This is a genomic window from Helicobacteraceae bacterium (assembly GCA_031258155.1).
Classification (GTDB): domain Bacteria; phylum Campylobacterota; class Campylobacteria; order Campylobacterales; family SZUA-545; genus JAIRNH01.
In genome coordinates, this window is the sequence record JAIRNH010000055.1 from 1 (window position 1) to 40,455 (window position 40,455).

Sequence of the window (40,455 nt, forward strand, 5' to 3'; positions counted from 1 at the left end):
TAGCTTATAATCGATCGGATCGTGAAGCGTCTGCGTTCGCGCGTTGCGCCAAAATCTATCAAAGCCTAGTTCGCGCGTGGTGGCGCGAGAGCCTAGCGCCTCGAATATCCCGCTTGTAACCTCTAGCGCCGTTTGCGTCGCGGCGTAGCGCGATTTGGCTACGGCGATCGCAAACTCTCCGCGCTCTCGTTCGCTAAGCGCTTCGGCTTTCGCCCAGAGCGGGTCGATCAGATCGTTTGTTCGATCTACTAGGGCGCGCGCGCTTTCCAAAGAGACGAGCAGTTCGCCAAGCCGCCGTAAAAGTAGCGGGTCTTTTTGAGCCGTCGGCGCGATCGAGGCGAGCCAAGGGCGGGTTTCTTTTCCGCGCGCGTAGTCGATCGCGGCGGCGTAAGCGCCCTCCGCAATCCCCAGAAACAGAGCGCCGAAAAATAGCTGTCCGATCAGCGGGCGAAAGGACGAAAACGGCGTGGAGAGCGGACCGGGATCGCGTAATACCTCGCTTGCCTCCACGCGAACGTTCTTAAAATAGAGCCTGCCGCTGTCGGTTTGGCGTTGTCCGATATTGTCCCAATCGCCTTCTATCTCGATCCCTTCGCGGCTGGTCGGGATCGCGGCGACTAGCGTTTTGCCATCTTCGTTATCCTCGCTGCCCGTGATCGTGATGTAGTCGCTATCTTTTGCGCCTGTGGCGAAGTTTTTCACGCCGTTCCACAGATAACCGCCGTCCTTTTGTTTGATCGCTATCACATCGCGTTTAAGCTGATTGAGCGCGTTAGCCCAGAACCAGCCGTTAGCGGCGGTGTCGCGGTGCAACTTCGTCCATTGCTCTTTGTTTCCGTAAAGCCGCACGGTGGCGAGTTGATAGTTGTGGAAAGCGAACAGGTGCGCAAGCGAGCTATCCACGCGGGCGAACTCCGCGAAGATTGCGATTAACTGCTTCCAATTGCCGCCAGAGCCGCCATGCTCTTTGGCGATAAAGAAATTTAGCAATCCGCTCTCTTTGATCAGGTTGCGTTCCCTGACGGGCGTGCCGCCCTCTTTGTCGCGCTTAGCCGCCGTTTTGGCGAAATCCGCCGCTAACTCTTTGGCTATCTTCAACGCCTCGTCAAAAGAGGCTAAAGTCTTGCTCATAGGATACTCCTTATATCTCGTAATTGTCTTTCGCGTCCGCTACGATCGCGCCGTCGCGCAACGCCTCGAAAACGCGCCTTTTTATCTGCCCGAAACTTGGCGAGGAGCGATCGCGCGGTTCGGGCAGATCGACTGCGATCTCTCTGATTATTCGCCCCGGTTTAGCGTCCATCACAAAAATCCGATCGCTTAAAAACGTCGCCTCCTCCACGTCGTGCGTAACGAGGATCATCGTCGTCTTTTCGGCGCCCCAGATACGTTTTAGCTCCTCCTGCAGCCGCATTCTCGTGATCGCGTCAAGCGATCCGAACGGCTCGTCAAGCGCCAAAATCTCAGGATTATTGACAAGCCCTCGCGCGATCGCGGCGCGTTGCGCCATACCGCCGCTTAGCTGGCGCGGATAGGACTTTTCAAAACCGCTTAATCCCACAAGCGCGACATGCTCTTTGACCGCCTTAATCTTGTCCGCTTTGCTTCGCGGCGCGTTTAACAGCGCGATCGCGACGTTTTCTTCCAGCCTAAGCCACGGTAGCAGGCGGTGATCTTGAAAGACGATGCCGCGTTCCAGCCCCGCGCCCAATATCCGCTCGCCGCGCAGTAAAATCTCGCCCTCATACTCTCCGTCCAGACCGACGATCAGGCGCAAGAGCGTGGTTTTGCCGCAACCGCTTGGTCCCACGATGGAGACAAACTCGCCCTTTTCGACGGCGAAACTTACGCGCGAAATTACGTCGAGCCGTCCGCCGTTTTCAAGCGCGAAACTCTTGGATACGCCGTCGATCGCGAGTAGCTTACTCATTAAAGCCGACTTTCCATTTAAGCGCGCGCCGTTGCGCGAAAAACATAGCGCGATCTATCGCGAAGCCTATCAATCCGATCAGAACCATACACACGAGCAGTTGATCGGTCATCAGAAGCTGTTGAGCGCGAAAAATTAGAAAACCAAGCCCCTCCAGCCCGCTTAGCCCTTCGGCGATCACGACAATCGCCCACGCTAAACCAGCCGAGTAGCGAAACGATACGGCGATCGAAGGCGCCGCCGCCGGCAAAATCACCTTGCGTATCAACTGCCATTTATCGAGCTTCAAAACTTCGGCAAGCTCTATATATTTCTTGTCGATGTTATGAATGCCCTGTAAAACGTTCAGAAAAACCGGAAAAAAGACCGATTTGGCGATGATAAGAATCTTTGCAGGCGCGCCCAACCCCAGCCATACGACGATCAGCGGCAGCCATGCGATTGTCGGGATATGGCGCAAAGTGTTCAGCGTGGAGCCGAAAAACAGCTCCGTATTGCGCGATAAACCCGCCGCGAGTCCTAGCGACACGGCTACGGCGGCGCCGTAAATAAAGCCCTGCGTTACGATAGAAACGCTCGTCAATATATCGCTTAACAGGTCTTGTTTATTCAGCATATACCAAAACGATTTGACGACGCTAACGGGCTTGGGCAGAAAGATCGGCTCGACCCATTCGTAGCTACTCGCCGTTTGCCAAAGCGTAAAAATAATAACCGGCAAAAATATACCGATATATAAACGCCGCGCAAAAAAAGCTCTCATAAACCTCTCCGCGAAAATGACGAACGCCGTTTAAGCGTTCGCCAATTATTTATTTTTTGTAGATCGAGTGCGTTCCGCCCGCGAAAAATCGTCCGTCGATAAAGGCGTCCACCTCTTTGTCGGTCAGGCTTTTTTGCGTCAGAATGTCGTCGCCGTTGGCTATGTAGTAGCGCAGGAACTCTTTGATAGCCGTTCTCGCGCGATTGGCGTTCGCCTCGCCGCCCGTAAATTCCCACTGTCCGATGTGCGTAATCTGAAAGAGCGCCACTTCGATCGGGACGCGGGTCTCTTTGGCGATAATCTCAGCCGCTTCGTTGGGGTGATCGGTAGCCCACGCGCGAGTTTTTTCGCGCGCGGTCAAAAAGGCTTTGATTACCTGCGGATACTTATCGACAAAATCTTTGCGCGCCACATAGGTAATGCGACCCGCGTGGTTGATATAAACGCCGTCGTCGGCGGGGTGATCGACAATTTTGAATTTGCCGGAAAGCCACGGTCCCGTAAATGCGGGCGCGGCTAGATGAACGGCGGTAGCGTCCGTCTCGCCCGAAAGAACGGCGGCGATCGCCACGGCGGAGTTGTCGATATTTTCGTGTCTTACTTTGCCTTTTTTCAGACGCGAATCAAACGGAATACCCGCGCTATTTAGACTTTCAAACGGCGCTGACCAGTAGCACGAAATGCGACTAGAGCCGAACTTCTTGCCCTCTAAATCCGTAACCGAATTGATCTGCTTGTTGTTCGCAGCCGCCAAAGTCGGCGTGCGGTAGCGGTTGGAAGGCTCGCTAATCCATATCACGACCGTGTTCAGCCCGTTTATGCGGTGAATTGTCGAAGGATAGACCATTCGTTGCGCGATCGCGAGCGATCCGCCGCCCACCGCCGCGCTTTCAGCCCCTAAAAGCTCCGCCGCGCCCTGCGCGATCAGCGTGATCTTCTTTGTGCCGATCTTGTCGAACTCCTCTTTGAAAAAGCCCTTTTCCAGCGCGACCACCGTCCAAGGCGACTTTTGGAGATTTATCTCCTTTAATTCCGGATCGGCTTGCGCGATCGAAACCGACAGACCAAACGCCGCCAACATGGCGATCGTTTTTGCGATACCTGATTTTCTCCGCATGTTTTCCCTTTTTGCGTAATGAAACGCGCGAAAGGAGACGCAAATCCCGCCGTTTCAGCGACGGCGTTATAGACTTGCGCGTCCTAACTTAGCGTAGGATGCGCTCCGATCTTTTGTTTAGCGCCAACTAACAGACCAAGATCGGAGCGGCTTACACAGCCTAAATGAACAAGTTTTGATCGCTTTCAATCAAAACTTAGCAATAGTCTAGCCTTCTTTTGCTTAATTGTTTATAAAGTTGATTGAATTGGTCAAGATTATAATCGGAATCAGCCGCCAAAGATAACGGGTCAGGCAAGGTTGCGGCGAAATATGAAGTTTAAACGAGCGGCGTTTTATGCGAAAACGATCCGCGACGCGCCTTAATTACGCGGCAAAAGATCGCTATTACGCGCTTTGATCGTAGTCGGGGCGGCGGCGCATTTCCTTTTAGCGAGGAAGCGCTAGGCTTTTGCCGATGGAAACGTTAAACCTGCTTGGCGCGGTAAAACACAAAAATCGGGGCTTTTCGCCGCGCAAAATCGCTCCCGCCGTTTTAGCGACCGATCGCGCGGCGATAATCGGAGCGCCTCGCGCGGGCAAAAGCGCGTTGGCGCTCTCTTGCGCGATTGATAGCGCAAAGCCGTTTTTGTATATCGATCTCGCCGACGAACGCGTTTCGATCGGCGCGATCAAGGCGGAGCTTGGCGCGTATCTCGCCGCGAACCGCGTAAAACTGCTGGCGATCGACAACTACGACGAACGATTAACGCTAGAGGGAATCGAAGCCGATACGATATGGCTAATATGTAAAAAAGCGCCGAGCGGGTTTCAAAGCCAGACGCTTTTCGCGCTAGATTTTGAAGAGTTTATGGCGCGCGGGGCAAGCGGCGATCCGCAGGCGAGTTTCGACGATTTTTTACGAACGGGCGGCTTGGCGGAGCTAGGGCGGCTTGACGAATTTGAAAGGATTAAGCGCGCGCAAGAGATTTTGCGAAGCGTTTGCGCGACGCCGCAAAAAAAGGCGATCTTCTCTTGGTTTTTGCTGCGAGGCGCAAACGCATTAACGCCTCATCAGGCTTACGAAGCGCTAAAACCAAAAATCGCCGTCTCAAAAGACACGCTTTATAGCTACATAGAGTTTCTAACGGATTCGCGTATGCTTTTTGCGGTTCCAAAACTTGGCGCTTTAGCCGCTCCGCGCAAATTCTACCCTTACGATCACGCGCTGCGCGAAGCGATCAGCTTCGATCTCGCGCTACATAAAACCTTTGAAACAATGATCGCTATGGAGCTTATCAAACGCGGAAAAACGCTCTATTACGCCGACGATATCGATCTGTTGGTAGCGCAGGACGACAGAGCGATTATCGCCGCGCCGTTCGCGGATAAAGCGCGTTTAAGCGAAAGACTTAAAAACGTAAAAACAAAGGTAAAAAAGACGGAGTTTATCACGATGGGATTTGCCGCGAATTTACGCGCGAACGCGGAAGCGCTTCCGTTTTGGGAGTGGGCGTTAAGCCAGTAACCGCCTACAAAAGTTTTTAAACCGCCGTCATTTTTGTACCTACAATATACCTACAGAGAGGGTTGTTACTACAATGATTTGACTGATTTAAGCGCGTAATATGGCGGGCAGGGTGAGATTCGAACTCACGGAGGTTTTACCCTCGTCGGTTTTCAAGACCGGCGCTTAAACCGCTCTGCCACCTGCCCTAGTCGATTAGCCGTAGCCAAAATCGTCGCCGACTTCCAACTCCAATTTTAGAGGCGATATGGCGGACAGAGAGGGATTCGAACCCTCGATACCCGCAAGGATATATCAGTTTTCGAGACTGACGCCTTCAACCGCTCGGCCACCTGTCCAAAAAGAGCGCGTATTCTAGCAAAGATCGCTAAAAGCGAAAATAAAGCCTAAATATTGGTTTCGCGCGCGAAGGCTAACCGTTTCGCCGCGCTTGATTACGCGACGCGCAAGTTTTAGAAAGTCGGGATTATCGTTTGCGAGCCTTGCCGCCGGAGGTTATTCGTAATAATCCTCGTCCTCTTCGCCGTCGTTATAGCTGTAATCGTCGTCGTCGTATTTGCCGTAATCGCCGCGTTTAGACGTATCGTCGTCTGTGAAATCGCTATCGGATTGCGCGTCGTCGTCCAGCGGCGGCGCGTCGTTAAAGTCGTCGTCTTGCCACGTTTCGTCGTCGTAAGTCATCGCCCCTCCTTGTTCCGATTCGCTTCTTGAAGTTTTTTAAGACGCGAGTAATCGCTCGCTTTCGTAAGTCCCATCGTCTCCATTTCTCTAATCCGCGCGAAAATATGCTCTTTAGTAAAATTGACGACTTCGTCGAGATCGTCCGTTAATTTTATCAAATCCGCGTCTTCTTTGGCGATCGCGCCTTCGTTTATCATACTCGATCGAATAAAGTCCAACAGCGGACGATAGTAGTCCGCGCCAACCAAAAACACGCCGATCGGAAATATCTTGCGCGTTTGAACGAGCGTCAGAGCTTCAAATAGCTCGTCCATAGTCCCAAAGCCGCCCGGAAAAATAATATACGCGTATGAATATCTCACCAGCATAACCTTACGGGCGAAAAAATAGTCGAATTTCAAACTCAAATCCAGATATTCGTTGCTTGCCTGTTCGTGCGGAAGTTCTATATTAAGCCCGATCGACTTGCCGCCTCCGGAGCAAAACGCGCCGCGGTTCGCCGCCTCCATAATGCCCGCGCTACCGCCCGTTATAACGTTGAAGCCGCATTCGGCGAGCATATATCCGAGCTTTTGCGCCGCTTTGTAGTATTTATGCTCTCTTTTTGTCCTAGCGCTACCGAAAACCGTAACCGAAGGTCCTACCTCTTTAAGGGAGTCGTAACCGTTTACGAAATCCGACATTACGCGAAAGATGCTCCACGGCTCGCTAAAATCCAGTTGCGAGCCGATTGCAATCTTGTTGTCCATAAAAATCCTTATAATAAAATTAAAGTGGCGAGTCCTAAAAAGGTGAAAAATCCAGCCCCGTCCGTAATCGTGGTTAAAAGCGCGCTACTTGCCACCGCCGGATCGATTCCGAAACGTTTCAGCGCAAGCGGAATGCCGGCTCCGAAAAAGCCGGCGTAAAGCATATTTGAGAGCATTGCCAACGCGATTGCCGCGCCCAGTAGCGGCATGCTAAACCACGCCCAAGCGAGCGCCCCCGCGCATACGGCGAAGATCGCTCCGTTGAAAAGCGCGATCGCGACCTCTCTGGCGATTACCGATCTCGCGTCCGAGATTTTCACTTCGCCTAAGGCAAGTTTGCGCACCGTAACGGTGAGCGTCTGCATACCAAGCACGCCGCCCATGCTCGCCACGATCGGCATAAGTATCGCCAACGCGACAATCTGTTCGATCGATTCGGCGAAAAAGCTGATCAGCGTGGCGCTAAACGTTGCCGTAGCTAGATTCAAAAACAACCATTTCGCTCGCGCCCAGCCGTTTTTGACCGTTCCGTCGCTAACCTCCGTATTATCCCCGATTTGCGCCAAAGAGTATAACTGCTCGGTGGCTTGATCCTCGATTAGATCGTAAATATCGTCGCTTGTGATACGTCCTAATAGCCGCCTAAAGTGATCCACCACGGCGATCGCCGCTAAATCGTAGCGCTCCACCGTCTGCGTAACCGTCTCGATCGTGTCGTGCGAATAGACGAAGATAGGCTCGTCTAGTTTGGTAACGCTCTCTTCGTAGGTCTTGTCTGGATCAAGCATAATCAGCTCTTCAAGACTTAACATAGCCATAAGTTTATTTTGTTCGTCCACGACAAAAACGAAGTGGATATTGCTTAACTCCTCGCTTATAACCATGCTTCGCAAACGCTTAATAGAATCGCTAATTTTTTCGCTCATCTTCGCGCTGAAAAGCTCAGTCTGCATAATCGCGCCCGCGCTATCCTCGTCAAAGCGTTTAAGATTTTCGATGTTCTCTTTAAGATCGCCGCCTACTTGGCGCAAAACCTCGTAGGACTTCTCCTTGTCGGTCTCTTCGATTCTCTGGACAATATCCGTCGCGTCGTCGGTATCGAGCGCTTTGACGACTTCAGCCCACCTGCGGGCGTTAAGCGTTTTGATTAGCTCCTCTTGCATCTTTTCGGGCAGCTCAAACGCAACGAGACCAAGCAGTTCTGGCGGTAGCGCGTTTATGACGCGGTTATAATCGGTCTCGCTCTCCCCGTTCAGCTCCAGCAGAGCTTCGGCTATATCCGATTCGTGAATGGAAGGCTCGTCTAAAGAACGTTCGCCGCTTTCGCAACGCGCGGCAAATTCGAGCAATTCTTCTTTTTGGGCGCGAATGTCCTGTTCCAACGTTTAACTCCTTGCGGCGATCTACTCGGTTTGCAAAAACCGCATATACTCCATAGGCGGCGCGTAGCCTACGCGCGTCGCTTGGACTTCGCCGTTTGGCGAGAGGATAAACGACGCCGGAACGGCGGCGGCGCGAAGCCGCGATTTTGCCGTTTGCTCCGGATTTTCTTCGGTGTCGAGCATTAGCGGGATAAACTCTTTTTGAATTTTCTCGTCGATCGCTTTCATCGGCAAGGTTTCGTTAATCAGCATCCTACAATACGGGCAGGTTTGCCGCATTACAATCGTCAAAATCGGTTTGTTTTGCTCTTTGGCAAGCGCGAGAGCCTCGCCGTAATTATCCAGCCAATCCGCGCCAAAACCGACAACCGCGCACAGTATAAACAACGCCGTTTTACGCATTATCAACGTCCTTTCACATAGTCTGTTTTATGATAGTATAGCGCTAAAACAAATCAAAGGTTTTTGTGAAGCTAAAAAACCTAGACGAGCTTGAAAAAAAAGCAAGCGGCAACTCTCGCCTAGATTTCACGCGCTTAGGCGGCGCGTTACTATTTATGCTCGTCGTGTTTATCTACGCGACGATACGCATGGATTCTTTAGTTTCAAGCGCGCCGTTCGCTACGACGTTGCTGGTTATGGCGGCGCTGTTCGGCGCGTATATGGCTATGAACATAGGCGCCAACGACGTGGCGAACAATATGGGACCGGTAGTCGGCTCCAAAGCGCTAACGATGGGCGGCGCGATCGTAATCGCCGCCGCTTTCGAGGCGTTAGGCGCGATAATCGCCGGCGGGGAGGTGGTTACCACCGTAAAAAGCGGTATTATCGATCTTTCAGCCGCCGGCGGCGCCGACAATTTTGTTCGTATTATGGCGTGCGCGCTGCTTGCCGGCGCCGTGTGGCTAAATCTAGCTACGGCGCTGGGCGCGCCGGTTTCTACGACGCACGCCATCGTTGGCGCCGTTATGGGCGCGGGGATCGCCGGGGGCGGTTTTGAAGCGGTGCATTGGGAAACGATAGGCGCGATCGCGTCTAGCTGGGTTATATCGCCGGTTTTCGGAGGCGTTATAGCCGCCGCGACGTTATACACGATCAAACGCACTATTACCTATCGGCGGCAGATGACCAAAGCCGCCGCCCAGATCGTGCCGCTTCTGAACGCGCTGATGGCGTGGGCGTTTGGGACCTATATGCTAATCAAGGGCTTTGGCAATCTAGTAAAAATAGATTTCTTAAACGCGACAATCTATTCCGGCGGTTTTGCGATCGCGATCTATCTGCTTTCGCGTTATCACGCCAATAAGACGGCGTTAAGAATAGAAAACTCTAAGGAGGCGGTGAATAAACTATTCGGTCTGCCGCTAATTTTTGCCGCCGCGTTGCTTAGCTTTGCGCACGGCGCGAACGACGTGGCAAACGCGATAGGTCCGCTCGCCGCGATCGACGAAACGCTAAGAAGCGCCGTCGTGGTTTCCGAAGCGCCAATTCCGTTGTGGATTATGCTAATCGGCGCGCTTGGGCTTGCGGTAGGCTTGGCTCTTTACGGACCAAAACTTATTAAAACCGTCGGCGGCGAGATAACCGATTTAGACAAAATGCGCGCCTACTGTATCGCGCTTTCGGCGGCGCTAACCGTGATCGTCGCTTCGCAGTTAGGTCTTCCCATATCGACGACGCACGTGGCTATCGGCGCGGTTTTTGGGGTGGGTTTTTTGCGCGAGTATCTCAAAAGTTCGCACGCCAAAATGCTGGAGTTGATTATTCAAGCGCACGAGGGCGAGGCGCGAAGCCGCGTGGAGGCTTATATTGCCCGTTTCAAAGCCGCGCCTTTGGAAAAAAAGGCGATTATGCTTATGGCGATGAAGAAAAAAGCGGCGCAAAAAGAGGCGAATCAACCCCATTTCTCTAAAAAAGAGCGTAAAGTCCTGAAAAAAGAGTATAAAAAAGAGCTTGTCAAGCGTTCGGCGGTCAAAAAGATCGTCGCGGCGTGGATCGTAACCGTTCCGGCTACCGCGCTAATATCGGCGACGCTATTTATGATCGTTAAATTGGCGTTTTAGCGATAGAACGGAGCCGCCGCTACGATTTTCGTTTGCGATTTAGGGCTTGAAATAACAACTAAGCCTTTCGCGTCCGCGACGGCTTAAACTTTCGTCGCGTTTAAACGGCGGTTGGCGGCGTAAAGCTCCCGTCGCGTTTTTATTCACGCGCCCGCCTCTTTTTAACGCGAGCGCTTCGCAAAAGCAAATCAGCCTATAATAGACAAACGCTAAAAGGTGAATTATGTGCGGCATAGTCGGTTATATCGGCGCGAGCGGTATCAAAAAAACGTTGCTTGACGGGCTAAAAGAGCTTGAGTATCGCGGTTACGACAGCGCCGGAATCGCCGTTATGCAAAACGGCAAGATTGATTCGTTTAAGGCGGCGGGCAAACTGAGCGCTCTCGTCGATAAAACGGCGGATTTTAATCCTAAAGGCTTCGCCGTAGGCATAGCGCATACCCGTTGGGCGACGCATGGGAAACCGACCGAAATTAACGCGCATCCGCACGGCGGCGCGCACTCGGCGGTGGTGCATAACGGCATTATAGAGAACTACCAAGCGCTTAAAGACGGCTTGATCGCTAAAGGCGTTAAGTTTTTGAGCCAAACGGACACCGAGGCGATCGTTCATCTATACGAGTCGTTTTTATCGCGCGAGAAGGACGCTTTCAAATCTTTTGAATTGACCGTTAGAGCGATCGACGGCGCTTACGCGATCTTGCTGATCGACGAAACCTCCCCGACGACGATCTTTTTCGCGAAAAAAGGATCGCCTTTACAGATCGGCGACGGGGAAAACGGACGTTATTTCGCCTCGTCGGACGCGCCGCTCGTCGGCGTTTGCGAAAACGCAATCTATCTTGAGGACGGCTCGTGGGGTTACGCGAACGATCGCGAGGTTAAAATTTTCGCGGGCGACAGCCCCGTTGCGCCGCGAAAAAAACCGCTTCCGCTAACGCGAAGCGCGGCGCGAAAAGAGGGCTTTAGATTTTTTATGGAAAAGGAAATATACGAACAAACAAAAGCGGCTGGCGAAACTCTCGCCTCTCGTCTAAGCGCGGATTCCACGCGCTTAGACGAGCTGTCGGAAGGATTTTTGACAAACGTAGAGTCGCTAAGACTATGCGCGTGCGGCACAAGTTACAACGCCGCCCTCGCTTCGTCGTATATATTCGAGCGGCTTGCGAAAATTGAGGCTAGATGCGAAATAGCGAGCGAGTTTCGCTACCGCGATCCCGTGTTGCGTAAAAACGAGCTTTTTGTCGTAATCTCCCAAAGCGGCGAAACGGCGGATACGCTCGAAGCGCTTAAAATGGCGAAAAAAGCCGGGCTAAAAACGTTGGCGATATGTAACGTCGATAACAGCTCGATCGCGCGCGAGGCGGACGCGACGATTTTAACCCGCGCGGGAATAGAAAAGGGGGTCGCTTCCACAAAAGCGTTCGCCACGCAGATGATCGTTTTGTGGCTTTTGGCGCTACATATCGCGCAAAGCTCCGCCGCGATAGACGGCGGCGCGATCGCCAAAGAGATCGCCGCGTTGCGCCGCGTCCCCGCAGCTCTCTCGATCAAGCCCGAACGCCACGATCTGATTCGGCGTTTAAGCAAGCGCTATCTGCACGGACACGGATTTTTCTTTATTGGGCGCGATATTTTTTATCCGCTCGCTTTAGAGGGCGCGTTGAAGCTAAAGGAGATTAGTTATCTGCACGCCGAAGGCTATCCTGCGGGCGAAATGAAGCACGGTCCGATCGCGCTTGCCGATTCGGAGCTTTTCACCATCGCGCTAACGTCGGAAACGTCGTTAAAAGAAAAAACGCGCTCCAACGTCGAAGAGCTAATCGCTCGCGACTCTACGCTGCTGGTTATCGGCGCGGATCGTTTCGCTCTAGCCGACGATTATCTGCCGATCGACGAGCGCGATCACCCGATGTTGGAGTTTTTTGAGATGACGACGGCGATTCAGCTACTTGCGCTGGAGATCGCCATAAGGCTTGGCAACGACGTGGATATGCCGCGCAACCTAGCCAAAAGCGTAACCGTAGAGTAACGCTTTAGTCGGCGTAGCGCGGTTTTTGGGACGGGGCTTTGCGCTTTATTAAGTCGCGGCGGTTTGTCTTTAGATTAAAATAATCTGAATTTTTCGTCGTTTGGCGCGCAAGAAAATATCCGCGCTGACGATATATAGCGGACACAGTAAGGAACAAAATGCATACCCACGGCTTCAAGCTCTTAATCGACAGACCGCTGTTTCGCAAACGATTTACGGAGGCTTTGATAGCTTCGGCGCGATTAAAAACGCCAATTACCCTGTTTTACGACCTAAACGACGGCGGTTTTGATTACGCCAACACGCAATACGTCAATCGCGATCTGCTTCCGATTGCGGAAATCGACGCGAACAAGACGAGCCATAATCTCCCGTTAGATAATCCAAAAGAGTTAGAAAATATCCTTAAATCCTCCGAAGAGAAGATTATCGCGCAAATGCTTCCGGAGCTAATAGAACGGCTTACGCCAATAATGGCGGCAAGACGCGGCTCGTAACGCGTCGGCTTGCCAAACCGATAGCCGACGAAGGCGTTACGATCTTTTAGCTTTGCCTCCGATAATAAAGCGCAAGGCGTTCAGGCGGATAAAGCCAGCAGCGTCTTTTTGGTTATACACCTCGTCTTTTTCAAAGGTCGAATAAGCGGCGTTAAAGAGCGATCGCGGCGCTTTGCGCCCAAGCGTTGTAACGGAGCCTTTATATAGTTTCAGCCTGACTACGCCCGTAACGTTCTCTTGCGTCGCGTCGATCGCCGCTTGCAACATCTTGCGCTCGTTCGACCACCAGTAGCCGTTATATATTAGCTCCGCGTAGCGCGGCATAAGCTCGTCTTTCAAGTGCGCCTCGCCGCGATCTAGCGCGATTGATTCGATCGCCCTGCGCGCTTTGAGCAGGATCGTCCCGCCGGGCGTTTCATAGCACCCGCGCGATTTCATTCCCACATAGCGGTTTTCCACTATATCCAGCCGACCGATTCCGTGCTTGCCGCCAAGCTCGTTTAAGCGCCGCAAAAGCGAGGCGGGCGAAAGCGGCTCGCCATTTACCGATACCGCGTCGCCCTTCTCGAAGCCGATCTCTATTATCTCAGGCGTATTCGGCGCGTTTTCGGGCGAAACGCTAAGCCGCCACATATCCTCCTCAGGCGCGTTCCATGGGTCTTCTAAGCCCTTGCCCTCGTATGAGATATGCAGCAGATTCGCGTCCATACTATACGGGCTTTCTTCCGCGCTCTTTTTTTCGATTGGAATATCGTGCTTACTAGCGAACTCCAGCAGCGAGGCGCGCGAGTTTAGCTCCCACTCGCGCCAAGGGGCTATAATCGCAATATCGGGGTCGAAACTTAGATAGCCCAGCTCGAAACGCACCTGATCGTTGCCTTTGCCCGTCGCGCCGTGGCTAACCGCGTCCGCGCCGACTTTAGCGGCGATCTCCATCTGTTTTTTCGCGATCAACGGGCGGGCGATCGAGGTGCCAAGCAGGTATTCGCCCTCGTAGATCGCGTTGGCGCGAAACATCGGAAAAACAAAATCGCGGACAAACTCCTCGCGCAAGTCCTCTACAAAGATATTTTCAGGCTTCACGCCCAGTTTCAGCGCTTTTTGGCGCGCGGGTTCAAGCTCTTCGCCTTGTCCTAGATCCGCCGTAAAGGTTACGATCTCGCAGCCGTATCGCGTTTGCAGCCATTTAAGAATAACGGAAGTATCAAGCCCGCCGGAGTAGGCAAGAACGACCTTTTTAATTGGTTTGCTCATAGTTTAGCCTCGTTAAAGATGGGCGAGATTTTACACAAAAGCGGCTCAACGCCCTCAAAAAACTCTCCGATATTCACCTCCAAAATCTCGGCAATCTTGCCGTTTTTCAGTTGCAGCGAAGCGCCATAGCGCCCCGCCTTATTTCACCTAGCCATTCTTTTTCGCGTGTTTGGATCGAGATATTTCTTGCGAATACGGATATTTTTTGGCGTAATCTCCACGATTTCATCGTCGTCGATCCACTCGATCGCGCTTTCAAGCGTGTGTTCTCGCGGCGGCGTGAGTTTTATAGCGTCGTCCGAACCGCTTGCTCGCATATTGGTAAGCTGCTTGCCTTTGATCGGATTTACGTCCAGATCGTTAGGGCGCGTATGCTCGCCGATCACCATTCCCACATAGACCCTATCCTGCGGTTTTATGAAAATCACGCCGCGATCTTGGAGGTTAAAAATACTATACGCCACCGCCTCGCCGTTCTCCATCGAGATCAGCGCCCCGTTGCCCCTGCTTTCAACCGCGCCGTTAAACTGCCGATAGTCCAAAAACGAGTGGTTCATTACGCCCTCGCCTTTCGTATCGGTCAAAAACTGCATACGAAACCCGATCAGTCCGCGCGCGGGGATTTCAAACTCCATTCGCGTGTAGCCCGCGCCCATCGGAATCATCGCTTTCATCTCGGCTTTGCGTTTGCCTAGCTTCTCGATCACAACGCCCGAAAATGCCTCCGGCGCGTCGATCACAAGATGCTCGAACGGCTCTAGCTTTGCGCCGTTTTCCTCCTTGACGATCACCTCCGGTCTGCCGATCGAAAACTCAAATCCCTCGCGGCGCATATTCTCCGCTAAAACGGTAATTTGCAGTTCGCCTCGCCCCGAAACTTTGAACTTGCCCTCCCCTTCTTCCTGCATCTTCATAGCGATGTTGGTTTGCATCTCCTTTTCCAACCGATCGCGGATTTTGTTTGAGGTTACATGTTTCCCTTCCGTTCCCGCAAGCGGCGAATCATTGACGGCAAACAACACGGAGAGGGTCGGCTCCTCTATATGGAGCGGATCAAGCGGCATAGGGTTGTTGGGATCGACAAGGCTATCGCCCACGTCAATCGTCGCAAAACCGGCGATCGCCACAATATCGCCCGCGACGGCTTCGTCGATCTCCATTCGAGTAAGCCCGTGAAAACCGATCAGTTTCGTTATGCGCCCGCTAACCTTTTCGCCGTCGCTCTTTACCAGCGTGAGCGTCTGATTTTTGCGCAGTTTGCCGTTGAAAACGCGCGCGATGCCAATTTTGCCGACATAGTTGTCGTAATCGAGCGTGAAAACCTGCGCCTGAATATGGTTCGTCTCGTCTCCGCTTGGCGGCGGCGTCTCTTGCAAAATCGCGTCAAATAGCGGCGCGAGGTCTTTATTCTCGTCGTCGAGATTGTTTTTCGCGTATCCATTCACGCCGCTTGCATAGATAATCGGAAAATCAAGCTGGCGCTCGTTCGCGTCCATTTGGACGAGCAGATCAAACACCTCGTTAATCACGCGATCGGGATCGGCGGCGGGTTTGTCGATCTTATTAACCACGACAATCGGACGCAAACCAAACCCAATAGCCTTTTTGACGACGAATCGCGTTTGCGGCATAACGCCCTCTTGCGCGTCCACAAGCAGTAGCACGCCGTCAACCATCTTTAGCACGCGCTCCACCTCGCCGCCAAAGTCGGCGTGTCCGGGCGTGTCGATGATGTTGATTTTACAGCCTTTGTAGCGGATTGCCGTATTTTTGGAGAGAATCGTAATGCCGCGCTCCTTTTCCTGCGCGTTTGAGTCCATAGCGCAGTCCTCGATCTGTTCGTGCGCGCCAAACGTCCCCGATTGTCTAAGCAATCCGTCAACCATAGTCGTTTTGCCGTGATCGACATGCGCGATCACCGCTATATTTCTGATATTCATCTATTTTCCTTCCGAATAATCGCCCAAAATCAATGGGGATAAAAAATCGCGCGATTATAGCCTACTCGCCATAATGCGCCCTAGTTTTAGTTTGATATGATGCAACATAATGGGCGTAATAAATTGAATGTTCGTATGTTGCTCTATATTCGCTTGGCGTTTGCGGCTCCGTTTTTGTCGCGGTTTCCTCGTTTCAATATTTTTCGTCGTTTCGTCGCGCCCGCTTGCGATCTCTTTTATACGCCGTTGCCCTACCCTCTTGTCGTCCGCGCGACGCAATGCGAAAAGCGCGTTTCTTTACGTTTATTGCGGTTAATCGCGCGATTTTTATATTCCGCCGATTGGCTTAGGCGGTTTGCCGCCCGCTTGAGATCGAGAACGGCGCGTTTTTGCGGCGATCGCTGGTTGGTTTTGCTTTATTAGGCTAGAATGGCGCAAACTAAAAACGCAAGGAGTTTCAGTGAGAAAAGTCTTATTTTTAGCGGCGTTTGCGGCGGCGAGTTTGCACGCGGCAACTCTCGCTACGGTAAACGGCGACAAAATTACGAGCGAAGAGATCGACATTTTGCTTTCGCAAGCCAAAGCCCCGCCCTACGAGCAACTTGGCGACGACGACAAGAAAAAAGTCCTAGACGGCGCAATCGAGCGCAAACTGCTAACGCAACAGGCGAAAAAAAGCGGCGTTGAAAAAGATAGCGAATACAAAACTTGGCTAAGCGTTTTGCAAGATAATCTAGCCACAGAGTTTTACGTCAAGAAAAAATCAGACTCCACAAACGTAACCGACGCGGAGGTCAAGAAGTTCTACGAGGACAATAAAGCGCGCTTAGAGCGCCCCGAAACCGTGCGCGCGCGCCATATCCTCGTGGAAAAAGAGGGCGACGCAAAGTCGATCATAAAGGCTCTTAGCTCTAAAAAGGGCGCCGATTTGGAAAAAGAGTTTGAAAAACTCGCCAAAGAAAAATCGATCGACACGGGTAGCGCGGAGCGCGGCGGCGATCTTGGCTATTTTCCCAAAGATCGCATGGTCAAAGAATTTGCCGACGCGGCGTTCGCGCTTAAAAACGGCGAATTGACCAAAACCCCCGTAAAAAGCGACTTCGGTTATCATATAATCTTAACGGTAGATCATAAAAAAGCTGGCGTAACGCCTTTTGAAGAGGTTGAACAACAGCTAAGGCAGAGCGCAAAGGCGCAAAAATTCGAGGAGTCTTTGGAGAAAGAGATCGCCAATCTTAAAACCAAAGCCAAAATCTCTTACGAGTAAAAATAAGGAGCGGCTATGTTGATAAGCGGCGCGAAACTATTACGAAAAGCGCACGAGGGCGGTTACGCGATCGGCGCGTTTAATTTCAACAATATGGAGATCGCGCAGGCAATCTTCGAGGCGGCGAGCGAGGCAAGCTCGCCGATCATCGTTCAGTGTAGCGAGGGCGCGATCAAATACGCCGGCGCGGATATGCTCTACTCGATCGTTAAGACGTTGAGCGAAAAATACCCTCGTATTCCCGTCGCGCTTAACCTCGATCACGGCACGTCGTTTGAATCGTGCGTTCACGCGATCGCGCACGGTTTTACCAGCGTTATGATCGACGCTTCGCACCACAGTTTCGACGAAAATCTCGCGATTACCAAAGAGGTCGTCCGCGTCGCGCACGCGGCGGACGTAGGCGTGGAAGCGGAGCTTGGGCGGCTGATGGGGATCGAGGATAATATCGTCGTCGAGGGCAAAAACGCCTCGCTGGTAGATCCCGACGAAGCGGAAAAATTTGTCAAAGAGAGCGGCGTGGATTATCTCGCGCCCGCGATCGGCACTAGCCACGGCGCGTTTAAGTTCAAAGGCGAGCCGAAGCTGGAGTTCGAGCTTTTGAAGGAAGTCAAGCGGCGCGCGGGTATTCCGCTGGTTTTGCACGGCGCAAGCTCTATTCCCGACGAGGTTCGCGCTTCGTTCGAGCAAACGGGCGGCGATCTTAAAGGATCGAAAGGCGTTCCAGCAAACTTTTTAGAGCGGGCGATCAAAGGCGGGATCAACAAGGTAAATACCGACACCGATCTTAGAATCGCCTTTATGGCGCAGGTGCGCAAAGTGGTCAAAGAAAGCCCAAGCGAAATAGACCCGCGCAACTACTTCAAGCCCGCGCGAGCCGCCGTTACGGCGATGTTAGTCGAGCGAATGAAGGTATTAGGAAGCGCGGGTAAAATCTAAGCGGAAGACAAAAGACGTTGCGCGAAGTTTTAACGGCGTTGGCAATATGTTTATCCGTTAGCGTATGTTGCGCTACCAAGCCGATATTAAGAGACGAGGATAAGGATCCGATAGAGACTTTGACGCGACAAATCGAGCGCGATCCGAACGACTACAACTTGTATTGGGGTCGCGCCAACGCTTACCTCTCTTTACGCGATTACGAAAAAGCGATCTTTGATTACTCCAAAGCGCTTTCGTTTGAAAATCACTATAAGTATTTAATCCATTTTGATCGGGCGCAAGCGTATTTCAAACGCGCGTCGTCTTTGGGCGACGACGGCAAGTCAAACGAAAATTACGAGAAGGCGATCGCCGACTATTCCAAGCATATCGAATATAGCGCGGCGCTCGGCGGAAACGATCATTACCGCGCATATATGCAACGCGGATATAGCCGCGTCGCGTTGAAGCGCTATGATCTTGCAATCGAGGATTTCAAGAGCGCGATTAAGGATTCGCCGTATCAGCCGCACCCGTATCGCGAATTAGCCGACGTTTGCGTTAAATTGGGCGATTACGGTTGCGCGATAGAAAGTTATAGCGGCGAAATCGAGCGGGCGCGTCCGTTTTATCCAGATAGCGCGTATATAAAACGCGCCGAACTTTACGAGTTAATCGGCGAACGCGAAAAGGCGATAAACGACGCTAAAAAAGCGTGCGAAATTAGCCTAGGCGATTGCGCTACGCTTGAGAGGCTTCAATCGCGCCCGCGAGACGAGCGTTAAAAAGGGTTTAGTTTGGATAGAGCGGTTTTTGAAAACGCGGTTGAGACGATACTGACCGAAATCGGCGAGAACCCTAAGCGCGAAGGGCTTTTCAAAACGCCGGAGCGCGTGGCGAAGGCTTTTGAGGCTCTTACGATCGGCTACCGCCAAGACCCCGCGCAAGTGTTGGGAGACGCGCTGTTTGAAAACCGTAGCTCGCAGATGGTTTTGGTGCGAGACGCAGAGTTTTATTCGCTATGCGAACACCACCTAATGCCGTTTTTCGGGACGGCAAGCGTAGCGTATATTCCAAACGGCAAGGTCGTGGGGCTTAGCAAAATACCGCGTATGATCGAGGTGTTCGCGCGCCGTTTGCAGATTCAAGAGCGTATGACGGAGGAGATTGCCGACGCGATTATGGAAACGGTAAAGCCAAAGGGCGTCGCGGTTTTGATCAACGCTAGGCATCTTTGCATGGAGATGAGAGGCGTTCAAAAACGAAGCGCGATAACTACCACTTCGGCTTTGCGCGGCATATTTCTAAAGGATATAAAAACGCGCGAGGAGTTTATGAGCATAGCGGGAATGGCGCTAAAAGAGCGTTTCTAAAACCTTGCTTGATCGCGCTAATATCCGCGAAAATAGGCGACGTAATTAAAGCCTATTGTTATCGGAATAATATCGTCGTCTTTGCTTCTCTTCGGCTTTAATTTTGGAGGCAAAAAGAGTCCCGCCGTAAGACCGAAAGACGAGTCGCGCGATGCGAATCCCACCCCGACGTTAATTCCAAAATTGGAATCGATCTTATCTTTTCTAAAGGCGCCGCTAGTTTTCGACCAGATCGACGAACGATAATACAGCTCTACAAAACTTGCGCTGTCGATAGACCAATAACTACCGCCGCGACTATAGTAATGAGTTCCAAGCGCCGCTTGCCAATATTTACGTTCCGCGTCGCCGCCGCGCGTATGAAATTTTTCGACGCCATAGCCAAGTTTAACGCCGAGTTTTTCGTCGAACCGATCAAAAAAGAACGAGCGCGTTGATATTGGCTCCCGTAGCTCCGAGAGTATATGCGGACGCTGCAACTCCTATATCTATCTCCTCGCTAGCGTTTAACGTCGCGCATAGCGCGGCGCAGATTAGCGCCATTTTGCCAATTCGCCGCATTTCGCCTTCCTTGCGGGCATAAATAAGATCAAGCATTGACGGCAAATTTTATCCGTTTTTACTTTATTCGGCGCGATCGGCGGTAGTCTCAAGCGGGCGGGAAATAGCCAATCGGCTACAATTCGGGAATACTTTATGTTTAACGGAGCTTTCGCTTTTATGGACTACGCGGCATTGAAAAACGCGGATAAAGCTATACCCGCGCGGAGAACCTATATCCTCGGAGCCAACGAGAAATTTACCGGCGCAAGGAAGCGTTTCTAACCGTGTCGCTTAGGAAAGCGCGGGAACGGATCAAAGCTACGCCGCTTAGCATTCCGTTCGGACGCGCTCTAAAGATCAGCTCGACTCATATCGTCGGATCGGAGCTAAAAGTAGGGATCGGCGATATGGTGCGCGTCGAACGCGGCGGAGACGAGAATCCCGTTTTTGGAATGATCACCGCGATCGAAGAGGGTAGATTTATCGTAACCCCGTTTGGCTTTGTCGAAGGGCTGAAAACAGGCGACGCGATCTATCGCGAAGCGCAAGGCATGGGCGTGGGCGTGGGAAAAGCTATGCTAGGCAGAGCGTTTAACCCTTTTGGCGCGCCGATCGACGGCAAAGGCGAGATCGTCTTTAGCGAATGGCGTTCTATGTTAAGAGCGCCGATCGCGCCAATGATGCGCGAGTCGATCCGCGAGCCGTTAAAAACGGGCGTTCGGGCGATTGACGCTTTTTTGACGACCGGCAAAGGGCAGAAGGTTGGGATTTTCGCCGGATCGGGCGTAGGCAAATCCACTTTGATGGGACTGATCGTGCGCGGCAGTTCCGCCGCAATAAAAGTGATCGCGTTGATTGGGGAGCGCGGGAGGGAGGTGCCGGAATTTATCGAGGAGGCGCTAGGAGGCGATCTGACAAATACGGTGATTATCGCCGCCACAAGCGACGATAGCCCGCTAATGCGCAAATTCGGCGCGTTCGCCGCGATGAGCGTCGCCGAATATTTTAAAGATTTAGGGCGCGACGTTCTGTTTATGATGGACAGCGTTACGCGCTTCGCTATGGCGCAAAGAGAGATAGGTCTGGCGCTTGGCGAGCCGCCCACCAGCAAGGGCTACCCGCCGAGCGTGTTTAGCCTTCTGCCGCAATTGATGGAGCGAGCGGGCAACGAAAAGGGCAAAGGGAGCATTACGGCGTTTTTTACCGTCCTTGTCGAAGGCGACGATATGAACGATCCAATAGCCGATCAAGCGCGTTCCATCTTGGACGGACATATCGTTTTGAATCGCCGTTTGAGCGATCAAGGGCTATATCCGCCGATCGACGTTCTTTCTTCCGCTTCGCGCCTGATGTATAATCTTATCGGCGACGATCATAAGGAGGCGGCGCGGTCGGCGAGGCGGATTTTGGCTCTGCTACGCGACAACGAAACGCTCGTTAGGATCGGCGCTTATACGCCCGGAAGCGACAAAGAGTTAGACGCGGCTTTGAAAATTAAGCCTTTTTTGGAACAATTTGTTTCCCAAAACGAGCCGGACGTAAAATCATTTGACGATCTCGTCGCCGAGATGATCGCGATAGTTCGTCCCGAAAAGCAAAAAGGAGGCGCAAAAAATGGGTAAAAGAGCGCTTATGCCGCTTGCCAACGGATTTGAAGAGATCGAAGCGGTTACTATTATAGATATTTTAAGAAGAGCCGGCGTAGAGGTGGAGATCGCGGGTTTAGGGCGATATGAGGTTCTTGGCGCGCACGGCGTGGCGATCGCCGCCGAAACGACGATCGAGGACGCGGAGGGCGATAGTTTTGATCTGGTCGTGCTGGCGGGCGGACACGAAAACGCGATGAGCCTATCGAGCGACGCGGCGACAATAAAAATACTCCGCAAAGCAAAAAAAGAGGGCAAGTTGATCGCAGCTATTTGCGCCGCGCCGATCGCTTTGGCGCAAGCGGGCGTTATCTCCGGAGAGTTCACCTGCTACGACGGATACGAGGGAGGAATCGAAGGCGCGTATAAATGCGAGCGAGTGGTTGAAAGCGACAATGTAATCACGTCGCGAGGTCCGGGAACCGCCGCCGATTTTGCCTTCGCGTTGGTTACAAAGCTAATCGGCGCGGAGATGACGGCGCATATTAAACGCGCGATGTATTTTTAGCGTTTCGCGCGCAAACTTGCGCCGCGCGTCCGTATTTCCAACCCGCGATGGCAACTTACCGCCAACGCGGCGCTTGCGATCGTTCTAAACCAACCCGTCCGCTTAGAGCCAACGAACCAACGCTTACGGAGCGCCGTCTGGTATCGACCGCGATAGAGCCAGTTGCGACTCTTTCACGCCCTTTTGCCCCTCCTCTTCGCCGACAAGCTGTAGCTTATTGCGAGCCGTTAAGACCCCCATCTTTACCTCCTGCCAGATGTAATAGAGTTTATTCGCCGCCGCGTTAAGGTCAAGAAGCGATTCGTTTTCAGCCTTTCCCTTAAAGATATGCCGTCCGGGCGCTAACTCTACGTAGTGATAGGTCTGTTTAGCCGTCGATCCAATAAGCCAATCATCTACAAAAACGTCCATTTTTATCGCCGCGCCGAAAAACTCGTTGCGGTAGATATAAACGCCAGCCTTGCCGTTTGTAGGCGCTTTGAACTCCTTAGCCTTTAGATCGTCCGCGCTTGAAGCCATAGGCACGGACGCGCAACCGCTTAAAAACCAAACGCCAACCAACGCTAAGCAGCTAATCAGAAAGTTTTTCATTCCAACTCCTTTTTTGCTTAGCTGCTACTCTACGAAAAACGCGTAGCTAAACAGGAATGAAAGACCGCCGAAGTTTTCGGATTCTTTTTTGCCGCCGTAGTTGTATTCAAGCTCTACCGGTATGCTACGATAGCCGATTGAAAACTTAGCGCCGCCGCCAAAAACGTAACCTCCATAGATGCCAAAACTTACGCCGTCGCCTGAAAGACTATAGCCAACGTTGTAGTATTCGTCGCTACCGCCCGAAGCGCTAACAACGCCAAGCTCCGCTCCAATAAAAACGGAGTCGCTCTTGTAGCCTTCGATATAGTATTCGGCGGCTACGCCCGGAATAACGATCGTATCTACATAATCGTCCGTCTTGCCTACGGCATCCTCCACCGAAACGGCGGTAAACGAAAGAGACAGTTGCGGTTTAACGACGACGTTTTCCGCTACTCCAATTGGAACGCCCGCGTGCAGTTCAAAAAACAGACCCAGACCTTCGGAATCAACGCCATACGCGTCCTCGACGGCGCTAGTGTGGTTGCCTCCCGTATTAAACCCCGCTCCAAACTCAAAACCTATATCCGCGGCTTGAACGTTAGGAACGAAAACTAACGAAAGGACAAAAGCAAAAGAGGCGAGAATCCCGCTTTTTACAACCCTAACGGGGGGGGGGGGGGGTTGAACCTGTAATCGCAAACTCGTTCGTTTGCGCGGAGTTATCTGTTTCCGACGTAACAGCCGCGTTGGGCGGCGACCTGAATAGACGCATTGAAACCCTCCTTCTTGGAATATAAGTCGTCTTTATATAACAGAACTCCTTAAAAAATGACCATATTTAAGATAGCTAGGCTTTTGATCGATTAACAATGCCGATCGTTTTTACCGCCGCGATCGCGAGAATAACGGCAAACGCTCGATTTAGTAGAGCGCCGCGCCGCCTCTTTGTCGTTTTCGCGGCGCGCGTAACGACTTGCCGTCCTTCGCGTTCCATTAGGCAAAGGCGTATAGCGCGATCGCGATAGATCGCGCCGTTTGTTTTCGGCGTTTTTGCGTTCTAATGGCGGGAGCGGAAAGAGCGCCGTAATTTTTTACCGCCGCCTACTTGGTAACCGCGCCCAAAAGGGCGGCGCGATCCTCGCTCTATTAGCGGCTTTCGGCTATAATCCGCGCTTTTAGCTTTAGCAAAAGGTTACGCGCATGGAATTAAACGGTTCGCAGATGATTGTCGAGGCTTTACGCGCCGAAGGCGTGAAAACGGTTTTCGGCTATCCGGGCGGCGCGGTGTTGAATTTATACGACGAACTATATAAACAAAAATATTTCGAACATATTTTAACCCGCCACGAACAGGCGGCGGTGCATGCCGCCGACGGCTACGCCAGAGCCAGCGGCAAAGTCGGCGTGGCGATCGTAACGAGCGGACCCGGATTTACCAACGCCGTAACGGGCATAGCGACGGCGCACACCGATTCGATCCCGCTTGTGATCATAAGCGGGCAGGTTGCCGCGGCGCTAATTGGCACGGACGCTTTTCAAGAGATTGACGCGGTCGGCATTAGCAGACCTTGCACGAAACATAACTTTCTCGTCAAAAGCATTTCCGAGCTTCCGCTCATCTTGAAAGAGGCGTTTTATATCGCCAGAAGCGGCAGACCCGGACCGGTGCATATAGATATTCCGAAGGATATAACGGCTGAAATAGGGCAGTTTAACTATCCAAGCGAAATAACTATGAAAACCTATAAGCCGACGATAAAGGGCAACCCGCGGCAGATTCAGAAAGCGGCGCAGGCGATAAGGGAGTCGTCGCAACCCGTTTTTTACGCGGGCGGCGGCGTTATGCTTTCAAACGCGGTTAAAGAGACTCGCAGTCTCGTCGAGCTGACGGGCGTTCCGCTAGTCGAAACCCTAATGGCGCGAGGAACGCTCGCCGCAGGCGATCCAAACCTGCTTGGAATGGTAGGCATGCACGGCTCTTACGCGGCGAATATGGCGGTAAGCGAAGCCGATCTATTAATCGCGTTAGGCGCGAGATTTGACGATCGCGTTACGGGGCGGCTTGGCGAGTTTGCCAAACACGCGAAAATTATCCATATCGACGTCGATCCTTCCAGTATTGGCAAGATCGTCGAAGCGGATTATCCGATTGTGGGCGATCTTAAAATCGCGCTGGGCGATCTATACGCGCAGTTATCGGAGAAATTCGACAAGAATCGTTTGAGCGATTGGCGATCGAGGCTTTCAAACTACGCCGCTATTTATCCGCTTGGCTACGACGACGAGGGCGACGCGATTAAACCGCAATGGGTCGTAGAGGAGGTTGGCAAGGCGCTTGGCTCCAAAGCCGTTATCACTACGGACGTTGGTCAGCATCAGATGTGGGCGGCGCAATACTACCCGTTTGACGGCGCGAATAGATGGATCACAAGCGGCGGGCTTGGAACGATGGGATACGGCTTTCCAGCCGCGCTTGGCGCTAAAAAAGCCAGACCGGAGGCGACCGTCGTTAATTTCACGGGCGACGGATCGATCTTGATGAATATCCAAGAGCTTACGACCGCTTCGGCTAACAATATAGCGGTTATCAACGTCGTGCTGAACAACAACTATCTAGGCATGGTGCGCCAGTGGCAGACTTTCTTTTACGACAACCGCATTTCGCACACCGATCTAAGCGCGCAACCGGATTTCGTAAAGCTCGCCGAAGCCTTTGGCGCTTTTGGGGCTAGAGCGGCTAAAAAAGAGGAGTTTCTAGAGGCGTTTAACGCGGCGATCGCAAGCGGCAAAACCGCTATTTTGGACGTGGCGATCGATCGCGACGAGAACGTGTTGCCTATGGTGCCGACCGGCGGCGCTCTTTACAATATGATTTTGGATTATAAGGAGTAACCCGATGCAAACGGAAAGAAGGGTGATCTCCGTCGTAGTTTTAAATGAACACGGCGTTTTGTCGCGTATAAGCGGGCTGTTTGCCGGACGCGGCTACAACATAGAGAGTTTGACGGTCGCGCCGATTCCAAGCGGCGAATACTCGCATATTAGTATCGTTACGATCGGAAGCGCGAAGGTTTTAGAGCAGATTGTTAAACAGCTGCATAAGCTAATTCCCGTCTTGAAAGTTATCGATCACGAACGAGAAAAAACTATCGAAAAAGAGCTGGCGCTGGCAAAATTTCCGATCTCGGAATCGCTTAGCGACATCGACGCGCTGTGCCGCGCCTACAACGGCAAAATCGCCAACGTGGGCGAGGATTTTATCGTGGCTATGGTCGCGGACGAACCGGATCGGGTCGGCAACTTTTTGAAGGCGATTAAAAAATACAATCCAAAAGAGATCGTGCGTAGCGGCGTGGTGGCTATGGAACGCTGAAAGTTTAACGGCGTTAGTTTATATTAAATTGCGCTAGAATGCGCGGCTAGTCTATAAAAGTTCTTAATTGAAGGTATTGCATGAAACTATCGGAATTAGCGGACGAACTTGGGTTGAGATTAGACGCTCAAGATCGAGAGATCACGCGCATAAATACGCCTGAATTGGCGGACGAGAATACAATTTCATTTATTAGCTCCGATAACTACGTCAAGTTTCTGCCGCAGACAAACGCGGCGGCTATCGTTTTGCGCGCCGAGTATAAACATTTGGCGCCCGCGAGCGCGGCGGTTTTGATTAGTGAAAATCCGCATCTAAGTTTTGCGTTAGCTTCGGCGTTTTTCACTTCGCCGATCATAAAGCATACCGGCAAAAAAGCGACGATTGGCGGAGGAAGCGAAATTAGCGACAAGGCGCATATAGGGCAGGATACTATAATCGGCGAGGATTGCTTGATTATGGCGGGCGCGTATATTGGCGATAACGTTACTTTGGGCGATAATTCGATTGTCTATCCGAACGTAACGATCTATAACCGCTCCAAAATAGGCGCGCGCGCGCGCATACACGCCGGCGCCGTGATCGGAAGCGACGGCTTTGGCTACGCGCAGACGAAGGACGGAACGCACGTCAAAATACGTCATATCGGGCGCGTCGTTATCGAGGAGGACGTTGAAATAGGCGCCAATACCACTATTGATCGCGCCGTGCTTGGCGAAACTATCATAAAACGCGGGACAAAAATCGACAATTTGGTGCATATCGCTCATAACTGCGAAATAGGAGAACATTCGCTAATCACCGCGCACGTCGTGTTCGCGGGTAGCGTCAAAGCGGGGCGCAACCTTGTCGTAGGCGGGCATACGGGTTTCAACGGGCATATCGAGATCGCGCCTTTTGTAACGATTGCGGCAAAAAGCGGCGTTACGAAAAGCATTAAAAAAAGCGGCGTTTATTCCGGCTTTCCCGCGATCGAACATCACGAGTGGCTTAAACGGCAAGCTAAACTTTCAAAAGCGATAAAGAACATAGACGCGTAAAAAGCGTCCTAAAACACGGCGTTTCGCGCCGCTCGCGATCGTTTAACGCCAAACGAGTTGGGGACGTTATGGGTTTCGCCGCTTAGATTAGCGTTAGCAGGCTACAATGTCGGCAGTTTATTTGTAAGGTCGCGCTTGCCAAGCTATACAGTCGCTCACTCTCCGGACGCCGACGATATTTTTATGTTTTACGCGATCGCTTTTGGGTGGATCAATAGCGGCGATATAGCGATCGATCATATCGCGGCGGATATAGAAACGCTTAACGAAGCGGCGATGATCGGCAAATACGAAGTCGCGGCGATCAGTTTTGCGCTTTATCCGCTAATCTGGCGCGAACAGGCGCTTTTGCGGACGGCGGCGAGTTTCGGGCGCGGTTACGGACCTAAACTTATTCGGCGCAAAAATAAGCCGCTAAAGCGCGATTTTAAAGCGGCATTAAGCGGGGCGCGCACCACCAACGCTATGCTGTTTCGCCTCGCCTATCCGCATGCGCGTCCGATATACAAAAACTTTCTTGAGATTGAAAGCGCCGTGTTAAGCGGCGAGGCGGACGCCGGAGTTTTGATCCACGAGTCAATACTTGATTTCAGCGAGGAGCTAGTCGCGGAGGCTGAAATCTGGGATATTTGGCGTGAATTAGCCAAAGACGATCTGCCGCTGCCGCTTGGCGCTATGTGTCTAAGCCGATCGTTACCGCTAAATCGCGCGATCGAGATGGAAAATATACTCTCAAAAGCGGTTAGAACCGCCGTCGATCACAAAGCCGCGCTTGGGCGAATGCTGCTTGATCGCGCTTTGGTGCGCGTCGATCAAACAAAACTCGACAAATACCTTTCGCTTTACGCCAACGAGGACTCCGCGACTTTTAGCGACAGTTGCAAAGCGGCGATCGAAACGCTTTTCAAGATCGGTTATGATCGCGGGATATACAAAGAGTTTGTCTCGCTGGACAAGGCGTTAATTCCGATCGAATACGCCGCGTTAAGGGGCGCGTGATGGAAGGGCAACTTGTCGCGCTCGCGTCGGATACCTTCAAGATCGCGCTTATGATCGCCGCGCCGATGTTGATCGGCGGGCTTGTCGCGGGTTTGCTGATCAGCATATTTCAGGCTACGACGCAAATCAATGAAATGACGCTTAGCTTTGTGCCAAAAATCCTTGTCGTGGCGGTTATCATGATTCTAGCTATGCCTTGGATGATGAATATGATGATCGACTTTACGATTAGAACGTTTGAGCTAATACCAATTTTCCCTTCGAGCGGCTAAACTGAAAAGAGTAAGCAAAATACGTTTGAGGCTTGAAAATTAATATCTCACCTTCGCTAGGTATAACCCTTCGGCGGGAGCCGGTTCTCTAAAGCGAGTCGATTTGCCCGCAAATTGTTTTGCTATATCCTCTATTTCGGCTTTGCCCGACGATATTTTTAATACCGCCGCCATTATCATTCTAATCTGCGATCGCAAAAATCCGTCGCCCTCAAAACTGATTATAATAAGGCGTTTATATCTGCGTATAGCAATATTATGGATTGTTCGTATAGTAGTTTTTTCGCCGCCGCCTCGTTTTGAAAAGTAATAAAAATCGCGCGAGCCGATAAACTCGTTGATAACCATTTTAGCGCGTCTATAATCAAAGTCGGGCGAATACGTTACAAAGCGAGATAAAATAATAGAGGGGCGCGTCGTTGAAATTACATAGCGATAAACGCGGCTTTTGGCGCTAAAACGCGGATGAAAATCGTCGCTTACGATCTCGACCTTTCTAACTAGTATTTTAGGATATAGTTTTTTATTCAGTTCCGTTTTAAGCCGATCGGCGTTTGACCAAAAATCAGGAATAGAAAATCCTAATACTTGCCCAAGCGCATGCACGTATCGATCGGTGCGTCCCGCATGCGCGATCGCGGAAAATACGCCTATGCTTCGCAACGCCTCCTCAAATACGGAGAGAACGGTAGGCAAAGCTAAGTCGCCGTTTTTTCTTAGATATTGCGAACCAAAAAAAAGCGAGCCGTCGTAAGCTATCGTAACCTTTGCTTTCATTGCCAGCCGAGCAAGGTTTGTATCTTATCGCCAAATAAGAATACGATAACAACGCCAAACGCCAAAAACGGAATAAAGGGCGTTTCTAGCCGTCCGCTTTTGCGGTTAATAAGCGCTGGAACGAGCGCCGATAGCGCGGCGATAAATAGCGCCAACAGCGCGCCCAACAGCCCCAAAAACGCGCCCATCGTTGCGCCAAAAATAACGTCCGCTTCGCCCATCGCCTCTTTTTTTAGCAAGCTAGACAACCCCATTCTAAGCAGGGATAAACCGCCGGCTATCAAAAGCGCGTCGGTTAAGTTTTCTAAAATCGACGCGCTTGAAACGAGCGCGAAAAACAGCGCTAAAAAATTAAGAGAATCAGGCGCCATAAGCGTTTGTAGATCGATAACGGCAAGGCAAAGAAGCAAAAACAGCGTCAGCGCGGTAAAGATCGCAAAATACGAAGCGCCAAGTTTATATAATGCGGCGCAAAACAACAGCGCCGTAGCGATCTCTATAATGGGATACATAACGCTTATTTTTTCGCCGCAAAAACCGCATCTGCCGCGCAGAAAAATAAAGGAAAAAACAGGAATATTGTGATATAGCTTTAACGCGTTTTTGCATTTTGGACAATGCGAAGCCGGAAAAACGACGCTCTCGCCTTTACTCATGCGGATAATTATCACATTCGCGAAACTGCCAAAACATAAACCCAGAATCGCGGCTAAAAAATAGTAATAACTCATAAGCCCCCAAAGCGTCGTTCTCGCCGTTGAAATTCGGCGATCATTCGATCTAGTTCGGCGGCGTTAAACTCAGGCCAAAGCGTTTGCGTAAAAAATAGTTCGGCATACGCCGCTTGCCATAATAAAAAATTGGATAGCCGCCGCTCGCCGCCGGTTCTTATTAGCATATCGACATTCGGAAACAAGGCGGTATCCAGCGCGCCGTCTATACTCTCTTCGGTTATCTCGCGCGGAAGGATTTTCTTAACGGCGCGGACTATTTCGTCTTTAGCGCCGTAATTAAGCGCCAATACCAGCGTCATCGCGTCGTTATTAGAGGTTGGCGCTATCGTATCGGATATACGCTTTTGCAACTTCTTGGGCAGTTTGCTTAGATCGCCGATCGTAGAAAAGCGTATATTATTCTCTTGCAACGTTTGTAACTCGTTTTTTAGATAGCGATCTAGCATATTCATAAGAAAACCGACTTCGCTTTTTGGGCGTTTCCAATTTTCCGTGCTAAAAGCGTAAAGCGTCAAGACTTCCACGCCTATTTTCGCGCAATGCGTAGTAATGGCTCTAACGCTATACGCGCCTTTTTCGTGTCCTTTTGTGCGATCTTTTAGCCCTAATTTTTTGGCGTATCTGCCGTTGCCGTCCAAAATGATGGCTATATGTTTTGGAAAACTCAAACGATCTCGCTTTTAAGCGCCTGTAAAATTTGATATGCGACGCTTAATTTGTCGCCTATAAACTCCGTTTCGTTTTTAGCTATTAGTTTAATCTTTGTCTCCTCGCCGCCAAAGCGCGTTATATCTCCGATTACGTTAAGACATACCGCGTTTAATTTTTTATCGCGTTTCATTTTTATCGCGCTTTTATAGGCGCTTAGCGGATCGGTTTCGGCTTTAAAACCTACCGCGTATAGATTTGATTTATCTATCGAAGACAAAATATCTATAGTTTGCTTTAACGCCAGATTTAAATTTTCCCCAACGCTTTCTTTTTTAATTTTGCCGCTTACTTTATGCTTCGGCGTATAGTCTCCCACCGCCGCCGCCATAAATAAAAATACCCTGTTATCGTCGCGTTTTTCTTTCGCTATCGTTTGGTCTAGCGCTTTTTTTATCTCGTTAGCCGCGTTTGCCTCGATATATTCGATTGGTAAAAACTCCTCTTTAACATTTCCTATCATATAGACTTTAGCGCCGAGAAAAAACGCCGCTTTAGCAAAGCTGATAGCCGTTTTTCCGCTGCTTAGATTACTAATTACCCTAACGTCGTCGATTGGCTCTTTGGCGCTGCCGCCGGTAATAATCGCGGTTCTCGAGCGCCAAAAACTATCGCTAAGCAGAGCGCGGCAGGCTTCGTAAAAAATCGTCTCGACTTCGGCTAATCTGCCCGTCCCCTCCTCTTTACAGGCTAACAGACCGTAAGCGCCGTCTATGAAATTAACGCCGATCGCTTTTAATTTTTCTATGTTTTGTTTGGTAACCGCGTTTTCAAGCATAGCGCCGTTTGCGGCGGGCGCAATCAGTTTTGGCGCGCCGCACGCGATAAAGGTTTGCAACAGGAGGTTGTCCGCCGCGCCGATCGCTATTTTATTGACGGTATTTACGCTTGCGGGCGCGATTATAAACAACTCCGCCCATTTGGCGAAACCGATATGATTTATATCGCTCGCCCAGCTTTCGCTATCTTCCGTTAATACCGCGTTCGCAGCGATCGCCTCGAAGGATAATTTACCGATAAATCTTTCGGCGCTTGGCGTCATAACCACTCGCACAATCGCGCCGCTTTTAATCAATAACCGCGCCAAATAGAGAGCCTTATAGGCGGCGATCGATCCCGTTACGCCGAGAACTACGCGGCGGTTTTCAAGCGGTTTCACTCTTTTTTCCTAAAAAACTTAAAGAAAAAGTCGGCGACGCTTTTTTGCTCGGATCGCGACAAAACCAGATCGCCCTCTTTTGGATTTTTTACGACCGTCGTTCCGGCGCCTATCATCACATTATCTGGAATGTTTATTGGCGCGACTAATTGAGTGTCGCTTCCGATAAAAACATTTTTGCCAATCGTCGTGTGATATTTGCCTTTGCCGTCGTAATTGCAGGTAATAGTTCCCGCTCCGATATTTGTTCCCTCGTCGATAGTCGCGTCGCCTAAATAGGTCAGGTGTCCCGCTTTTACGCCGTTTAATTTCGCTTTTTTTGTCTCTACAAAATTACCGATATGCGTATTCTTAATTTCGCTGTTTGGGCGAATATGCGCCATCGGTCCTATATCGCTGTCTATAACAACGCTATCCTCTACTACGCTATGCGATTTGATAACCGATCGGATTATTTTTGATCCGCCCAAGATCGCCGCGCCGTTTTCAATAACGCACTCGCCTTCAAATTCAGCGTTCGCGTCGATATAGATCGTCTCTGGTAGGCGCATTGCCACGCCGTTATTCATCAGCTTTTCTTTAAGCGCGTTTTGATGATATTTTTCAGCTTGCGATAACTCCGCTTTGGAATTTACGCCGCTTAGAATATATTCGTCGCCCCATACCGCGCCAATTATCTTATTTCGTCCGACGCCAAGCGCGATTAGATCGGTTATATAATACTCTTTTTGCGCGTTATTCGCGGATATTTTGGGCAAAAACTCGTCTAAAAACGATCGCGAAAAATTATAAACGCCTCCATTTACGGCGGTAATTTTTTTTTGAGCTTCGCTCGCGTCTTTTTCTTCCACAATCGCCAAAACGCGATCGTCCTTTATAATAACCCGTCCGTAGCCAAACGGATCGAGTTTGGAAAAAACGCCGATCGCCGCGTCCTCTTTGCGCGAGGCTAGCGCTTTTATAAAATCGCCGCTAATCAAAGGCATATCGCCGTTTAGAACGAGGACGCGATCGTATCGCGGCGACGCGGCTTTAAGCGCGCCGGCGGTGCCCGGATAGTTTTCGCAATCTTGGCGGACGCACGCGACGCGATCGCCAAACCTCCGCTCGATATGCGCTTTAACCGCGTCAAATTCGTGGTGTAAAACGATCTGCGTATCGTCGCTAAGCTCCAGCGCCGCGAGAACGGGATAGTCTAAAATCGCGCGTCCGCTTACGCGGTGTAGAACTTTGGGCGTTTGGGATTTCATGCGCGTTCCCGCGCCCGCCGCGAGAATAACGACGGAAAGATTTGACATTGCCGATCCGAATGGATATTAAACTTTAATTGAATCTTAACACGCCGTAGATTAGAATATGGTTTTTAAGTCGTTTTTTTGGGCGGTGGCGATGGATTTGGGTTCCGTTATTGGCATCATAATGGTTTTAGGACTGCTAGGGTTCGCTATTTTGCTCGGCGTGGGGTTGGGACCGTATCTCGACTTGCCAAGCGCGCTTATCGTTATTGGCGGGGCGAGTTCGTCCGTCTTGATAGCCTTCAAGCTGGAGCAGGTGAAAAACATTGGCAAAATTATCGGCGTGGTTTTCAAACCGCAGACGTTCGATATTCCGGCGATCGTTCGCAAGCTCGTGGAATACTCCACGATCGCGAGACGCGACGGCATTTTGGCTTTGGAAACGCCCGTGAATCAAGAGGATAATCTCTTTTTGAAAAAGGGACTCTCTATGGCGGTGGACGGCAACGAGCCGGATATGATTCGATCGCTTCTGGAGCTCGAAAGCGAGGAGGCAAGCTCGCGCCACAAGGGCTACGCCGCCATACTGGATCAATTCGCGAGTTTGGCTGGCAGCTTCGGCATGATAGGAACGCTAATAGGGCTAGTGGCGATGCTTATCAACATGAGCGATCCAAGCTCGATCGGTCCCGCGATGGCGGTCGCGATTATCACCACGCTATACGGGGCGATCACCGGCAACGCGATCGCGGCGCCGATGTCCTATTTGCTCAATATCCGCAACAACGACGAAATGATGGTGCGCAACCTGATTATCGAGGGGATTATGTCCATTCAAGCCGGCGACAACCCGCGTATGCTGGAGCAAAAGCTGCTTGGTTTGTTGCCGCCGAAACAGCGCGTAAGCCAATTCGAGTAGCCGATGACGAAGAAAAAAAGCGGCGATTGCCCGATATGTCCGCCGCGCTGGATCGTTCAATTTGGCGATATGATGTCGCTTTTGCTGGTGTTTTTTATCCTGCTTCTTTCCATGAGCACGATCGACGCCAAAAAAGTAAACGAGGCGTTAGGCTCTCTTACCGGCGCGCTAAGCGTGCTAGAGGGCGGGACGCAAAGCGAAATTTCCAAAGAGAGAATGCAACTTGCCACGCCGATCGTGCCGCAGAGCGAAACCGACGAAACGGTCAATCGCGTTACCGTGATGATCAGCGAGTTTAACGAAATCATCAGGCGGCAGGGCGGCGAAGAGACGATTCAGATTCAAGAGGCGATAGACGGGTTTATGATACAGCTGCCCGCGAGCCTACTGTTTCGATCGGGGAGAGCCGAGATCGTCAACGCCGACGCGCTTTTGTTGCTAAAGCGAATCGCGATCCTCTCGGATAGCATGCCCAAAGATTTAGAGATTGTCGTGCGCGGACATACCGATAGTCTTGAAATTGACGACAACGCCCAATTTCGCGACGCTTGGTCGCTCTCTACGGCGCGATCGGTCGCGGTCGTCAAGGAGCTGATGAACGACGGCGTGAAACCCGAACGCCTAAGCGCGGCGGGTTTCGCCAACTTTCAGCCAATCGCCACGAACTCGACGGAGCAGGGCAGAGCGAGAAACCGCCGCGTGGAGATTCACTTTCTAGGGCAGAATAAAACGAGCGAAACTAAAACGCCCAAAAGCGTGTTGGATTTGCCGCGTCAATGAGGACGCTCGCTCTTTTTGCCGCGTTTGCGATCGCCGCTTTCGCCGCGCCCGAACTCTTGCAACTGCCTACCGTCGATCTGCGCATAAACGCGCCCGAAAACCCTACGCAGCTTGTTCAGACGCTGAATATCATCATTATTTTAACGCTCCTTGTGCTTGCGCCAAGCCTCGTGATGATGACGACGAGTTTCACGCGGCTTTTGATTGTTTTTAGCTTTTTGCGCCAAGCGATGGGAACGCAACAAACGCCGCCCAATCAAATTCTAATTTCGATGGCGCTAATCCTCACCTTTTTTATTATGGAACCCGCTATGCGTCAGGCGTGGAGCGAGGGAGTAGTCCCCTATATGAACGAGGAGATCGGCTACGTCGAAGCGTTTGATCGCTCGATCGCGCCGTTCGAGGATTTTATGCTACGCAACACGCGCGAAAAGGACTTGGCGCTCTTCTTGCGCATTCGCGGCGAGGACAATATCCAAAGCGAAGCGGATATTACTCTGCCCGTTTTGCTCCCCGCGTTTATGATCAGCGAACTAAAAACGGCGTTTGAGATCGGATTTTTGCTCTATCTGCCGTTTTTGGTGATCGATATGGTGGTAAGCTCCGTATTGATGGCTATGGGTATGATGATGTTGCCGCCGGTTATGATCAGTCTGCCGTTTAAGATTATACTTTTTATTATGGTGGACGGCTGGAATCTAATCGTGGGAAGCGTGGTGCAGAGTTTTAGATGAATTGCGAATGGTTTGGCGAATGCGGCGGGTGCGCGTTGGCGCTTGAATACGACGAGCAGTTATCGCGTAAAAAAGACGGGTTTTTGGAGTTGTTTAGCGATCTTAATTTGCCAAAAATCGAGGTTTTTCCAAGTAAAAAAAGCCATTTTAGAAATCGCGGCGAGTTTCGCGTATGGCACGAAAGGGGCGGCGGGATCGCGCTTAGCATGTATAAAAAAGGCGGCGGCGGCGCGATTAGCGTCGCTCGTTGCGCGGCGATGAACGAGCGCTTTAGCGATAATATGCAAGCGATCGCGGATTGCATAGGCGAAAATCCCGCGCTTTTCGAGCGGCTTTTCGAGCTTGATTTTCTCGCTTCAAGCGACGGCGGGGAGATGATTATCGCGCTTATATACCATAAACCGATCGACGAAAAATGGAGCGAAGCGGCAAAGGCGCTTAGCGATCGTTTCGGCGTTAGCGTAATAGGGCGCAGCAAGGGCAAGAAATTAACGATCGGCAACGATTTTATCACCGAACAAATAACGATAAAAAACCAAAGCTGGAATTATAAACAAGCGGAGGGAAACTTCAGCCAGCCAAACGGATATATAAACCGCGAAATGATCGGTTTTATCGATAGCGTAACGTCAAATAACGACGACGGTTTCGAGCTATATTGCGGTAACGGCAATTTTACGCTTCCATTATCGCAAAAATTACATAGAGCGCTCGCTATAGAGATCAATCGCGAACTGTTAGACGCGGCGAAAGAAAACGCGAAAAACAATAAACGAGACAATATCTTTTTCGCGCGTATGAGCGCCGAAGAGTTTGCCAACGCGATCAACAAAACGCGATCGTTTAATCGCCTAAAAGAGATTGATCTTAACTCCTTTGATTTTCACACCGCGCTAGTAGATCCGCCGCGTTTAGGACTCGATCGCGTTTCGCTAAATCTGATAGCGGGTATGGAGCGGATAGTTTATATCTCTTGCAATCCGCAAACCTTGCGCCGCGATCTGCGGGAATTAACCAAAACGCGCCGCATCGTTTCCGCCGCGCTTTTTGACCAATTTCCATATACGCCGCATATCGAAACCTGCGTTATATTAGAAAAGGAGTAAGCGTCTTATGTCTATCGCCTTTGAATCATATCCGTTTGAAAGGTTGCGATCGCTGTTAGAGGATATACGACCAAGATCGGATAAAACGCCCATCAATTTACAGATCGGCGAGCCGCAGTTTGAAACGCCAAAGCCTATTTTAGAGGTGTTGAGCGCCCATATCGGCAAGTTCAACAAATACCCGCCAAGCGCGGGCATTCCCAAATTAAGCGAGGCGCAAATTAGCTTTGTCGATCGTCGTTTTGGCGTTAAACTAGCGGATAATCAGATCGCGCCGACGCTTGGCGCGAGAGAGGCGCTGTTTAACTTCCCGCAATGCCTGCTTTTTGGCAAAGATAAGCCTACTATAGCCCATCCAAACCCTTTTTATCAGATATACGAAGGCGCGGCGAAGGCAAGCCGCGCAAAAAGCGTTCTGCTAGACCTGACGCGAGCGAATAACTTTAAGCCCGATATAACCGATCCAAGACTAAGAGATTGCGATCTGGTTATTCTTAACTCGCCAAATAATCCGACAGGCTCCGTTTTGGCGCTAGACGAGTTAATCGAATGGGCGAAACTTTCCGAAAAATACGGCTTTGTCCTGCTAAACGACGAGTGCTACTCGGAGATATACGTTAAAGCGCCGCCAGCGTCGCTTTTGCAAGCGGCAAAGGCGATTGGCAACGATAGTTTTAGCAACATTATCGTTATTAACTCGCTCTCTAAACGCTCGAGCGCGGCGGGAATTAGAAGCGGTTTTATCGCGGGCGATAGCGCTATTTTAAGCGAATATGCGAGATATAGATCGTATGCGGGAGCGACGGCGGGCGTTCCGCTTCAGATCGCGGCGGCTTACGCGTGGTTAGACGACAAACACAGCGAAGAAATTCGTATAAAATACGCCAAAAATATGGAGTTAGCCCAAAAAACGCTGGGCGTAGAGACGCCCGAAACGACGTTCTATCTCTGGCTTGCCGTCGGCGACGATCTCAAAGCGGCGCGCGAGCTTTACGAGCGTTACGCGCTTAGAACCTTGCCCGGAACTTTTCTTTCGCGCGGCAAAAGTCCGCTTGGGTTTTTGCGCGTCGCGCTTACTAGCGAGGGAAGCGAGACGCTGGAGGCGTTAAATAGGCTTAAAGATTTCTTGAAAGACGAGCGATGAGAAGAAAAGATCGCGAGGTGAAAGATTTTGCGCAAATTATGGAAATTTTATCCAAATGCGAGGTAATGCGCGTAGCTATGATCGACAAAAACGAGCCGTATATCGTCGCGCTTAATTTTGGCTTTGAAACTAACGGCGAGCGTTTAACGCTCTATTTTCACGGCGCTAGCGAAGGGCGCAAAATAGCGGTTTTGTCGGAAAATCCGCGAGTTTGTTTTGAAGCCGATCGCCTCTACGCTGTCGCGACGGATAAAAAAGAGGTATGCAAATCTTCTTGCGTATATGAAAGCGTCGTCGGTTGGGGCGGCGGCGAACTTGTCAGGGAGAACGAAGAGAAGCAAACGGCTATCGGCGCGTTGATTCGGCGCTATGGTTTTGAAGGAACGCCAAGCTATGATCCCGCGGTGTTTTCGCGCGTTTTGGCGTGGAAAATCAAGGTTGATACGTTGAGCGCCAAACGGCGTTTTACATAAGAAAAGCGATGGGAAAGAAAAATAAAAAAGCGCATTTTATCGGCATAGGCGGCATAGGCATTTCGGCGCTTGCGCGGCTTACAAAACACGAGGGGCATATCGTAAGCGGATCGGATATAACGCGCACGCCCCTAATCGACAAATTGCGCAAAGAGGGTATAAAGATCAATATCCCGCATAGCGCGAAGGCGATAAGCGATCAAGATTTGGTGATCCATTCGGCGATCATCAAAGAGGATAACGAAGAGATAGTCGAAGCGAAGAGGCGCGGTATTCCCGTCTTATGCCGCAAAGAGGCGCTCAAAAGCGTGTTGGCGGACAAAGAGGTGTTTTCCGTCGCGGGCGCGCATGGCAAAAGCACGACGAGCGCGATTTTATCGACCATATTAGAATCCTCCGCGTTAATCGGCGCCGAAAGTAAAAACTTTGGTTCCAACGCGCGTTTCGCGGAAGGCAAAACGCTGGTTTTTGAAGCGGACGAATCGGACGCGAGCTTTCTTTGCTCCAACCCTAACGTGGCGATTGTAACCAACGCCGAACCAGAGCATATGGAGTATTACGACTACGATCTAGACAAGTTCTACGGCGCCTATACGGAGTTTTTATCGCTTGCGAAAATTCGCGTGATCAACGCCGAAGATAAGTTTTTATCGACCTATAAAGACGAGGCGATTCGCCTGTTTCCAAGCGAAGATATAAAAAATATGCGTTTTCTGTTGAAAAACGGCGAGCCGTTTACCGCTTTTGAACTAAAGAGTTTTGGCGAGTTTTTTGTGTGGGGTTTTGGCGAGCATATCGCGATAGACGCTAGTTTGTCGATCTTGGCGGCAAATTTGCGCCTGCCGATCGATACGATTCGCGAAAGGCTATGCGGCTATCGCGGGATCAAAAAGCGTTTCGACGTGGTGCGGCGCACGGATAAACTCGTGGTGATCGACGATTACGGACACCACCCTACCGAAATAGAGGCGACGTTGCAATCGGCTCATCGGTATAAAGAGCTATTAGGATTAAAGAGCGTTACGGCGATTTGGCAACCGCATAAGTATTCGCGCACGCTGCACAACCTCGATCATTTTGTGCGTTGCTTCGACGGCGTAGATCGATTGATTATCCTGCCCGTGTGGGCGGCGAGCGAAGAGCCGATCGAGCTTGATCTGCCCGAACGATTCAAACGCTATAGCCCGCAATTCGCGCCTGATTTCGCGAGCGTAAAAAGCATGATAGACGAGGGCGTTTTAATCGGCTTTGGCGCTGGCAACCTTACCTATCAGCTTCGCGCAAACCGCTAACGCCGCCGAAAGGCGACTAAGTTAGCAAAAGATTACGCGAAAGCGGCAAATAGTGCGCGCTAAACGCACAGAATATAATTATTTTAACGCTTAGAGGACGCGCTTAGTTGTGTTTTCGAGCGCCGCCAAGCTAGAAAAACGCGGATAACCAACGCGTTATCGCTTGAAAACTAAAAGAAGCGCTTTGGCGATCTTTTTAAGGGTTGGCGATATACAATCCCCAAAACAAAATAAAGGTTAAGCGATGCAAACTAAGAGCGCGATTATTTTAGGGGTTTCGTTCGTGATCGGTTTAAGCATAGAGGCGGCGATATCAAAGTGGGACGTCTATGACTACTCGAACGTTCACGTCTCTGTCGCTGCCGACAAGCGCGTAACGTTAAAAGAGGGCGAAGAGGTCAGCCCGGGAGTACTAAGCGAAATGTTTGAGCGCGCGCGCGAACAAGCCGAAGCGATAGCTCGCGCTTCAGGCAAAAAATTGGGCGCTCCAGCAGACGTATATTCCAACGTTAATGGCTCCTATCAGTATTCAGAGGAGCCGCAAGAAGACGGCAAAAGAGAGGTGACGATCAACCTTTCCGCAACCTTTGATATGAAATAGCTTTTTCACGCGCGCTGGCGCGATTTCAAAGTCAAGCGTCTCGTTTGTTTGGCGAGCGTCGGCGCGTTTAACGGCGTTAACGTTCGCGTAAGGACGCAAAAAGAAAGCGATGTTTGACACGCATAAAGCTACTTCAACGCCAACAAACCCATACCGCAAACAGCTTCTAATTCCTACGCCCTCTTTCGTCATTCCCGCGCCCCCCTCTCGTCATTTCCGCCCTTCCGTCATTCCCGCGTAAGCGGGAATCCATTTCCAGATATTTCGCAAAAACAACAAACAATCGCATTACATTATTTCTATGGATTCCCGCCTTCCTCCGCGATTACGAAGCGCCCGCGCTTCTATCGCTCCGCGCGG

41 protein-coding genes and 2 tRNA genes are annotated in these 40,455 nt (G+C 51.1%); 23 read left to right on the forward strand and 20 right to left on the reverse strand.

Annotation, left to right across the window (positions count from 1 at the left end):
• From LBF86_07265 to LBF86_07280, 4 genes are all read right to left on the reverse strand, one after another.
• Positions 1-1,131 (reverse strand): acyl-CoA dehydrogenase family protein (locus tag LBF86_07265; GenBank protein ID MDR0665300.1); only part of this gene is annotated, 1,131 nt, incomplete at its 3' end.
• Positions 1,132-1,141: 10 nt separating this feature from the next.
• On the reverse strand, positions 1,142-1,930 hold the full coding sequence (locus LBF86_07270) for an ABC transporter ATP-binding protein (protein ID MDR0665301.1): 789 nt from the start codon (positions 1,928-1,930) through the stop codon (positions 1,142-1,144).
• Positions 1,923-2,693, reverse strand: a complete 771-nt coding sequence (locus LBF86_07275; protein ID MDR0665302.1) for an ABC transporter permease — start codon at positions 2,691-2,693, stop codon at positions 1,923-1,925. The genes LBF86_07270 and LBF86_07275 overlap by 8 nt, the downstream gene beginning before the upstream one ends.
• A 49-nt stretch (positions 2,694-2,742) precedes the next feature.
• Positions 2,743-3,810: an ABC transporter substrate-binding protein gene (locus LBF86_07280; GenBank protein MDR0665303.1), complete on the reverse strand. Its 1,068-nt coding sequence runs from the start codon at positions 3,808-3,810 to the stop codon at positions 2,743-2,745.
• Positions 3,811-4,267: 457 nt separating this feature from the next.
• On the opposite strand from LBF86_07280, the gene LBF86_07285 reads away from it, so the two are divergent.
• Complete coding sequence (locus LBF86_07285; GenBank protein MDR0665304.1) at positions 4,268-5,317, forward strand: hypothetical protein; 1,050 nt, start codon at positions 4,268-4,270, stop codon at positions 5,315-5,317.
• 101 nt (positions 5,318-5,418) lie between these two features.
• Here LBF86_07285 and LBF86_07290 read toward each other — a convergent pair.
• From LBF86_07290 to LBF86_07315, 6 genes are all read right to left on the reverse strand, one after another.
• Positions 5,419-5,505 (reverse strand) — tRNA-Ser (locus LBF86_07290).
• 60 nt (positions 5,506-5,565) lie between these two features.
• Positions 5,566-5,655, reverse strand: a tRNA-Ser gene (locus tag LBF86_07295).
• 157 nt (positions 5,656-5,812) lie between these two features.
• Positions 5,813-5,998 carry a highly acidic protein gene (locus tag LBF86_07300; protein ID MDR0665305.1) on the reverse strand — a complete coding sequence of 62 codons (186 nt, stop codon included), beginning with the start codon at positions 5,996-5,998 and terminating at the stop codon, positions 5,813-5,815.
• On the reverse strand, positions 5,995-6,747 hold the full coding sequence (locus LBF86_07305; protein MDR0665306.1) for a TIGR00730 family Rossman fold protein: 753 nt from the start codon (positions 6,745-6,747) through the stop codon (positions 5,995-5,997). Before LBF86_07305 ends, LBF86_07300 begins: the two co-directional genes overlap by 4 nt.
• A gap of 8 nt (positions 6,748-6,755) precedes the next feature.
• Positions 6,756-8,129, reverse strand: coding sequence for a magnesium transporter (locus LBF86_07310; protein MDR0665307.1), 1,374 nt, complete (start codon positions 8,127-8,129; stop codon positions 6,756-6,758).
• A 21-nt stretch (positions 8,130-8,150) separates the two neighbouring features.
• Positions 8,151-8,531 (reverse strand): thioredoxin family protein, encoded by a 381-nt coding sequence (locus LBF86_07315; protein MDR0665308.1) that lies wholly within the window; start codon positions 8,529-8,531, stop codon positions 8,151-8,153.
• A gap of 65 nt (positions 8,532-8,596) precedes the next feature.
• Between LBF86_07315 and LBF86_07320 the strand changes: the two genes are divergently transcribed.
• From LBF86_07320 to LBF86_07330, 3 genes are all read left to right on the forward strand, one after another.
• On the forward strand, positions 8,597-10,192 hold the full coding sequence (locus LBF86_07320; protein MDR0665309.1) for an inorganic phosphate transporter: 1,596 nt from the start codon (positions 8,597-8,599) through the stop codon (positions 10,190-10,192).
• A 223-nt stretch (positions 10,193-10,415) separates the two neighbouring features.
• Positions 10,416-12,224: a glutamine--fructose-6-phosphate transaminase (isomerizing) gene (gene glmS, locus LBF86_07325; protein ID MDR0665310.1), complete on the forward strand. Its 1,809-nt coding sequence runs from the start codon at positions 10,416-10,418 to the stop codon at positions 12,222-12,224.
• Between the two features lie 158 nt (positions 12,225-12,382).
• Positions 12,383-12,721 carry a hypothetical protein gene (locus LBF86_07330; GenBank protein MDR0665311.1) on the forward strand — a complete coding sequence of 113 codons (339 nt, stop codon included), beginning with the start codon at positions 12,383-12,385 and terminating at the stop codon, positions 12,719-12,721.
• A 36-nt stretch (positions 12,722-12,757) separates the two neighbouring features.
• On the opposite strand, the gene LBF86_07335 is transcribed toward LBF86_07330, so the two are convergent.
• Both LBF86_07335 and typA read right to left on the reverse strand, forming a co-directional pair.
• Positions 12,758-13,975 carry an argininosuccinate synthase gene (locus LBF86_07335; protein ID MDR0665312.1) on the reverse strand — a complete coding sequence of 406 codons (1,218 nt, stop codon included), beginning with the start codon at positions 13,973-13,975 and terminating at the stop codon, positions 12,758-12,760.
• A 143-nt stretch (positions 13,976-14,118) separates the two neighbouring features.
• Positions 14,119-15,915, reverse strand: coding sequence for a translational GTPase TypA (gene typA, locus LBF86_07340; protein MDR0665313.1), 1,797 nt, complete (start codon positions 15,913-15,915; stop codon positions 14,119-14,121).
• Between the two features lie 460 nt (positions 15,916-16,375).
• Between typA and LBF86_07345 the strand changes: the two genes are divergently transcribed.
• Genes LBF86_07345 through folE form a run of 4 tightly spaced genes read left to right on the forward strand, consistent with a single transcriptional unit; the run spans position 16,376 to position 19,476 of the window.
• Positions 16,376-17,182, forward strand: coding sequence for a peptidyl-prolyl cis-trans isomerase (locus LBF86_07345; protein MDR0665314.1), 807 nt, complete (start codon positions 16,376-16,378; stop codon positions 17,180-17,182).
• Positions 17,183-17,197: 15 nt separating this feature from the next.
• On the forward strand, positions 17,198-18,121 hold the full coding sequence (gene fba, locus LBF86_07350) for a class II fructose-1,6-bisphosphate aldolase (protein MDR0665315.1): 924 nt from the start codon (positions 17,198-17,200) through the stop codon (positions 18,119-18,121).
• Positions 18,122-18,159: 38 nt separating this feature from the next.
• Complete coding sequence (locus LBF86_07355; GenBank protein MDR0665316.1) at positions 18,160-18,888, forward strand: tetratricopeptide repeat protein; 729 nt, start codon at positions 18,160-18,162, stop codon at positions 18,886-18,888.
• 12 nt (positions 18,889-18,900) lie between these two features.
• Positions 18,901-19,476: a GTP cyclohydrolase I FolE gene (gene folE, locus LBF86_07360; protein ID MDR0665317.1), complete on the forward strand. Its 576-nt coding sequence runs from the start codon at positions 18,901-18,903 to the stop codon at positions 19,474-19,476.
• 17 nt (positions 19,477-19,493) lie between these two features.
• On the opposite strand, the gene LBF86_07365 is transcribed toward folE, so the two are convergent.
• Positions 19,494-19,955, reverse strand: a complete 462-nt coding sequence (locus LBF86_07365) for a hypothetical protein (protein ID MDR0665318.1) — start codon at positions 19,953-19,955, stop codon at positions 19,494-19,496.
• Positions 19,956-20,303: 348 nt separating this feature from the next.
• On the opposite strand from LBF86_07365, the gene fliI reads away from it, so the two are divergent.
• Entirely contained in the window at positions 20,304-21,641 is a 1,338-nt protein-coding gene (gene fliI, locus LBF86_07370) for a flagellar protein export ATPase FliI (GenBank protein ID MDR0665319.1), read from the forward strand.
• On the forward strand, positions 21,634-22,173 hold the full coding sequence (locus LBF86_07375) for a DJ-1/PfpI family protein (protein ID MDR0665320.1): 540 nt from the start codon (positions 21,634-21,636) through the stop codon (positions 22,171-22,173). The genes fliI and LBF86_07375 overlap by 8 nt, the downstream gene beginning before the upstream one ends.
• Positions 22,174-22,296: 123 nt before the next feature.
• Here LBF86_07375 and LBF86_07380 read toward each other — a convergent pair whose 3' ends face one another.
• Positions 22,297-22,764 carry a DUF2846 domain-containing protein gene (locus tag LBF86_07380; GenBank protein MDR0665321.1) on the reverse strand — a complete coding sequence of 156 codons (468 nt, stop codon included), beginning with the start codon at positions 22,762-22,764 and terminating at the stop codon, positions 22,297-22,299.
• Between the two features lie 24 nt (positions 22,765-22,788).
• Positions 22,789-23,448, reverse strand: a complete 660-nt coding sequence (locus LBF86_07385) for a hypothetical protein (GenBank protein ID MDR0665322.1) — start codon at positions 23,446-23,448, stop codon at positions 22,789-22,791.
• A 501-nt stretch (positions 23,449-23,949) separates the two neighbouring features.
• Here LBF86_07385 and LBF86_07390 point away from each other — a divergent pair.
• From LBF86_07390 to fliQ, 5 genes are all read left to right on the forward strand, one after another.
• Complete coding sequence (locus tag LBF86_07390; GenBank protein ID MDR0665323.1) at positions 23,950-25,641, forward strand: acetolactate synthase large subunit; 1,692 nt, start codon at positions 23,950-23,952, stop codon at positions 25,639-25,641.
• A gap of 4 nt (positions 25,642-25,645) precedes the next feature.
• Positions 25,646-26,122: an acetolactate synthase small subunit gene (gene ilvN, locus LBF86_07395; protein ID MDR0665324.1), complete on the forward strand. Its 477-nt coding sequence runs from the start codon at positions 25,646-25,648 to the stop codon at positions 26,120-26,122.
• Positions 26,123-26,202: 80 nt separating this feature from the next.
• On the forward strand, positions 26,203-27,162 hold the full coding sequence (gene lpxD, locus LBF86_07400; GenBank protein MDR0665325.1) for a UDP-3-O-(3-hydroxymyristoyl)glucosamine N-acyltransferase: 960 nt from the start codon (positions 26,203-26,205) through the stop codon (positions 27,160-27,162).
• 135 nt (positions 27,163-27,297) lie between these two features.
• Positions 27,298-28,161 (forward strand): S-ribosylhomocysteine lyase, encoded by an 864-nt coding sequence (locus tag LBF86_07405; protein ID MDR0665326.1) that lies wholly within the window; start codon positions 27,298-27,300, stop codon positions 28,159-28,161.
• Positions 28,161-28,433: a flagellar biosynthesis protein FliQ gene (gene fliQ / locus LBF86_07410; GenBank protein ID MDR0665327.1), complete on the forward strand. Its 273-nt coding sequence runs from the start codon at positions 28,161-28,163 to the stop codon at positions 28,431-28,433. The genes LBF86_07405 and fliQ overlap by 1 nt, the downstream gene beginning before the upstream one ends.
• Positions 28,434-28,472: 39 nt before the next feature.
• Here the strand turns inward: fliQ and truA are convergent, their stop codons facing one another.
• Genes truA through glmU form a run of 5 tightly spaced genes read right to left on the reverse strand, consistent with a single transcriptional unit; the run spans position 28,473 to position 33,109 of the window.
• Entirely contained in the window at positions 28,473-29,210 is a 738-nt protein-coding gene (gene truA / locus LBF86_07415) for a tRNA pseudouridine(38-40) synthase TruA (protein MDR0665328.1), read from the reverse strand.
• The gene (locus LBF86_07420) at positions 29,207-29,941 is read right to left on the reverse strand and encodes a prepilin peptidase (GenBank protein MDR0665329.1); all 735 of its coding nucleotides are present in this window, start codon (positions 29,939-29,941) and stop codon (positions 29,207-29,209) included. Before LBF86_07420 ends, truA begins: the two co-directional genes overlap by 4 nt.
• Positions 29,938-30,612: a di-trans,poly-cis-decaprenylcistransferase gene (gene uppS, locus LBF86_07425; protein MDR0665330.1), complete on the reverse strand. Its 675-nt coding sequence runs from the start codon at positions 30,610-30,612 to the stop codon at positions 29,938-29,940. Before uppS ends, LBF86_07420 begins: the two co-directional genes overlap by 4 nt.
• Positions 30,609-31,811 carry a bifunctional phosphopantothenoylcysteine decarboxylase/phosphopantothenate--cysteine ligase CoaBC gene (coaBC, locus tag LBF86_07430; protein ID MDR0665331.1) on the reverse strand — a complete coding sequence of 401 codons (1,203 nt, stop codon included), beginning with the start codon at positions 31,809-31,811 and terminating at the stop codon, positions 30,609-30,611. Before coaBC ends, uppS begins: the two co-directional genes overlap by 4 nt.
• Complete coding sequence (gene glmU, locus LBF86_07435; protein MDR0665332.1) at positions 31,808-33,109, reverse strand: bifunctional UDP-N-acetylglucosamine diphosphorylase/glucosamine-1-phosphate N-acetyltransferase GlmU; 1,302 nt, start codon at positions 33,107-33,109, stop codon at positions 31,808-31,810. Before glmU ends, coaBC begins: the two co-directional genes overlap by 4 nt.
• 91 nt (positions 33,110-33,200) lie before the next feature.
• On the opposite strand from glmU, the gene LBF86_07440 reads away from it, so the two are divergent.
• The 8 genes from LBF86_07440 to LBF86_07475 all read left to right on the forward strand — a co-directional run bounded on the left by LBF86_07440 (position 33,201) and on the right by LBF86_07475 (position 40,095).
• Entirely contained in the window at positions 33,201-33,965 is a 765-nt protein-coding gene (locus LBF86_07440; protein MDR0665333.1) for a motility protein A, read from the forward strand.
• Between the two features lie 3 nt (positions 33,966-33,968).
• Complete coding sequence (locus LBF86_07445) at positions 33,969-34,745, forward strand: flagellar motor protein MotB (protein ID MDR0665334.1); 777 nt, start codon at positions 33,969-33,971, stop codon at positions 34,743-34,745.
• Entirely contained in the window at positions 34,742-35,479 is a 738-nt protein-coding gene (gene fliP / locus LBF86_07450; GenBank protein MDR0665335.1) for a flagellar type III secretion system pore protein FliP, read from the forward strand. Before LBF86_07445 ends, fliP begins: the two co-directional genes overlap by 4 nt.
• Positions 35,476-36,585, forward strand: coding sequence for a tRNA (uridine(54)-C5)-methyltransferase TrmA (gene trmA / locus LBF86_07455; protein MDR0665336.1), 1,110 nt, complete (start codon positions 35,476-35,478; stop codon positions 36,583-36,585). Before fliP ends, trmA begins: the two co-directional genes overlap by 4 nt.
• Before the next feature lie 13 nt (positions 36,586-36,598).
• Positions 36,599-37,729, forward strand: coding sequence for a succinyldiaminopimelate transaminase (locus LBF86_07460; GenBank protein ID MDR0665337.1), 1,131 nt, complete (start codon positions 36,599-36,601; stop codon positions 37,727-37,729).
• Positions 37,726-38,202: a pyridoxamine 5'-phosphate oxidase family protein gene (locus LBF86_07465; GenBank protein ID MDR0665338.1), complete on the forward strand. Its 477-nt coding sequence runs from the start codon at positions 37,726-37,728 to the stop codon at positions 38,200-38,202. The genes LBF86_07460 and LBF86_07465 overlap by 4 nt, the downstream gene beginning before the upstream one ends.
• Before the next feature lie 8 nt (positions 38,203-38,210).
• Positions 38,211-39,494, forward strand: a complete 1,284-nt coding sequence (gene murC / locus LBF86_07470; GenBank protein ID MDR0665339.1) for a UDP-N-acetylmuramate--L-alanine ligase — start codon at positions 38,211-38,213, stop codon at positions 39,492-39,494.
• 244 nt (positions 39,495-39,738) lie between these two features.
• Positions 39,739-40,095: an SIMPL domain-containing protein gene (locus LBF86_07475; GenBank protein MDR0665340.1), complete on the forward strand. Its 357-nt coding sequence runs from the start codon at positions 39,739-39,741 to the stop codon at positions 40,093-40,095.
• The last annotated feature ends 360 nt before the right edge of the window (positions 40,096-40,455 follow it).

Bases quoted from the DNA above. Each gene is read 5' to 3' on its own strand.
- typA (MDR0665313.1), bottom strand. From the start codon at position 15,915: ATGAATATCAGAAATATAGCGGTGATCGCGCATGTCGATCACGGCAAA.
- LBF86_07270 (MDR0665301.1), bottom strand. From the start codon at position 1,930: ATGAGTAAGCTACTCGCGATCGACGGCGTATCCAAGAGTTTCGCGCTT.
- LBF86_07275 (MDR0665302.1), bottom strand. From the start codon at position 2,693: ATGAGAGCTTTTTTTGCGCGGCGTTTATATATCGGTATATTTTTGCCG.
- trmA (MDR0665336.1), top strand. From the start codon at position 35,476: ATGAATTGCGAATGGTTTGGCGAATGCGGCGGGTGCGCGTTGGCGCTT.
- LBF86_07390 (MDR0665323.1), top strand. From the start codon at position 23,950: ATGGAATTAAACGGTTCGCAGATGATTGTCGAGGCTTTACGCGCCGAA.
- glmS (MDR0665310.1), top strand. From the start codon at position 10,416: ATGTGCGGCATAGTCGGTTATATCGGCGCGAGCGGTATCAAAAAAACG.
- LBF86_07305 (MDR0665306.1), bottom strand. From the start codon at position 6,747: ATGGACAACAAGATTGCAATCGGCTCGCAACTGGATTTTAGCGAGCCG.
- murC (MDR0665339.1), top strand. From the start codon at position 38,211: ATGGGAAAGAAAAATAAAAAAGCGCATTTTATCGGCATAGGCGGCATA.
- LBF86_07285 (MDR0665304.1), top strand. From the start codon at position 4,268: ATGGAAACGTTAAACCTGCTTGGCGCGGTAAAACACAAAAATCGGGGC.
- lpxD (MDR0665325.1), top strand. From the start codon at position 26,203: ATGAAACTATCGGAATTAGCGGACGAACTTGGGTTGAGATTAGACGCT.
- fliQ (MDR0665327.1), top strand. From the start codon at position 28,161: ATGGAAGGGCAACTTGTCGCGCTCGCGTCGGATACCTTCAAGATCGCG.
- LBF86_07300 (MDR0665305.1), bottom strand. From the start codon at position 5,998: ATGACTTACGACGACGAAACGTGGCAAGACGACGACTTTAACGACGCG.
- LBF86_07475 (MDR0665340.1), top strand. From the start codon at position 39,739: ATGCAAACTAAGAGCGCGATTATTTTAGGGGTTTCGTTCGTGATCGGT.
- LBF86_07380 (MDR0665321.1), bottom strand. From the start codon at position 22,764: ATGAAAAACTTTCTGATTAGCTGCTTAGCGTTGGTTGGCGTTTGGTTT.
- LBF86_07315 (MDR0665308.1), bottom strand. From the start codon at position 8,531: ATGCGTAAAACGGCGTTGTTTATACTGTGCGCGGTTGTCGGTTTTGGC.
- glmU (MDR0665332.1), bottom strand. From the start codon at position 33,109: ATGTCAAATCTTTCCGTCGTTATTCTCGCGGCGGGCGCGGGAACGCGC.
- LBF86_07375 (MDR0665320.1), top strand. From the start codon at position 21,634: ATGGGTAAAAGAGCGCTTATGCCGCTTGCCAACGGATTTGAAGAGATC.
- LBF86_07420 (MDR0665329.1), bottom strand. From the start codon at position 29,941: ATGAGTTATTACTATTTTTTAGCCGCGATTCTGGGTTTATGTTTTGGC.
- LBF86_07440 (MDR0665333.1), top strand. From the start codon at position 33,201: ATGGATTTGGGTTCCGTTATTGGCATCATAATGGTTTTAGGACTGCTA.
- fba (MDR0665315.1), top strand. From the start codon at position 17,198: ATGTTGATAAGCGGCGCGAAACTATTACGAAAAGCGCACGAGGGCGGT.
- LBF86_07335 (MDR0665312.1), bottom strand. From the start codon at position 13,975: ATGAGCAAACCAATTAAAAAGGTCGTTCTTGCCTACTCCGGCGGGCTT.
- fliP (MDR0665335.1), top strand. From the start codon at position 34,742: ATGAGGACGCTCGCTCTTTTTGCCGCGTTTGCGATCGCCGCTTTCGCC.
- ilvN (MDR0665324.1), top strand. From the start codon at position 25,646: ATGCAAACGGAAAGAAGGGTGATCTCCGTCGTAGTTTTAAATGAACAC.
- truA (MDR0665328.1), bottom strand. From the start codon at position 29,210: ATGAAAGCAAAGGTTACGATAGCTTACGACGGCTCGCTTTTTTTTGGT.
- LBF86_07445 (MDR0665334.1), top strand. From the start codon at position 33,969: ATGACGAAGAAAAAAAGCGGCGATTGCCCGATATGTCCGCCGCGCTGG.
- LBF86_07280 (MDR0665303.1), bottom strand. From the start codon at position 3,810: ATGCGGAGAAAATCAGGTATCGCAAAAACGATCGCCATGTTGGCGGCG.
- LBF86_07465 (MDR0665338.1), top strand. From the start codon at position 37,726: ATGAGAAGAAAAGATCGCGAGGTGAAAGATTTTGCGCAAATTATGGAA.
- LBF86_07330 (MDR0665311.1), top strand. From the start codon at position 12,383: ATGCATACCCACGGCTTCAAGCTCTTAATCGACAGACCGCTGTTTCGC.